The sequence below is a fragment of the Marinobacter sp. UBA2688 genome (genome assembly GCF_002352785.1).
GTDB classification, from domain to species: domain Bacteria; phylum Pseudomonadota; class Gammaproteobacteria; order Pseudomonadales; family Oleiphilaceae; genus Marinobacter; species Marinobacter salarius.
Genome location: NZ_DELU01000007.1, coordinates 414253 through 469265 on the forward strand (window position 1 = coordinate 414253; position 55013 = coordinate 469265).

Consider the following 55013-nt stretch of genomic DNA (forward strand, 5'->3'; position numbering starts at 1 on the left):
GCGGGTCGGTTTGGAGAGCAGGAAACTCAGGAATTGACCGGACTGAGCCCTCAAACTCCCATGCCCCGACAGCTCTGAATGGCGCCACTTATAACTGGATAATTTCAGAAACTGTGAAATGCCCGTTAAACGGCCCTGTTCACGGGCCTGAGCAACCACCCAACTGTTTTCCTGATGACGTTCAAAGTACAGGCCCGATTCATCACGTTCCAGCATTTCCATCTGCTCGGCAAGCCCCTCATTCAACCAGAGCGGCGCATAAGGAACGATGGTATCGACAACCGCGTGGCTCACCTCATGCTTGATCGTTTCAAAGGTGCGGCTTCTGTTTTCCTGCACATAGACGACTATCTGGTGTTCGGAAGGTATATACAGGCCGTATGAAGCAACCGCCAGACCTTTGTTCCTGCGAACAAGGTAATTCCGGTATTCAGCCTTATCCTTGAACATCAGTATATTGACCGGAACCGTCCTGTACATATCAAAGGACATCAAACGGTCAAAGAACTCGTAGACGTTGTTCACGCCATCAACAATCTGCTGATTTTCCTCTTCACTCAGCTCCACATCGACGGCTTTAATCTTGATATCAAAACGCGACCATTTCGACGCGCCAGGCTTCACGTTGACAACTTCCTGCTCAACGCGATGGTCTTCCCGATCGCTGAAATGAATCTTCCCGTCTTCATCCACCCATTTATAAATCTTTGCATGACCAGAGACTGCAAAGATCATAGAGAGTAGAAAAACAAGGACTGGGTTTACGACTTTCATTAACGCTTTAATCCCTGCGTTTCAGAACCAGATCTGCCCCGGTGACTATTTCACGCTAATCTGCTTCGGGCCCGCTGAGGTTTCTTGGCCACTCTTACCCTTACCTACGTACTCAACGGCCCCACCAGCCTTTAAAAAAGCTGCCGTCTGCTCTTCAATGGTGGCAGAGGTTAATGTCACTTTCTCGGGCTTCTTGCTCATGGTGTTCTCCACGTTAACTGTTGGCTTATCCAACAACTAAACACCCATGATATATGAAATAGGAAAAAAGTGTTTGGATGCACTTCAGCGCCGGTAACGTGCCGCGATGAAGTGGTCCATTGAACACCAACCCGGCCCGTAAGCCATCAGATAAAGCAGCACCGCCGCCCATACCCCGTGCGTTGGCCAGGCACCGGGATAGACGAATATCTGGATGGTCAGTGTCATCACCAGCAGGGCCAGCGCCGAGAAACGCGTGGCCAGCCCCAACAAGAGCAGAACCGGAAACAGATGCTCGGCGAACGCCGCCATCAAGGCCGCCAGCTCGGGGGCGATCAACGGCAGACTGTACTCCTCCTTGAACAGAAAGAGCGCGCTGTCCGACAACCGTGGTACCCCCAGGCTGAACTCACCGGAGACAATGTCGATGGCCAGCCCTTCAATTTTGGTCTGGCCTGACTTCCAGAACACGCCGGCAATCGAAAAGCGGGCGATCATAGCGATCAGGGTGTCCGGAATGCGTCCGAAAAGAGTGTTTGCCTGCTTGATCAGACCTGGCAGGACACCCGTAGCGGTTGAGGTTTGAGCATCGGTTTCAGTCGAGTTGTCCATGTTCATCTCCGGGGTAAAGGGAGGTAATGATCTGCCAGCGCAGCAAAAGGGTCAGCGCTGCAACAAGATCAAAACCGGGCTCGCATGCCTTGGCGTCCTGTTCAGCCTGCGACAACGTTTCCTTCTGTATCAGTCGATCCATAAAAACGCCGGTGGCCTCTGCGATATCGATGCACTGGACTTCCAGCCCGGAACGCAGCACCAATACGGATTCTGGTTGCAGGGGCTCGACACGGGCCAATTCAGGGGTTGCCTGCTGGTGCGCGGCCCATAGCGAAAGCACGGCGAACCGTGATTGCAGCATCGCCACCGAGGGATGGATATCCATGCGAAGCCCGGGTAGCCGATGGGGATCAGATAGCATTCCGGCTATGTCCTCCGTGCCAAGCGGCTCAACATCGGCAGAATGGAATGCGTCGAGTCGTAGTCTTTCGAGTCGGGCCACGTCGGCCAGATAGGGTACTGATGATGCCGGGCTAAAGGTGTCGATAAAGGCCGGAAATTCGCGCCCGTAGAAGGTCAGGATTTGCGAACGCGGTGGTTGCGCCACCACAAACACCCTGGCCATGGCGCGGAAGAAGGCTTCGCCAACCAGTTGTTGGCACACAGGAAACGTGGCAGCGAGTGCATCAATCAGTGATACCACGATGTTGTTGCGATACACCGCAAAGCGCTGGTTCGGATCGGAACCGTTCCACGCCCGTAACCCGTCCGGGCAGGGTTGCGCCGGATCAAGCAATGCGCTGGCGAATACTGTCTGCTCACTCACGTTGGCCTCCTGCTTCAACAAGGTACGAGTCGGCGAGATTGACCTCGGCCAGCAAAACGTCAAATGGCGGAATGTCGTTATCGCGTTCGATCAGCGTGGCAGTCGGCCCCATTTGCTCAAGTACTTCGGTATAGAGTGCCCACACGTCTTGCGCAACGGGTGCGCTATGGCTGTCTATAAGCAGCGGGTCGCCGTTGGCATCGGCCTGGGAGGCAAAACCACCAAGGTGAATCTGCTCCGCCCGGTCAAGCGGTAATGCACGGATATAAGCCCCGGGCTCGCGGTGATGGTTGATGCACGAAACATAGGCGTTGTTGACGTCGAGCAGCAGGCCACAGCCCGTGCGGCGTATTACTTCGCTGATGAAGTCGGTCTCCGACAGGGTCGAGGTCGAGAACTCCAGATAGGTCGCCGGGTTCTCCAGCAACATGCGGCAACCCAGATGCGTCTGCACCTGATCGATGTGGTCACACACACGGTTCAGGGTGGTGGCCGTGTATGGCAGCGGCAACAGATCATTGAGAAAGAAGTCACCATGACTCGACCAGGCCAGGTGCTCAGAAAAAACCTGCGGCGCATAACGGTCAATCAGCACCGCCAGCGCATCAAGATGTGTTTTGTCCAGGGGAGCGTCGGCTCCGATCGAGAGCCCTACCCCATGCAATGACAACGGGTAGTGCTCACGAATTTTCCCCAGATAATGGTGCATAGGGCCACCCGGAACCATGTAGTTCTCGGCATGAACCTCAAAGAAACCAATGTCTGGGCCCGATTCCAGAATGTTCCGAAAGTGCTCTGGTTTCAGGCCCAGGCCTGCCCGTGAGGGCAGCATTGCTACTTCTCCTCGAAGGCTTCGAGTTGTCCGAAGCCTGTGGGTGAAGTCGGGGATGCGGTCTCCTCGCAAGTGCCTTTCGGAACCAGCGTCCAGGCATTCCCTTGATAATCGATAGTGGACGTGCCCGCACAGGTAGTGCCCGGCCCGGCGGCGCAGTCGTTCTTACCGGCGAGCGAAACTCCATAGCACTTTTCCATGCCCTCCGCGTGGGCAACGCCCGGAACGGCAACGATGGAGATCGCAGAACCCAGGGCGAGTGCCATGGCAGCAGCGGTCATGGTGCGGGTGGTGTTGGTTTCGGTGATCTCGGACTGTGAGATTTTGGATTTGGACATGTCAGACTCCTGAATTTTACGGTCGGCCAAAGCACGCCGATAAGGGTTACGGTGTCACTCAAACAGGCCCCGGCTTGACCTCCGACAACAGCCCATCCGCCAGCCAACGCGCCAGCCAGGTGCCAATCGACGCGTCAATACTGGTATTCGGATAGCCTTCTGCGAGTTGCTCACACACTTGTGCAAAACCAAGCCCCTCAAGCAGGCCCTTAAGTGCGGCATACTCATCCGACTCAAGTGTGCGAAAGTAGCTTCGCTGGTCGCTGCGCCAGAACAGGTGCCCTACCGGCTCGTTCAGCTTTTCGGCGACGGGCGGTGTTTGTTTCTGATCCAGCGCATGCCAGATTTCCAGTGCGTTCCACTCGAACTGAGCGAGCGAAACGGACGGGTGGAAGACGAATCCCAGCGATGCCCACTGCGCCTCGCCGACATTTGCCAATTGCTCACCGGTGAGAATGGCGGCATTCGGTGCATCGAAGGCGCTGTGGAGCCTCCAGTCCATGGTTGCCAGCTCAGCGATTTCCGGATCGGCAGACAAAGCTCGCTGCAAAAAGCGTGGGAAGTTGCGGCCATGGTCGCCCAGATTCGGCGAATGCGATGGATTCGTCTCGGTGTAGCGAGTGCAAATTGCGTCGAATGCGTCGTCACCGAGATAGGCCCAGGTCTGCTCAAAAGCAGACTGGAGCGCCTCGTTCATCCGCGAGCGGTAGCCAGAATGGTAGATATGCAGGCGCCGCTTACTCTGGTCAGAAGCACCGCCCGTCAGCTCGGAAAGAATGTCGTCCGAAACACCATCGCCCAAAACATAGTTTTGCAGTCCCGCTTGCAGATCGGCTAACGAACGAGGGGCGTAATCAGTCATGCGTATGCCTCCTCTCGATCCCACACAGGGGTGTGACGAGCCGCCACGGCCCTCACCCGGTCGAGTTCCACGATCAGGTCCTCCAGCGGCGGAATTGAATCGTCACGCTCGATCATCGTGCTGACCGGCCCGAAGCGACGGCATGCATAGGCGTAGAGATCAAACACTTCGTCGGGTACCGGCGCATCGTGGGTATCGATGATGACGTCGCCCAGGTTTGAGTGCCCGGCCACATGAATCTGCTGGATGCGGTGCGCTGGCACGCCGTCGATGAAGTCACGCGGGTCGAAGCCGTGGTTCATACCGCTTACGTAGATGTTGTTTACATCAAGTAGCAGCAAGCAGTCGGCTTCCTCCGCAAGGGCGGTCAGAAACGCCCATTCGCTCATCTCTGAACTGGCGTAATCGATATAGCTTGAAACGTTTTCCAGCACCAGACGGCGCCCAAGCGTTTCCTGCACCTCGCGAACGCGCGCGGCAACGTGTCGCAAGGCTTCTTCGGTATAAGGTAAGGGAAAAAGATCGTGCAGGTTCGTGCCGTGCACACCGGTCCAACATAAGTGGTCAGAAACCCACATCGGTTGGATACGGTCCGCAAGCGCTTTCAGGCGCTGCAGATAGCCATGGTCTAAGGGAGATACAGAACCAATCGACATCGACACACCATGCATCGCGATTGGGTAGTCGGCGCGAATCCTGTCGAGCATCGCAAGCGGTTTTCCGCCCTGGACCATGTAATTTTCGGAGATGACCTCGAGCCAATCCACCGCCTGCGGCTGGGCAAGAAAGCTGTTGTAATGACGCGGGCGCAAACCCAGCCCAAAACCCTGGAACGGCTCACGGAGACTGTTCTTCAGCCCATTCGGTTTGGCTTTGGCAGAGTGATTCATCATCCGTTAAATCTCCCGTTGAAAACCCGGGGCGCGCCGGAACGCGCCTCCGGACAAACACATTTGATCTGGCCTACTCAGCCCAGATCGCCAATCACACCACCTTCCGACAGGCATTCGCTTGCTGACATCCCCTTGAAGCCTTGGGCCTTGCACGCGTTCTGTCCTTTACAGGCATTTTCGGTGGTTTTGCAGTCGGCCGTTCCCTTACAGGAGTTCACCCCGTAGCAATGCACTTTATCGCTGCCGGAGACCGCCGCACCGCTGGAGCCGGCAGGTGGTTCAGCGGCATAGGCCAATCCTGAAGTCGCGAAGGCGGCGGCGAGAGCTGCAATGCGGGCACCGTTTAGCATCGTGTTCATATCTGTTTCCTTTTCATCTATGAGTTCGGAGCGGCAGGCAACCATTCAGCATGTGTTTCCCGCCTGAACAAATAGTGCGCTGCATGGGCCGACCAGGTCATCACGGAATGATCACGAGAGTGTCACCATTGTCATAACAGGGTTCACGTCACCCGTCGTGGGAGAGAGGAGGGATCAAGGAGTTATCCGTTAGCTTCCCTCTTGCTGTAGAGGGGCTCCAGAACCGGCTTGAGCCCTTTTGCATCATCTATAAACAGTTGCAAATGAGGGAAAGGAATCTCAATGCCGGCGGCATCCAGCGCCTCTTTCATCTGTTCCAGAACATCAGCCATGATTCTGGGCTGCACATCCAGATTATCGGGAGTAATCCACACCTTGGCTTCAAGGTTCACTGAAGAATCGCCCAGGCTTTTAAGCAGAACACGGGGCTCCATACCAGCACCCTGTAAAACTTCAGGGTGCGTCAGCAGAACCGGCATCAGAACATCCCTCGCGGCCTTCGCGGATTCTTTGTAAGCAATGCCCACCGGGATATTCAGGCGGGTGACCCCTTCTGCGCTGTAATTGATGATGTCGGATGACGCCACACTGTCGTTTGGAATCATCGCGAAGATATTATCCCGGGTGCGCAGCCAGGTGGTGCGCAAGGCAATCTTGACCACTTTGCCGTCTTGCCCGTTGATGGTCACCCAATCACCAATGCGGAACGGCCTCTCAATCAGCAGGGTGATACCGGCAATGAAATTGGAGAGGGTTGATTGCGCCGCAAAGCCAACGGCGATACCGACGATCCCCAACCCCGCCACAATCGAAACCACATCGAAACCGAACTGGGCGAGCACCGTCACCACAGCCAGCGCTGAGACGACCACCGAAAACAGGTTCTCGACCAGCTGACGAATCGAAGGATCCATTTTGTAGCGCACCATGCTGTCCTTGATCAGGCGTGCCAGAACCAGCCAGGCCACATAGAAACCGAGGGCCATAAAGCCCGCCCTCGCCATCGCCTTGAGAACCTCAGGAGACGTCCCGAACTGTGCAAGAACGAAGACCAGCGCCCCTAACCCGGCCAGATAACGCAGAGTGCTTCGCACCTGAATGAACAGAGGTGTTTTGGCCCGCTGCTTGCCCAAGACCAGCCGGATAGCACCGGTCACCACCAGATAGATCCCGAAAAACACCCCAAGATAGATTACAGAGACCAACAACTGGCCAAGCATCTGTACGACAAGCGCGCCCCAGTCCAAATCCTCACCTGACACGGCCAGGAAGGCATCGCCAATATTTCGCTGGAGCTGTTCAACCAGCTCGGTACCAAAGGATTCAGCCATCAGGTGTCTGCTCTTCTTTTGTTGTGGGGGTGGGCGTCACTTTATCGGATCTCTTGCTCATAATGATATGTAGGTTAACGTCAGCCTGTTTACCAATCATCAGCCATTGATCCTATCCGAAATGGTGGACCAACAGGTTCCTGGCTTCAGCCAACCGGTGGGCACGGATGTTTTCGACAGTCCAGGTTGACACAGTCCGAGGTTGGCTCAAGGATGGTTGTATGGCCAGACAAAAAAAAGAAACCGAAAACCAGAACAGCCGCGCGCCAACGGAACTTGTAAATGCATTTGACGATGCCGTTAGCCGCCTTGCTGCAATCAACGCGATCGAGGGCGTTTCGCCCGTATTCGAAGTAATTGATGCGGCAAGGCCCCTGATGCTCAGCCCCGAAGGGCTGGACGCAATCTACGAACGCGTTCCGGCCATTGAATCCGCCGGGTTCTTTGGTGGCAGCGATTGGGACTACCCCCAGACACTGGTGCCTTCCCTGGCTGCGCGTACGGTCCGCCACGGGGAGCCCACCGCAACACTGGTCGAATGCCTGAGTCAGGTTCGCCTGTTGGCGGTCACCAAAGGCGACTACGTCCACGCTTCTATCTCGGCGGAACATGCCCATAATTTCCTCGCCCAGGTGATGGCGATGAACCTGGACCTGGTGGTCAGTGATGACCTGCAGGAGAGCGACCGGCTGCGGCCCGATCAGCTCGGCCATGCCGTGCAGAACCTGTATCACTACCTGCTCCAGCATCTGGGATATGAAAACCTGCTTGAGCACCTGGTGGCCGAAGTCTGGCGTATTCTGGAGCAGCGCCCGGTGCAGGTTGAGGGCGTCAAACACATGGTGACCCAGATTGCCGTCTGCCTGGAAAAACCCGACGCCCTGGGCGGAGAAGTCGGCGACGACGCCCTGCAACTGATCAACGCCGTATTCAGCCCCACTGAAGGTTGCCGTGAAGACCCCGGTTTTGAAGTCTATTCCGAACGACTGGCGGACATGGACGATGCCGCCCTGATGCAGGAAGCCATCGCCTTTGCCCAGGCCATGCACAACACCGGCCTGGTGTCGGCCTACATGCCGGTGTTCATACGCTACCTGCGCGGGCGCTGGAACGCCCTGATCCCCACAGCCCTCGGGTTGAGCTACACCGGCGCCGACGCATTCCACTGCTACCCTGCACTGATTCACCGCTTGATCGACGACGCCGTGTTTCCGGAAACCAGTCAATGCACTTACGGCCTGGCCATGATGCTGGAGCGGGGCATTCTTTACTCGCCACCGGTAGCGCCATCCCTGTGGCGACAGATACGCATGACGCTTTCTGACGCCGCAGCCGAGAAGATCGCGACGGTCTTCGGCAGCAGCCGTTCCCCCGAATGTTTTTTGCTTGCCGACGTACTCAACGTGCTGGGGCGGCCACTGGGCGTGGGCCAGGGCAACTACCCGACCTGCCAGTCCACCCGCGCCCTGTCCATGTGGGCGTACAACATGCCGGCAGAACTGCTGCGCATCCTTGCCTGGGCAGCGCGGGACGATGAGATCGTTATGCGCTTCGAAGGCAACAGCATTTCTTCAAAGGAGCTTGGCGCCGGACTGGCAACCGAACCGCCCGTGGATGTCGATGCCGTATCCCTGCTGACCGTGCCGCATCTGGACCGTATCTATTTTGAAATGGGGCGGCGCAGTATTGGCCGCGGAGAGGATCCCCACAAATGGGTCAACGCCGAGTTTCACGGCGACCACGTTGGCCACGGATTTCGCATCGCCGTGGACGTTTTCACCGGCGGCCTGAAAGACTTCGAAGGGTTTATCCGGGATTTCTACGCCGCCTATCACCCGTTCTATAACGGCAACATTCCCGTGATCAATCCACAGCCGGCCGGTATCGCGGTGACCGACAGCGCCACGCGCTTTCTCGGCTGGCACGCCATCACCATCCAACGGATCGCCATGGACCCCGACAAGGCCATGCGCGTCTACTTTTTCAACCCCAACAACGACAGCGGCCAGAACTGGGGCCAGGGCGTCATCACCTCCACCCATGGCCACGGTGAACTCTTCGGCGAAGCCTCCTTACCGGTAGCCGAGTTCGTCTCCCGACTGTACGTGTTCCACTATGACCCGATAGAAAAAGGCGAGCCGGGCGACATCCCTGCCGATGAAGTCAACCGGGCCATGGACCTGGCCCGTGGCAGTTGGGCTTCGGGGCGGTAGACAACGCAATGTGCTGACCTTTCAAGAACCGCATCAGGCGCCAGCCTACGCTTTCCCAAGGCTCTGGACCACGCTCTCCAACGCCGGCCAGGTTCGCAATCTGGTAACAGTCCGCAAGTAAATCGTCCTCTCTCGAATCACATACGGCCCAAAAAGCTCGGCCGTCTCGTGCGACCCTGTTTGAAACTTGATAAGCGGAATCGGCAATGTTTCAAAAGCAAAGACTCACCCATCAGTCACGGGCTGTCATCACAGGCTCTGGAAGCGGCATCGGCAAAGCCCTCGCATTGGAGCTGGCCCGTCGCAAGGGGCTCATCGTCTGTTCGGACATCAGCCTGCAAGCGGCTGAGCAGACCGCCCGGGAGGTTCGGGCAGAAGGCGGCGAGGCCTGGGCTGTCGCCTGCGACGTTAGCGATCTGGCGCAGGTTGAGGCACTGGCTCAGCAAGCACAGGAGCTACTGCCGCACCCCCTGAACCTGGTGATCAACAACGCCGGCATCGGTATCGGCGGCCAGAAGATCGGCGACGTCCCAATCGCGGATTGGGCCTGGACCATCAACATCAACCTGTGGGGCGTTATCCACGGCTGCCACGTGTTCACGCCGCTTTTGAAGGGCCAGCCAGCCGCCGGCATTATCAATGTTGCCTCCACTGCGGCCTTCTCCGCGGCACCGTTGATGGGGCCCTATAACGCCACCAAAGCGGCCGCCCTGGCGATTTCGGAAACATTGGCCGCGGAGCTCTCCGAAACCAACGTTCAGGTCACCGCGCTCTGCCCCACCCTGGTGAAAACCAACATTGCCGCCAATGGCCGGATCACTGGCGATTCCGGTGCCCTGTTCAACCGGTTGATGGACCGTTTCGGAATGTCAGCCGAACAGGTGGCCAGAATCACCCTCAATGGCCTGGACCGGGGCCAGCTGTATGTGATGCCGCAACTGGACGCAAAACTGATCTGGCGCCTGAAACGACTGCTGCCAAGCGGCTACGCCGTCGGCACAGGCTTGCTGAACCGTTTTGTCAGTAAGACCGGGAGCGTAACCGAAGAAGAGACAGCGAGAGGTAGACTCCATGGCTAAAATCGACCTGGACAAGATGTTGGAGAAGATCAAGAGCTCCCAGTGGTCACTGTCCGACGTGGATTGGGACGCACCGGGAGCCGAGCTGATAACCGCCGAACAGTGGCCCAAACTGAAAGCCTTCATGGCCGACCTGATGTGGATCGAACATGTAGGTGCCCGCGCTTTCGCAGCCATGGCCAAGAAAGCACCGGATGACACGCTGCGGGAAATCTACACCTATTTCCACGCCGAAGAACAGCGCCACGCCAACGCCGAAATGGCGCTGATGAAGCGCTGGGGCATGCTGGAAGAAAACGAGCTGCCCGAGCCCAACAACAACCTGCGTCTGGTGATCGAGTGGCTGGACCGCTTTGCCGACGACCAGCCCGTGTACGTGCTGGGCACCGTGGTCCCCATGCTGGAGATTGCGCTTGATGGTGCCCTCTGCAAGTTCCTGCTGGAAACCGTGGACGACCCCGTCTGCCATCAGGCCTTTGAGCTGATCAACAACGACGAGTCCCGGCACCTTGGCGTTGGCTTCACGGTGATGGAAATGCAAGGCCATGGAAAAACCTACAGGGAACTGGCGCGTATGGTGGCCCAGTTGATGGACCCCCGGCTGATCCTCGGTATCGCCTCCTACTTTCCGTTGCTGAACAAGATGCGCGACAACATCATCGAAATGGGCCTACCGGAAGAGAAACTGTACGCCGCCATGCAGAAATTCGAAAAGATTGGTGGCCGCTCAGAAGACGGCCGGCGCAACCCCTGGTTCCAGATCATCAAATACCACGGGCGTTTCGTGGTGGATCGGGGTAACCGGTTCTACCACAAGCCGATCGACGCCCTGGTCAAAGTGACCGACGCCATCCCCCGGCGCGCCTTCCCCGCTGTACCCAGCTGGGTGCGCGAAATCACCTACCAGACGACGGCCTGACACCATGACTGACGTACAGACGACGCCTGTGGTTACCACCCTGATCATCGGGGCCGGTTTTGCCGGCCTCGGCACCGCCATTCGCCTGCAGCAGGAAGGCATCGATGACATGGTCATACTGGAACGGGACAAGCAGGTAGGTGGAACCTGGCGGGATAACCAATACCCCGGTGCCGCCTGCGACATCCCCTCAAACCTGTATTCCTATTCGTTTGCGCCAAACCCGGATTGGTCCCGAAGCTTCTCCGGTGCTCGCGAGATCCTGGGCTACATCCACCATCTGGTGAACCAGTTTGACCTGGCCCGGTACATTCGCTTTGGCACCAACGTCACCGGCCTGAACTGGGATCAGGACAGGGGCGTATGGGAGGCCACCACCGAGGGCGGAGAAACCTACTACGCAAAAACCGTGGTGATGGCCCAGGGGCCGTTATCGAACCCGGGCTTTCCGAATATTGCAGGCATCGAAGACTTTCAGGGCAAAAAAATCCACAGTGCCCAGTGGGACCACAACTACAACCTGGAAGGCAAGCGTGTCGGGGTAATCGGTACCGGAGCCAGCGCCATCCAGATCGTGCCAAGCATCGTGGGCAAGGTCGACAAGCTGACCGTGTTCCAGAGGACACCACCCTGGGTGATGCCACGGCCCGACTTCGAGACACCAGACTGGCAGAAGCTGGCGTTTCGAAAACTGCCCCTGAGCCAGAACGCATTGCGCAAGGCGCTCTACCTCGCCCACGAATCCATGGCTCTTGGGGTGATCTGGAACTCACCCCTCACTCGCCTGGCAGAGCGGCTGGGCAAGTGGCACCTGCGCAATCAAGTGAAGGATCGCTGGCTTCGCCGCCAGCTAACCCCGAACTACCGCCTGGGCTGCAAACGGGTATTGGTATCCAGCGACTATTACCCGGCCCTACAGCAACCCAATTGCAAGTTGATCACCTGGCCCATTGCCCGGATCGATGAAAACGGAGTGCGCACGGTTGAGGGCATCGAGCACCAGTTCGACTGCCTGATTTTTGCCACCGGTTTCAACGTAAGCAATGCCGGCACACCGTTTCCGATTACCGGTGTGGATGGCCGGCAATTGAACGACGAGTGGAAAAGGGGCGCATCGGCTTACAAAAGCATCAATGTTTCCGGCTACCCGAACCTTTTCCTGACGTTCGGCCCGAACTCCGGCCCCGGGCATAACTCCGCTCTGGTGTATATGGAGTCGCAGATTAACTATATTGTTAAAGCCGTGCGCACCATCACCAGCCTTGACCTGAAAGGATTGGACGTGCGCCAGAGCGCACAGGAAAGTCACAATCGTGCGATACAAAAACGGTTGTCACGAACCAACTGGAACACCGGCTGCAAAAGCTGGTATCTCACCGAGGACGGGTTTAACGCGACGATGTATCCGGGATTTGCCACACAGTATGCGCTGCAAATGAAAGAGGTAGTTCTGAAAGACTATCGGCTTCTGCCGCAGAGCTGAAGAGTCTTTCAATATCTCCAGGGCTTCGGGGCGCATTTTGCTGTGGGTATCTGCGATCACACCAATTTGCATCTACGCCCCCTTTTATCTTCAGTGATGCCCACCCGGCCCATGCGCGTGGCCGTGCGCTATCTCTTCCGCATCGGCGGCACGTACTTCGATCACTTCGATATCGAAGGTCAGGGTTTTACCGGCCATCGGGTGGTTGGTGTCGACATCGGCAAATTTGAGGCCGACCTTGGCAACGACCACATGGCGCGGGCCCTGCTCGGTTTGCACTTGGGCGATCATGCCCCGCTTCCAGCGTTTGGCACCCATCAAATGCTTGACCGGCACGCGCTGCACGGCATCGGCCTTGCGCGGGCCGTAGGCTTTTTCCGGAGTGACGGTAACGCTGAACGTATCGCCAGCCTCGCGACCTTCCAGGGCTTCTTCCAGACCCTGGATAACACCGCCGTGGCCATGCAGGTAGGCGTTCGGCTTGCCACCACGGGAATTCTCAACTTCGTTGCCCTGTTCATCACGGACACTGTAGTGAAACAGGACCACCTGATTCTTTTCGATTGGCATAGGGTTCTCTACAAAGATAAATGGTAGGCCATTATAGCTGGCGGCGGCGCTGACTGCAGGAGCGAAAATCGGGGCAGAAAAAGCGGGCTTAAGCCTCATTCGCCTTTCGATAGCTCCCCTGATAATCAAAAATCCGCTCCTGCACCTGCCAATAATGCTTCTGCTTGCGGGCAACAACAAAATCCGGCGCTGGCAACAAGGCCTGGCTCTCAAGTACTTCCTCCGCCTTGCTGAATGTTTTCGGCGCTCGGCCGTTCGCGAAACGCCGCCCGAACAGCTTGTTGAAAACGGTGCGCTGGCCAGGCTTGCTGAAATCAAACGACTCCCTGAGTTCCTCCCCGTCCTCGCCGTGATAGGTCACTCTCAGCTTGTTTCCATCAACACTGAGTGCAATTCCAGCGCAACGGATCACCATGGCATCCTTGAGCTTCAGCGCATCTCTCAGCTGATCATCCGGGTCGATAATGGCTTTCTGGCATCGGTGACAGTTGCGGGCGGCAATATCGTTCTCGCCACCGCAGTGGGGACACTCCTTGAAGCGAAAACGGTAATCACACTGCTCAAGGCGACCTTTCTGCGAAGCAGGCTCGTCTCCGTCCACAGGCTCCAGAAGCCCCTGACAACGGCGCCCGTAGTGCTCGAGCACACGGCCTTCACTGTCTGTTCTGCCCCAGAAGATATTGGCAAAGCCACAGCCCGGGCAGAATACCTGCACCGGCTCACTGTCCGGGTTCGGTTTCGGTTCGCCCACCTCCGGATGATGCAGATTCACGTGGTTGCCCGCGTAATCAATCACCAGGCAATCCTGCTTGCCCTCGTCAAGGCGAAGACCACGGCCCACGATCTGCTGATACAGGCTGACCGACTGGGTAGGCCGAAGAATGGCAATAACGTCCACATGGGGCGCATCAAAGCCCGTGGTGAGCACGGATACGTTCACCAAGTACTTCAACTGCCGCTGTTTGAATCGTTGAATCAGCATGTCCCGATCTTTCTGATCGGTCGCGCCAGTTACCAAAGCGGTCTCATATTCAGGAAGATAACCGGTGATCTCCCTCGCATGCTCCACCGTGGCCGCAAAGATCATCACTCCCTGGCGCTCAGCGGCCAGTTCCATCACCTGCTCAATGATCGCGCGGGTCACACGCTTGTGTTTGCTCAGCAGCTGGTTGACGTCCTTCTCGGCATACTCGCCAAAGCGGTCCCGAGCCAGCGCGGAGAAATCGTATTGCGCCACTGCCGCATTCACCAACTCGGGCCGGGTGAGATACCCCCGATTGATCATATAGCTCAACGGCAGTTCGTAAATGCAGTGCTGAAAGGGCTTGTCCTGCTCGTCAACAGAGCCGCGAACAAAGCCCCGGTAGTGATAACGATAGATCCAGCCCATGGCCAGACGGTAGGGCGTAGCGGTCAGCCCGAGCACTTTGAGGGCGTCATTCTGTTGCCGTAGCAACTCGATGATGCGTTGATACTGACTGGTTTCATCGCCGCTGACCCGATGACACTCATCGATGATGACCAGCGAGTATTCATCCCGGAACTGATCCAGATTCGCCGATACCGACTGCACGCTGGCAAACGTCACCTGATGGTGGCTTTCCTTGCGCTTGAGCCCGGCGGAGAAGATGCCGCCGGCCAACCCATAACTCTGGTATTTGGCGTGATTTTGCTCCACAAGCTCTTTGACGTGAGTCAGCACCAGAATCTTGCGCCGGGCAAGACGGGCCAGCTCGGCAATGACCAGGCTTTTGCCGGCGCCGGTTGGCAGCACGATGACGGCAGACTCATCGGATCTGCGGAAATGATTCAGCGTGGCGTCGACGGCTTCCCGTTGGTAGGGGCGGAGTTTGAAAGGGGCTCCTGAATACGCAGGCATACTAGAAAAACAGTACCGGAGATAGTGCTTCTCTGATCTCAACAAAAGCAGGCGATAGCATAAGCCTCACTCCTTAATTGCGACGGTATTTGTCAGTAAGCCGGTCGTATTCGGCGTGGCTGCAAATGTGTTTTACGTACATGCGATTATCACGAAATTCAATGAAGGCAATCAGCCTTAAATTGAAAGCCATAACAACAAGCCGGCAACCACGACAAAAAGCACGGCAACATGAACAGCCAGGTTCTTCCGAGTCGTTGGAGCGGGCTTTCTGGCGAAACGAAAATAGTCGTCACCAAACAGCCCAACGCCGCAGCCCTCACAGTAGTTTTTTGAGTACGAAAGCCTCAGCTCGGATGGCTCAAACTTTTTCCGACAGCTGTAGCAACTCGGCTTGATCATTCCGGCCCCCGGGCAGAGCCGTGTTCGGTCAACAATCGGCAACTCCCCACCGCCTGCGCCTGAAGATACTCACAAAACGCCGTCACATCGGGATTCGTGAACTCACTGGAAATGAACTCACCCGGAATCAGCCCTTCATCCCATCGAGACGTCACCAAAGTATGGGGATACGCCACATCGTCGCCGGGATAAATCTGCACCACCGCTTGGGTCTGGTGAATATAAAGATCACGAAGTTCTTTGGCACACCTAAGCGTACTCATGTCATGCCTGGCATCACACTCATAGTCCTTCCCGATGAAGAACTCACTGGCAACGGAAAACAGCGTATTTCATCCAGAGCAGACGACGGCGCCGGATGAATGGTTCTGGCGACATCGCCGGCCATGTTGGTACAGCCGGCGATTAACAACAGCAATGGAATCACCAACACCTGAATCTTATTCACAACAGCGCCTGACCACTTAATTTTTTCGATTGGCATAACGTTTTCTGCAACGGTTGGAGGTAGGCCATTATAGCCAGCAGTGGCGCTGACTCCGAAAGCCGGAGATCGGAACACCTCGGCTCATCCTGGATGAACAGGAGAGTATGCCGCCCTCTCCAGAGAGAGCCAGGTCTATCGCGGCCATCCACCTTATGCAACAATGATATAACAATATTCTATTTAGATAACATTGTAAGGAAACAGAACGATGAAAAGGATTTTGGCGTGCACCTTTATTTCGGCATTAATGGTCGGTTGCGGAGGCGGCGGAAGTGGGAGCGACCTGGAAAAAGCCAACGAAAATACCACTCCCGGTTCAGGTTCGTCTGACGGGAACGACGATAGCGACCCCGTGACGCCACCCGATCAAGTCACGGTACTCGAGGGCACCTGGAAGAAACCATGCGGGCACGTGGAGGGCGAAGCACACTACGATATCGTAACGGTCTCTTTCACCCGCAGCGCATTTGCCACAAGTATCGAGAACTACATCGATAGCGCTTGCACCACCCCGTTACCGGAAGCTCCAAATCCTACCTCATCAGGCAACTTCACACTGGGTGAAGACGTTTTACTGAGTTCCGGCCTCACCGCTACCGAACTCACGTCGCATGTGACTCAGTTCAATGGCGCCGACTTCGAGATCGACGAGTACAATGTCATTTACATCAACAACAATATTCTCTACACAGGAGAAGGCACAACCAGTTCGCCAGACCAGCGGCCGACCAGTCTCGATTATGATCGTCCATTCTATCGACTGAACTAGGTTACTTGCCCAGGGGCGCTACCCTTTCAGATTCAATGCTCTTCCCCTCGCAAAACCTTATACCGAGCACACGCCTTGTCCCTGTCTCTTAGAAGACGCGGATCCGAGCTACCAATAGCAGCCGCAATCAGGGAGTTACATTCCTGCCGCGCCATAAGAAACTCGGAGGAAGATTGATGAACACGCTGAATAACAGCACTTGACGAAGGCTCAGGCTCCACCGTCCGTGAATCGGTTTTGGGCTCGCTTTCAGGTCTGTGACGAGTGGGCTGCGGTGCGCTTTCAACCCTGTGCTCAGGCACCCTTTTTGTGTCTATTGCCATCTCCTGCGAAGCAAAATTCCAATAGGCGTTCATTCCGATCGCGCCGACGCCCAACATCAAGGCTGGAAAAACCAAGAACTTGAGGCGTCCCCTACTCGGCCGACGAGGCGCTTCACCGTAGCGCTCGGCAACCAAATTTCTCACATGGTGAGCATGGGCCCGGTCGGTGGCGAAAGATGCCTTGAGGCGACCAGCTGCCACCTTCTCCCGAACCTCCGCCACCTGCTCCAGGCTAAGCAAAGGATCAATCTTCGACTTGATATAACAAACATACCCCAGCCCCTGAGTCACGTTTTCCGGCATGGGTGTTTTGAACGTGCTGTCCCCCACAAACACCACCACCGAGTGCACCTGATGGTCGTTTAACCCGAGCAATGCCTGGAGCGTTTTTACGTGCTTATAGTTCTGGTGCAGCGGGTTCTGGAACTTGTGATTGGAGCGGAAAACCTTCTGGGTCCAGAAGCGCTGATGAGGGCCACCAAATATCCAGCCCTTCATGTTTTTTGTCTCGACAACGAAGACCCCGAATTCCGACACCAGAACATGGTCAATCTGCGTGGTGCCGTCCTCTGTGGGGAGGGTAACGTTCTTGATGAGATGGTAGCGGGATTTATCCAGTAACCACCGGGCGGAGAAGTTGACCAGAAACTCGCCAAACTTACCTTTGAACCAGGGCGACTTGATTACACCCAGCATGATTGCAAGGGGCAACAGGTACCAGAGTAGAGTGATAAGGAGATGGTAGACCGGGCTCAAATCCATTTCTCAAACATCCTTGCTTCGTTTCCTAAATCCATCCGACGTGAAACATAAATCAGTCTTCGTTTCGGCGCCTTAGGATTTTTGTAACTACTCGCCAAGGAAACATCGGCCACTGTGGCCGAGCAACAAAAACGTGCTTTGAGAGTTCGGAGCTGAAAAGGCCGACAGAAACTGCCGGCCGAGAGAATTCCAGGTACTTAGCGTGCAAGAATCTGAACTATGCGTTTGCGCTGCAACCGTCGATCTCTTCGTCGATAATCAGATTCCCCTCTACACGGAACCCTATCCGGCCAACCAGGAACGCCTGCTGCAGACTGGTTATGACAAGGTCAGTCAGACCAACGGCACAAGCTTATGTTTTTACTGCAAAAATGAAATAGCGAAATGTAGTCAATTGTAAAAGTTTGCCAAGAACCACATCGGACAAGTGCATGCTGGTAAAGTCATTCGTGGCTGATCACAACTGGAGCACAGAGGACAATGGCTATGATTGTTTGCGGAGTTGAACTGACGGGCAGCGATGCGGTGGTGTGTTTGCTGAATATGGACAGAGGGCAGTTCAACCTGCCGGAGTGCAAGGTGCGCAAACTGTCACTGCCGAAAAATCATAGCCGTGAAGACCTGAAGCGTTTTCAGGCGGCCTTTGCGGAGTTAATGGCCGAGTACGGGGTCACCCGCGTCGCGATCAAGGAGCGGATGCCGAAAGGCAAGTTTGCCGGCGGTGCCATCAGCTTCAAATTGGAAGCGGCCATTCAACTGATCACCGATACTGAGTTAACCGTGACCTTGCTGCCCCCGGCAATGATCAAATCTACCCTGGCATCCAACCCGCTGCCCATTGCGTTCGCCGACACGGGTTTGAAGGTGTTTCAGGAAACAGCCTTTATCACCGCCTATGTCGCTCAGATGACCAGCATGAAAGGGGCCGCATCAATGTGAGTCCGCCGATGCTCGGCTCCCGCTGACACGCTGCCCCCTAGGACAGCTGTTCCTGCGGCACCGCCTGGCTTGAGCCTGCCTCTACCGCCTCATATTTATCCTCGGAACGGGCAATCACTGAAGTGCACACCAGATCCCCGGTGACATTCATCGCCGTGGCCCCCATACCCACAAGGGCATCAATGGACACCAGCAGCGCTACGGTTTCAATGGGCAGGCCTACCTGGGCAAACACTGTAGCAATCATCACGATACCCGCGCCCGGGACACCCGCCGTACCGATGGAGGCCAGGGTGCCGATCAGAACGATTTCCAGCATGGTGACAAAGTCCAGGGGCACCCCTATCACATTGGCGGCAAAGGCTGCAGAAATGGCAATGCGGATGCCGGCCCCGTCCATATTGATGGTGGCGCCCAGCGGCAGGCTGAAGCCATAGATACTCTGGGGAACCCCCAAACGCCGCGCTGCGTTCAGGGTCAGGGGCAGCGTCCCGGAGCTGCTCTGGGTGGCAAAGGCCGTGGCGACCGGAGCCCGGGCCTCACGAACAAAGTCCATAAGGTTAACGCCATTTAGACGCATAAGAACCCCGTAGACCACCAGCTGTACCGCCAGGGCGATGTACAACACCATGACCATATCCCCGAGGGCCAGTATCGTGTTCATGCCCTGCTCACCTGCAGTGCTGGCCACAATCGCAAACACACCAATCGGAACATACTGGAGCACCCCGGCCATCACCTTCATGGTGACCTCATTCAGGCCAGAAACCACACCATACACTCGCTCAGCGACTTCGCCGTGAGCCTTTGACTCCCGCAGCTTCAACAGTGCAATACCAAAAACAATCGCGGTGAAGATAATCCCCAGCAGGTTCGGCTCGGCGAATGCCTCAACCATGTTGGTGGGAACAATGTTCAGAAGTACCTGGATAAAGCCCGGATTCTCCGGCACTTCGACACTTTCCGACGACGTCAATTCCAGGCCACTGCCAGGCGAGAAAGCAGACGCGACACCCAGCCCCACCGTGATCGCCAACGCCGAAGTCAGCACATAGAAGCCCAGCATCTTCCGGCCCACACGCCCCATACTGCCAAGATTGGCCTGATTGATTCCCACCATCAGGGTTAACAGGACAATCGGCACAACCAGGAACTTCAGCAACCGAAGCAGCAGTTCTCCCAGAGGGTCCAGCCATTCGGCCACCGCGGGCCCGCCCACCAGTCCTACAACCAGACCAAGAACAAGCGCAATACCAATGCGCAGAACCAGCGAAGTATTCAGATAAGCATCAAGTACAGCTTTCATGGAGGCTCCCGTTATACCCTGGCCCGTTAGTGAGCAGGCATTCAAAAACGTAAGGATCGAGGATTCTGGTCAGTACCGGCTCGTTGGTAAACCGGTATTGCCACGTACTTTACTCACAGAAGCTGTGGATAAGTTTGTTGGAAACCTAGGGTTAAATACCCATAAGCCTTGTGCCACAAGGCCTCGGGAAATTTGGTGCAATTATGGGCTATACGCGAGTGGTATATGGATATGAGGAATCCGTCTCAGCAGGGGGAGCCTGTTCCGGTTTTCCGTTTAGCCGGGGCTTTTTCTATGCAAAGCTCCATAAGGTAAATTAAGCTGAATCCTACGGTCGCGGACTCGTCCAAATATGGCCGGTCCTCAAGCTGGATGTATGAGGGTTGCTATAGCTCTAAGCGGCTATTTCTTGCACTTAGTCCGATCATATGTAACCAGATAGGCAAACGCGACCGATGAGCATTGATCTGAGTACATTTAATTTTTCTGAAATATCGAATTATTGGGCCTACGCCCTGGGCATCGCGGTCAGCTTTTACGGAACAGTGAGTTGGTTTAGTTCTAAACATTTATCCAAAGAAAGTAAGGAACATTTGTCACTCTGGCTGTGGGGAAGCTATGAGTCCACTTGGCTGAGGCAGTTCTGTCTATTATTCGACGCTGTTTTTGGCCGAAGACATCTTAGCTGGGCTTGTTTCCTAAGGTCATCTGTTGCATCTTTTATTACAGTATTTATATTGTATTTTTTACTGGGCGACATCCTCCAAGAGAAAGGCCGAATTGGGGTATATCTTGACACCAAGGACCTTATCATTTATGCCCTGATACTTAATGTAATTTCTGATTACTTATCATTATTTGAAACGCGTTGGTTGCTTAATAAATTTAGCTCCATATCAAGCATATGGAACCAGCTAGCTTTACTGGCATTCGATGCACTTATCACTGCTGGCATTATCTGGTTCGCCATTGAGGCCTATCTTTTTGTTCTTGGAAAACCAGCTCCATCGCTTGTGGAATTGGTGGCGGTTTTCAGTATATTTTCCATATTCTTCTACTCCACCTTTTTAACATCCATTTGGGCATGGCTTTACTGCCTTTCATCATGGTGTGTTCGTTTAATTTCAAAAACACGACTCAACGAACTCTTAGATATCGAGCATAATCCGGGCCATCAAATCGCACTAATAGGCGGCATTGCAATATTTCTGATCATCGCTATTCTTTTTCCTTTCTTTAAAGATTCAGAACTCTCGAACACAAGCTTATTCGACAGATACCTATGTGATACTTTTCCAAAGGCCACCTGCGATGACCTGGCTCGGCTCTCCACGAATGAGAAACAAACACTTTTCTTCTTAGAAAAGAATTGTGATGGAGGTGGATTAGAAAATTGTATTATCGCAGCAAGCGACTATTACCTAGACGATGATGGAAAGAAAGCAGCTGACCTCTACCAGAAAGCCTGCGAGTTCGGGCATCCTGATGGATGCAAATGGGCTGGCTGGCTTTATATGACTGGATTTGGTGTTGATTCAGACTACGTGCGAGCAATAAAGTTTTATGATGTCGCATGTAAAGCAGATGATCTTGAAGCCTGCGTCAACATTGGCTTCATGTTCGAGAACGGCGCGGGAGTTGATCAGAGTTATTCGGCCGCAAGGGATATATATCATTTGGCCTGTGAAAGGGGCGCCCTGCAGGGCTGCAATAATTTAGGCTATTTTTACCAAGAGGGAAAAGGTGTTGAAAAAGATATTCGAAAAGCAAAATCTCTCTACGAGAAGTCGTGCAACGATGAGGCAGTTTGGGGATGTAACAATCTAGGCGGTCTTTACTACAAAGGTTTAGGCGTGGAGCGTGATATCCAAAAAATGCTTCACTACAATAAGATGGCCTGTGACAGGGACCTGACTATAGGCTGCGATGCGCTGGGTGCAATTTATCTGCATGGCCGAGGCGTACCTATCGATTACCAACGAGCCTTAGAATACTTTCAAAAGTCGTGCTCAAATAATTCTATGCTTGGCTGTTCTTTTTTGGCAACTATGCATGCCTCCGGTCAAGGAGTGACCAAGAACCTGAAGAAAGGGTTAAAGTTATTGACGCGTGCCTGTGAACATGGATCCAATTTAGGATGTAATCTTCTGAAAGTGCATTTGGCTAACCAAAAAGCTCAATGACCTGTCCCGGTTTTCTGTCCGCAACGAGAAGGACCAATGGCACCCACAAACTCCAACTGGCAAAGCCGCAAGGGTTGGGAAAGCCCCCACATCCGATCTGATCGTAAACGCACCCTGTTGCTTATATGGGTAGTAGCCCTTGTGTGGAACACCATAAGCACGCCGCTACTGTGGACCCTACCCAAAGCCTGGGATCAAAGCCTCTGGACGGTTTTAATGGCATTGCTTTTTCCTGCAGTGGGCCTCGGGCTATTGTGGAAAGCGGTAACCATGACCCGAGCATATCGTCACTACGGCACAGTCGAGCTTGTCATGACCCCCTATCCGGCAGCCATTGGTGGTCAGATGGGTGGCACAATTCTTGTGCCCCGGCTTCGGGCCCAGGACCTGATAACTCCCGGTGCAGAAGTCACCGTGACGCTGGAGTGCATTTATACCTACGTCTCCGGCTCCGGGAAAAACCGCTCCCGCGTAGAGAGAATCCTCTGGGCCGAGCGCGGAACGCCGCGAGTTGAAGCTGCAGGGCCCGGTGTACGCCTTGGGTTTAGCTTTGACTTGCCGAAAGACTTGCCAGAGGCAGATGATGAACGTTCCAGCAAATACCATTTCTGGCGCCTGTCCGTAAAAGCGGATATCGAGGGCGTGGATCTGGAGCGCCAGTACGACATTCCGGCGTTCAAAGGCGATGCCCGTTCTCAAAGTGCAGGGCATGATATCAGTGCGCAAGTGCGCGCCTTACGCGACGAAAAATCACGGGCCGCTAAAGAAGCCATACAGTCGGGGCGGTTGGATCTGCCTGGCCTTTCCCGGGCCATGCACTACCAGGATTATGGCCATCAGATAAAAATGCGCTTCCCCATGTTCCGCAATAAAGTGCTCACCTTATTCGCCTGGTTTTTTGCCGGCGGTTTCGGCTTTGCCAGCTCAATGATGCTGATGTCCGCTTTCTCGGGCGGGGGCTTTGGCTTGCTAGCGGGTCTGTTCACCATCCCCTTTGTGTTGGTGGCCATCGCCGCAAGTGCTGCGGCTTTGTACCTGCCCTTCAACCGCCTGGTCGTTCGTATCGACCGCCACGGAATTCGTACGTTAAGAAGCTGGCTCTATCTGCCTGTACGCAGCCGCAAGCTGGCCATGAATCAGGTTAGGCATTTGGCAATCAAGCGCACGGGTAGCACGGGCCAGGGCGTGGACAAAGTGGAACACTTCAAGCTTATTGCGGTTGATAACCAGCAAAACAAGATCACCATCGCCGAAGACCTTGACGGTCAGGACGTCGCCCAACACTTTTGCGATTACCTGGCCGAGCGCATCGGCGTTTCGGCGATTTCAGAGCCAAATATCAAAGCGACGGGATTGTGATCTGGGGCTTAATTTGCCGGCGGTGCCATCAGCTTTAAAATGGAATCCGCCTTTACCCCTGCCATCCGACCGGGTGGAAACAACAAGATCGGACCGAAGTAAGGGCAGAAGCGCGAGACCCGACCATCCGCGGGTCTACTTCGAAGAATGGGTTGGATGCACCATACACAACCTGGCCACCAACCACCGCGCTGCTATAGCCCGGGGATGAGGCGGATGCTTGGGTTTGGAATGTGGTGCGAGGGGATCACCAACGCGGGCAACAGGTTTGCCATCAATCAACACATCGGAGGAACCGGCGATTACCGGGGTTGGTGGGAACCCGGAGTGATCAGTACCCACATCACCTAATAAAACAACTTTCTTGCTCATTCCTTTGCTCCTTCTGTCCTTGAGGGAGATTTGTCCATCTTTGCGCAGGATCGCCTTCACTGGCTCCTGCCGCTGCAATACCTAGCGGAGTTTCCAAAATAATCAGGAAGGAATCAACCCGCGCGATCAAACAGATCTGCCCCGGTTCTTCCAACTCATCAAACCGGCAGTTCAACAATCTCACCAACCACACCGCCCTCACTCACCTGCAGCCGCCCCACCGTGATCGGCAGAGTAAAACGCCGGGGCCCGGCGCCACCCGGATTGAAATAAAGCATATCGCCAATCCATTCATTACGGGGTTTGTGGGAATGCCCAGCGATGACCACGCGGTAACGGCCTTGCGGATCGAGGTCGAGGGTTTTGACGTCGTGGAGCATGTAAAAAGCCTGGCCGAGGAATTCCAGATCCTGAACATCGGGAAGAGTGGCTGCGCGGCCGGTTTTGTCGATATTGCCACGGATCGCAACCAAAGGGGCGATCTGCTCCAGCGCTTCCAGAACCTCGTTCCGCCCCACATCACCGGCATGAAGAATCAGATCTGAGCCTTCCAAAACCTCCAGGGCTTCGGGACGCATCTTGCTGTGGGTATCTGCGATCACTCCGATTTGCATGCTTACGCCCTCCAGATTCCCCAATGACGCCAACCCGGCCCGTGCGTATGGCCATGCAGGTAAGCATTGCTATAGTGAAACAAGACCACCTGATTCTCAATGTCGGCCAGAACAGGTAAATACATGTCACTCCCGGTAGGATTCCCCCATGCCCACTTATACCGTCACGGTCGCGAATCTTTCTCTGTCGCAGCAGCAGAAATCACAGATCGCGGAGGCCATAACAACGGCCCATAGCACACAAACAGGCGCGCCCCGTTTCTTTGCCCAGGTTTTGTTTTTTTCGACCAATGAGGGCGATCACTTTGTCGGTGGCAGCGTGAACACCGCGCCCCAAGTGTATGTGCACGGCCTGATCCGGCAGGGCCGCAATACCGAGGTCAAGCAGGCCCTGATGAGCCAGATGCTTGAAGAGATAGCCCGAATTGCGGGCATAACTGCTGAGGACGTGTGGATCTACCTGCAGGACATTCCAGCCACTCAGATGATCGAGTTTGGCCGGTTTCTTCCGGCGCCAGGAGACGAAGCTGAGTGGGAGCGGGGAATGACTCCGGGAAAGCGAACCAGGTTACCCGATTAACCAAACGCTCACTCTTGTCGACCAGGTTAGAACATGTATTCATGAAGTACATGTTTAACTTCCAGAAATGTGTAACAACCGTTTGAGTGATAGCATGCAACTTTGCCATCCGATGACTTTCGTAAACGCCTGTTCGCAATTCATCTAAACAGAGAACCTACGCGAAAGCCCCGAAAAACAGGTCTGTCACAGTTTCCCCCTGCTTATGAACCAAAAAAATAATCCTGTTTCGATTTCCACAAAGCCTGCTCGCAAGGATCTACACCCGAGGAATCTGCACAATCAGGGCTATGACCTCCCAGCTCTCGTAGAAACCCACCCGGCACTAGCCCCCCATGTGAAAACGAACCCTCATGGCAACCTTTCCATCGATTTCGCAGACCCATTGGCAGTAAAAACTCTCAACGCCGCGTTATTAAACCGATACGACAACATTGTCGCTTGGGACATTCCGGATGGGGCACTTTGCCCTCCAATCCCGGGCAGGGCCGACTATATCCATTACATCGCTGACTTGCCCGGGCTTGATCAGCCCACCATCAAGCTGCTGGATATAGGGACGGGAGCCAATGGCATCTACCCGCTACTGGCCTGCCAAATTTACGGCTGGCAGTGTGTCGGTAGCGACATCAATACGGAGTCGCTTGCGAACGTAGCCACAATCATCACCAACAACCCCGCACTCCAAGGTCGCTTCACGCTCCGCACCCAGCACGATAAAAACCACATGTTCGAAGGGATCATCCAAGCTGGTGAGTTCTTTGACGTCAGCGTATGCAACCCGCCTTTCCATGCATCTCTCGATGACGCGATGAAAGGTAGCCGGCTAAAACTCAATAACCTTGCTCGCAGTCGCGGTGAACAAAAAACAAAATCCGAATCCCCTACTCTGAATTTTGGTGGTCTGGGAGCAGAGCTTTGGTGCAAGGGGGGTGAGCAGCTATTTCTGAAAAAGCTGATAAGAGAAAGCCAGGCGTATTCAACTCAATGTCGCTGGTTTACCAGCCTGGTTTCAAAAGCCGACAATGTTAAGCCCGCAAAGAAGTTGATTCGTAAGCTTGGTGCAGTCGATATAAGGGAAATTGAGATGAAGCAGGGAAATAAGATTACGCGGGTCTTGGCCTGGACGTTCATCTGAGCCGCCCCGAGTTTAAGCCGTTTCTGTCCCGGTTTTCCTCCCAGAATCAGGCCCGAGGGCTCCCTATATCTCGCTCATCAGCCACTCCTTGAAGGCTTTCATTCCGATGGTCAGCGGACGTTGCTTGCGGTAGACCAGATAGAAGGCCCGATTCGTATCCAATTGGATGTCGAAAGGCACCACCAACTTCCCCGATTTAATCTCACGGGACGTCAGGGTGCTATCAGCCAGCGCCACTCCAAGGCCCTCTTGGGCCGCCGCCGTGGCAAGTTGCCCGCTGGACATCTGTAAGCTGCCCCGGGCGGATATAAAATCCACGCCTGATTGTTCCAGCCAGTTCTCCCACTCCCACTTCCGTTTGCTGACATAAATCAGAGTGTGTTTAGCCAAGTCTTCAGGCTTCTCCAGCGGCAACTCACCGTCCAGTAGCCGCGGGCTACACACCGGAACCAGCATAACTTTGCGCAGGAAATGCACTTCAATATCGTCCCACTCACCATTCCCGAAATAAACCGCCATATCGGTACTGGTGCGATCGAAATCCAGCAGCCCCATGGACGCATTAATTTCCAGCTCAATATCCGGGTACAGGGCCTGGAATCGAGCCATGCGTGGCATCAGCCAGCGGGTTAGGAAGTTGGGGGCAACACTGATCTTGACCACGTTGGATTCCTGGTTCGCGGTCAGTCGTTGGGTGGCCATTTCAATCTCATCGAACGCATGCCTGACTGATGAGAGATATTGCTCGCCTTCAGGGGTTAACGTCACCGCTCGCCTGCTTCGATCAAACAGTGAAAGCCCTAAATATTCTTCAAGTGTCTTCACCTGATGACTGACCGCCGATGACGTCACGAAAAGTTCCTTGCCAGCTGCGACAAAGCTGCGGTGTCTAGCCGCTGATTCAAATACCCGAAGCGCATTCAGGGGTGGCAGGTGGCGCATAACTTCGCTCGACTGATGAGATTAATTCATCAGTCTGATGAGAAAGGATCGCTTTTTCAAGAGCCTCGTACTCATTACCATAAGTCCTGTAGAAGATACTCACTTATCGAATCAGGACACACCACCATGACTTATCAGGCTCCGAAACTGAACGAACAGGGCACTATCGACATTGATTACTACACAAAGCTTGCATCGCAGGAACGAAGCGAATATATCGCGCAGATGGCAGTGTCACTCAAAGCCAAAATCAAGTCCTTCTTCCACGTGAAGCTGCCGAAACTGTCCATTAGCCATTAATTCGTGTTCCGTTTAGCGCTCGATGGCCTTATGTGGAGACTGGCTGGTTTTGCTCAAACTGGCGAACCAGCCTGATTGCGCGTTGAACGATGAAGAATCAGATCCGAGCCTTCCAAAACCTCCAGGGCTTCGGGACGCATCTTGCTGTAGGTGTCTGCGATCACTCCGATTTGCATGCTTACGCCCTCCTAATCCCTCAATGACTCCAGAAAAGAGGCCCAGGTTACCCAAATAACCGAAATAAAAGATCTGGCCAGCTGCAAGGCCATCATTGCCAACCTGACATGCGAGGATTCCAGCGAGATCACTTTTTCGGCTTTCTCGCGGGCCTGACCTCGTATCGCAGATTCAATCGGTGTGCGTTCCGGGGATGCTGTTCAGAAGCTCAGCATTTGTGGGGTACTTCTCAAGCAACTCAACCAGCCTTCTCGTGCCCTCCAGCGGTTTGAGACCACTAAGCGCCCGGCGCAACGCTCTTATTTTGTCTAAATATTTCGGATCTAACAGCAGCTCTTCCCGGCGTGTACTGCTTTTCGAAATGTCCAGCGCGGGGAAGATTCGCTGATTCGCAACGTCTCTTGATAAAACCAGCTCCATGTTCCCCGTGCCCTTAAATTCCTCAAATATAACCTGGTCCATACGGCTGCCGGTATCAACAAGAACGGTAGCCAAAATGGTCAGCGACCCGCCATTCTCAATGTTTCGTGCAGCGCCAAACAACCTCCGCGGGATCTCCATCGCTCGCGCATCAACCCCGCCAGACATAGTACGGCCGCTGCTCTTTCGCTCCGCATTATGCACACGCGAAAGCCTCGTGAGAGAATCAATCACAATCATGACGTTGTGACCCTCGCCCGCTTGTTGGCGGGCGATATCAAGAAGCTCATCGGCAACGCGAACGTGATGAGCATAACTTTCATCCGAAGAAGAAGCGTGTACCTCAGCCGGGACGCTACGCCTGAAATCAGTGACCTCTTCGCGTCGCTCATCGATCAATAACGCGTAAAGTTTAATCTCGGGATACGCCTTCCCCACCGCCTGGCAAATATCTTTTAAGATCGTCGATTTTCCAGACCCCGGCGGTGCAACTATCAAACCTCGCTGCCCCATTCCAATCGGCGTGATCAAATCCATCGCACGCACCGTGAGCTTTTCTGAACCTGACTCCAAACGAATCCCCGGCGTTGGATTGATCGCCACACCGTTTAAAAAACGTTTTTGTGGATCAGCCTCAACCTCAACCTTAGCTTCGGCTTCCTCAGCCACTGGTTTGGCGTCTTTAATGGGTTTCCGGGTTAAACCTAATGTCTTTCTCGTCATATCTGTTTGATAGCTCTTGTTTGATAGATATTTTTCGAAATGGGCTGATAACTCCAAGTAACTCTTTCCAAAAGATGCTTATTCGCCAAGATTACCTCTGAGGGGCTCTGTGCTTGCATGAACAAGTCATCATGGCGCTAACACGTCTGTTTTAATTATAGAGTGGAAATGCCCTCGATCTCGGTCACCGTCTTGGCATCCGCCCGCTCAATAATTTTCACGAGGGTGGATTGAATCGTTTCATCTTCCCGGGCATCACCGCCGCTTACAAACGTTTGCTTCTGGGGATCGGCGCCCTCTTCCTCAGTAAATGAAACAACGACCTCGGTGGCTGAATCCGGCGCTTTACCAAAGTATTCCAGCGAAACCAACGGATAGCCATGAAAGCCCTTCTTGACCTGCTTTGCGATACGCTTCTTTGCTTTATCCAAATGCATAATAAGGCCTGTCGCTGCGCTTGTTATCTGGGTGCTATATGAACATCCAGTTGATACCGTTCGCCAATTCTATGCCGTTAAATCCACCAAAAATAGGTCTGTCTTGGCCTTCCACTAGGAAGACTGGACGATGTCTCACGAAATAGTCGACGCCGAGACCTTCTACCCTGGCATTGATCTGTCCGGCGACGCTGAACAAGTCATTCGTGCGTTCTTTACTGAAGATGTTCGGCCATCTCTATCCCCCGAACTTCGGGATATGGCGATCAAGCAACGGGAAGCCTTCGATATACCCGACCATGCGGTTTATAAAGATTCGCTCGATTCATTCGACATACTGGGAGGTTATAGCGAGACCCACGGTCTTGGGCATATCTACATTTTTGACCGAGCCGCTATTCATCATATTGTCGTCAAAGGAAAAGACGCACGCTACAAACAGGTGGCGAAAAGCATCAGGGAGAGATAAATGGATATATATGATCGAGAGCACCACGTCATATGTTTGCGTGGAGCCGCGTACAACATGGCGCTGGAGTTCAATATGGCAGCGCAAGGCGTGTAGCGTTCTCACTGCCCCATTTTCACATCGTTCATACGGAAAGCAGCCCCATGTGGGACTGTTTTCCACCTAAAACAGCTTCCTCTGGTCAGTCTCGATGCTCGCTTTTTCGACGAAGGTAAATTCGTAGCTTTCCTCCCCGAGCTCAACGGTAAACGTGTAAAACGATTCCGGTCGTTGATCAAACACCGTCATCTCTGATTGAAACCGCCCCATGAAAGTCTGGCCAGGAAAAACCGTCGTTGTCTGGAGATACCCCTCGAGAGAATTGAGATTCCGCTGCAGCTCAGATCTGATATTTGCAATACCGGATTGAGCACTGCTCTGGATTTGAGCTTGAGCCGCAGCGCTAGCTGCGGGATCGCGTGAATAGGTAGTTGAGGAACCGTAGTAATTTACGGTGCCTCCAGGCCCGTAAGCGGCACCAGAACCATAAGACGAAGTCGTGGCCGGCTGAGAAGCGCTCAAACTTTGAGCCAACGCACCCAGAGCTATAGCCGTGCGACGGGACTGCGCCTGCCCAATATACTGCTGCTCCAGCTCCGCATACGATCTAAGAGAGACCTGCCGTTCGTCCTGCTGGAGAGTGATGTCATTGATGCTGACTGTCAGAGGCTCATCCGAGCTATTTTCAAGATACAGAACTGCCGTAACCTCTTCCCATGGTTGCTTGGCTTCATGCACTGCAAGCTCAACAAGGTGTTCCTCATCCTTTTGGCTTTGAACGATCCATCCGCTCGCGTAGTAGGACTGGGAACCGCCATCATCAACCGCAGCAAGCTCAGTCTGAACACTTTGACTCGCACAACCAGATAGAAAAGCGCCAAGAAAGAACACACCCGCGCACTTTTTCATAGACACCCTCACAACCAACGCTCTTGTCGATCAGACTAGAACATGTATTCCCGGAGTGCAGGTTTGGCTAGCAAAAATGTGTAACGACTGATTGAGTGATAGCATGCAACGTCCCCATCCGAAACAAGGAAACCTCAAGGAAGATGAACAACAATTACAAAATCGCCCTTCTGATCGACTGCGACAACGTCAGTCACCAGTCGGCTGAAGGCGTTCTGCAGGAACTGGCCAAGTATGGTGCTGTGAACGTACGCCATGCTCATGGGAACTGGAATGGCCCCCAACTGAGCGGCTGGATTGAAAAGCTGCACTCGAATGCTATTCGGCCAGTTCAGCAGTTTGCCTATACCACCGGCAAGAACGCTACCGATGCCTCGATGATCATCGATGCCATGGATCTGCTCTACAGCGGAAACGTCGATGCCTTCGCCCTCATGACAAGTGATTCCGACTTTACTCCCCTCGTCATGCGAATTCTTGAGGCCGGCCTACCAGTTTTTGGCTTCGGCGAGCGCAAAACTCCAATGCCCTTCGTCAACGCCTGTTCGCAATTCATCTACACAGAGAACCTGCGCGAAGACCCAGAGGAAACAGACAATACCAGCAACGGCGGCGCCCCAAAGTCGACGGTAGAAACTAAATGGGGACGCAACAAACTTCGAGGCGATACAGTCTTGGTGCGGACTCTTCGAACTGCGGTGGAACAAACGGCTGATGACGATGGTTGGGCCCATCTCGGCGAGGTTGGCAAATACATTTCAAATAACAGCTCCTTCTCCCCCGTGAATTACGGATACAAGAAGCTAAGCGAACTCGTCAGAGCCAGTGAACTCTTTGACATGAGCGTGCGGGATAAGAACGTTTTCTATATCAAAAGCCCCGAAAAATAGGTCTGTCCCAGTTTTCCTGAATCCAGGATTTAAGGCCAGCATGTCGCGCTTCAGCAGTTGCCCTTTTTCGCCTGGCCCGGTGGGCAGAAATGGCCACCAGACTTCAGGTAAGGCCGGCGATCATCGTAGTCATGACGACGGCGATCATGGTCGCGATCGTATTCTCTATGATCTCTGGTGGTAATGGCTGTTCCGGTTGCCGCACCGACGGCACCGCCGAGAATAGCACCATCTCTGCCACCTACCTCGTTGCCGATGGCAGCCCCAATTGCTCCGCCAATACCGCCGCCTAGCGCGGCGTCAGCTGTGTCACCCGCAACGGCCCCCAATGAGGTGGCACTCAGAGATAAAAAAACGAGCAGTGATTTCATTTTCATTGATATAAATCCCATTGTTCAGGTGGTCTGATCTGCCCGGTATGACGGGAAGGAGACCATCTTCTCCATCCTCCCATCAGGCACTTGCCAGTTTTATGAACCATTTGAGAATACCAGAAATACACGCTGCTCCACCTATTACTTTTTGTTTATCTTTCAACATGTTACGAAATTTTAAGGAATGCGCACTCCTTTCAATTGCAGCCACTGGCCGATCTGGACCTGCATCGGATTCGGGTACTTCATGTATGGTAGGCGCACAAAAAACATCGTCACCCGTTACTGCGGCATTGGGATGATTCTGTACCCGTACCTTGCAAGCAGTTCCTGGGAGATGTTGGCAGTGGGTGGAGGGCTGATGTTGGTGCCGCGGCTTGTAGAGATTTAGAGTGCAGCGGGAGAAAATAGCTCTGTCCCAGTTTTCAAAAGGAGCCCGAACACATGGCACAGCAACCCCCGGTCATACTGATAACAGGCGGCGCCCAGGGCATCGGCAAGGGTGTTGCCGCCCATTTCCTGGACAAGGGATGGCGAGTGGTGATCCTGGACCAGAATGCAGACGCCATCAGCGCGTGCAGACAGGATTTCGGCGATCCGAACAACCTGCTACTAATCACCACGGATGTATCCCGCGAGCCCGACGTCGCCTCGGCCGTAGAGGAGGCCGCGCGATGGGGCCAGGGGCTGGACGCTCTGGTCAATAATGCGGGGATCGCAGATCCAGACACTGGCCCCATAGAAATGCTTGAACTGGATCAGTGGCAACGACGAATCGACGTCAACCTGACCGGCGCCTTTTTATTGGCAAAGCACGCGATACCGCACCTGCGCCAACGCCGGGGCAGCATCGTCAACATAGCCTCTACCCGCGCCTTGCAGTCCGAGCCCAATAGCGAGGCGTATGCGGCAACCAAGGGCGCCCTGCTCGCCCTGACCCATGCTCTGGCTGTGAGCCTGGGGCCCGACGTGCGGGCCAACAGCATCAGCCCGGGCTGGATAGATGTCACTGCCTGGCAGGCTGATGCGCCTTCTGAACCGCAGCCTCTTTCCGCTACCGATCATGAGCAACACCCCAGTGGGCGTGTCGGCAAACCCGAGGACGTGGCGGCTATGGTGGCCTACCTGGTGTCGCCGGACGCCCGCTTTGTGACCGGTCAGAACTTCGTGATCGACGGCGGCATGACGCGGAAGATGATTTACGAGGACTAGGCTCCCGCCGAAGCGTTTGTCGCCAAACGTGGCATTCAAGGCGACCGGCTCTGCTATCTATCCCCACATAGCTGAACTAGATTTACTTGATCAGGGATGGGTGCAGAGCGGAGTGGTCTATGCGTATCGAGCGAATGGCCGTATACACGGCGAGCCTGGAATATACTGGAAAAGCCTATGCCTTCGCTGGTGGCCGCTCTCATCAGGCTTTCGAAACGACGGTGGTTGTGCTTTCAACAGACACGGGCCTCGAAGGCTATGGCGAGGTGTGCCCCTGCGGCCCCAACTACATGCCGGCGTTTGCCGAGGGCCTTCCCTCCTGCCTGTCCCTGCTCGCTCCTGAAATACTCGGCCAGGACCCGCGGGAAGTGTCAGTCATCCAGGAACGGATGAATCAGGCCCTTACCGGCCAAGCCGTGGCTAAAGCAGCCATCGATATTGCCTGCTGGGACCTCCTGGGCAAGGTGTCCGGACTTCCGGTTTACACCTTGCTTGGCGGGCTTCAATCGCCCTCCATGCCCTTGCACCGGATTGTGCCACTGGCCGAGCCAGAGGAAATGGAAGAATCACTACGACGTTACCGCGACGAGGGGTTCCGCCACATTCAAATTAAGCTGGGTCATGAGGTTGAAGAAGACATTGACCTGGTTCGCAGGCTTGGCAAACTCAAACAGCCGGATGAGCTCTGGATCGGCGATATCAACGCCGCCTGGCGGCGCGACGAGGCGCTGCGTTTTTCAAAAGCCGTCGAGGATGTGGATATTTACCTGGAACAGCCCTGCCGCAGCTACGAAGAGTGCCTGTCGGTCCGGCGCCGTGCCAGGCATTCGATCAAACTGGACGAGGCTTTCAACACCCTGAATGAGCTCCAGCGCGGCATCAGGGACGACGCCATGGATGCCATTGCCCTAAAGGTCAGCAAATTCGGTGGACTGACGCCATCCCGGATCATTCGCGACGTCTGTGCAGATGCCGGCATACCCATGACGGTAGAAGACGCCTGGGGCAGTGGAATTGCGACGGCGGCTTACGCGCACCTGGCCGCCAGTACATCCCCCAGAGCCTTGTTGAACACCACCGATTTGCACAACTACAACACAGTGCAACTCGCCACAGGCGCCCCGGAAGTCGCCAATGGCCGCATGTGGCTCAGTGATCGACCCGGGCTGGGCGTTACCCCGGACTTTGAGCTGCTTTCCCTGCGGGACGTCTACGAGTGAATGCCAGGGCGCATTTTGCTGTGGGTGTCTGCGATCACGCCGATTTGAATGAGTGGTCAAGCCCCACTTTCACGGTATAGTGCCCCCATGAACTATCCCCAACGCATCGTCTGCCTAACCGAAGAAACCACAGAGACCCTCTACGCCATCGGCGCCGAGCCGGGCGCCAGGGAACGCATCATCGAGAACCCCGAAGACGTCATCGCCCGCCAACCAGACATCATCATCGGTTCCTGGTACGGCCGAAAATTCCGTCCGGAGCAAGTGGCCGAGCGCCCCGGTTGGGCCGAGATACCGGCGCTGGCTTTGGTACTGCTGATTCGGCGGGAACGGGCAGGGGGAAAATAGATCTGTCCCGGATTTTACGGTTTTTAAGATCTTGCGAACGCGGTTATTTGTGGAAACACCACCTCATCATCGCCTTCCTGCCAAGACGGGAGTTTGATCATGGCCTGCAGGAACACTGGATGCTCCAGCCAATCCCTCAGCCATTTCTGTAAATTCGGATAGGGCAGACTGTAAAACACCTCCCGATCGACATGGGCGAACTGGCGTACAAAGGGCATGATGCCAATATCAGCGATGCTGATGTTGCTCCCCAGGAGATACCGGTTCTTGGCTAATAGGCTTTCCAACGCCTGCAAAAACACCTCACCCTTCTGCTGGTAATCCAACTGGGAGAGTTCTGGATGGCGATCCGCGTATTTATAACGATCCAACCAGTGTTTGAATTCGTTATCGTTGCGGTCGATCAGGGCATTAGCGCTTACTAAATCCGTGTTCAACAAACCCTTCGGATCACTCTGCCGCAACGCCCATTCGACGATTTCCCTGCTTTCCTCAATAACGAGCCTCTCGGAACGGTCACCTCCTGCCAGCTCCAGAACAGGAACCGTGCCCTTGGGACTGACCGCCAGCATCTGCGCCGGTTTGTTTTTTAGCACGATCTCCCGCAGCTCCACCGTCAGCCCGGCAAACAAGATCCCGAGCCGAGCGCGCATAGCGTAAGGGCAACGACGGAAAGAATATAAACGAGGCAATGGCACGGTAATAGCGTAGCTCCTGGCTGAATAAACGATGCTGATCATGGAGAAACCAAGCACAATCACCCTGGCCTGTCTTGGCATCAGCTTCTCCTTGCTTTTGAAGCACAGAATCCTCTCTGCGCTGGACGCCGATCTTAACCGTTATAATAGCCCATTCACCAACAACCCGAGCCGAGCCCTATGGCAAAAATTAAAAAGCAGGCACCGTCACCGCAAACCCAGGAGGAAGCCTTGACCATGGCAAAGGCGACTCAGCGACCCCGGCAAAGCAAGGAGCAGACAAAAATGATTGCGCAGGGCATCGAAAAGGGCATTGATCAGTATAAAAAACAGCAAAAAGCCAACGCCCGGGAAAAAGACAAACAGCGCAAAAAAGAACAACACCAAACAGCGACCGAAAGCGCAGAACAAAATCCTGCAAAATTCGAGATCCGCTATCGAACCCAATGTCTACCTTGGGCGCTGCTACTGTTCACCTGGGCTGGAATCGGTCTCTATATATTGGGCTTGGGCCTGGGGGGCTAAACGAATCAATGGCGGCCAGGTTCATGCTGGCGTCTTCGCGGATGGCGGTGTGCAGGCGACCGCAGGTTTCAAAAAATAGATCTGTCCCGGCTTCCACACATAACCGTTTGGTACCATGCATCCACAGCGTAAGGAATACGCCGCCTGACTGTAACGGATTACACATGAAAAGAGCTTCCCTGAAACCTGGCATGAATCGGCACCAGAAAATTCTGTGTGTCATTCTGCTGCCACCTATCATCCTCGCGGTGCCTCATATATTCGGCCCAAAAAACTTCTGCCCCAACCCAGAGGTTGCGACGATCGCGCTATACCTATCGGCATTTGTGGCATTCGCAGTGTCGCTCTGGACTGGCTACCTATGGCACACAGGAAAGATCAACCCAGCACCTCAGTGGTATTCATTGGGCCGTGCCAAGAAATACCTCGCCTTCATTAGCTGCCCCTTATTGCTCTGGTCGGTGCTTCACTTATCCTTCGGTTACACCATCCCGCGCATCTGGACGATGCTGGATAGCGAAACAAGAACGGTAAAGTACCAGGTCACAAAATACCGTGGCGGTGGACGCCATTCATGCAGCTACCAGCTAGAAAGTGATCACCTGGATCGTATGTATTTCGAAATCTGCGTACCCAAAGATTTCTGGTACCGCCTGCCAGACCGACGGTTCATCGCAACCTTCAAAGTTGAACAGTCTTCTTTGGGAATGACATTCGAGGGGACTCGGGACGACTGGGCTGGGCCGCGCTAACCAGTGAGTTCAACCATAAAGGTCAGAACGAGCCGTCTACCGATGACAATCTTCAACTAATCGAACACCCCAAGGTACCAAGCCGCTATAAGCGACACGATAATCGAAACGAAAAAAACTGATACCGGCAGAATCACCCAGAGTTTAAGGCCCATCGGAAGCGCCTCTGCCTCATCGCCCATCCTGGACTCGATCCTAGGACCGATACGAGGAAGGTTACGAAAGATGAAGAAAAAGTAGACATGAACCACCCGCATCCAGCGACCTATTGGGCCATTGCCCCAAACTTCCCGGATGCCGTCCAGTTGTTTGCCGGGTGTTGCAATCCGACTTTCAACTTCCGCAATTTTAGGAAAGAGGAAGGTCAAAATCAGAACGAGCAGAAAAAATCCTCCAAGCACGGAAACGACCAACAATACCTCAGCGATGGCGACGAGTTGCTCACTATTCATGTATCGATTTCCGCACGATTTCACCTGTCGCCTCGCCAACTCCGGCCCCGAAATAGCTACCTCCTGCAGCTCCCAGTCCTCCCACGATAACTACGCAGGCAACGCCACCGATGCCCGCTGAGGTCACAGCAACCATCGTGCAGCCAGCGGCCAAAGCCCCGCCAGCTGCACCAAAACCAGAAGATCCAATCAGTTTTCCACCTTCCCTATAAGCCACAACCTGACACTCCCTCTCGTCGTCCGCAGTGCATGCTTCTTTTATCTTTAGCGCAGACATGGACACATCCAGGGTGATTCCCAGATAGCCCACATTTCGAGCATATCTGGCCCCCGTTGCCAGCCTCTCGTAGTGCGTAGCGTACCCTGGTATGCCCCCCACCCCGGCGGTCTTCCAACTATGCACAATACTCTTAGACGACAACCCCAGTGCCCGCTTCAACTTTGCATCATCATCCAGAGACATGCCCTGACGTGCCACACTTCCCAAAGAAAAATCCAGCTCTTTGAAAAGCGCCCGCCGCTTCTCGAAAAACTCCGGATGGTTGAGATGCCCATGCTTCCGGTAGCTTTCTTGATGAAGCCGCTCAATGTTCTTTAACGTCTTCTCAATGCTGCCAATCTGCTTCCCAACCATGACAGCCCCAGCCCCAAGCCCCGCAGAACCTGTCGAGGTGATAGCCTCCAGCAGATCGTAGTACTTCACGATGAACTGTGCCTCGTCCTGATCCAGTGCCCGCACCTTGGCATTCACCTGCGCAGCCACCTCCATCAAATCAGCTTCTTCCTGGGTGCACTCCATGCCCTCCGGATCACCCAACACAATCATCTCACCGGGCAACACCTGGCCGCCAAGGCCCGGATTCAAGCGGTCAAAGCTGTCAGGCTTCGCAGAAGCGTCACTATAGAGCGCAGCCAACAGAGTGGTCTTGCTCATTGGGCTCTGAACCACATGAAAGCCCGGTTCCACAGTAGTTTCCTGCGATTGATCCTTTGAACCCTGAGCAGACACACCGGACACAACCGGGCCACCTGCAACCGCACCGCCGTCGCCACGGGCTAACCCGTTTGGGTTTGCGGACTGTGGGGACGATAAGGAGCCTATAGCTCCACCATTAGCACGACTAGCATAAGATGCCTCCGCCTTCGAAGCGGGCTTTACTGGGGCGGGTGAAATACCTGAAAACTGGGCGGGCGTATACGTATCACCAATAACCACGCTGCCACTACCAATGGTGACGCCACCGCAGGAAATCGCCCCACCAGTCACGGCGGCAGGAATACCATTGATCAGAACGGTTCCAGAACCAGCAGCTATAGCTCGGGGATGAGGTGGATGCTTGGGTTTGGAATGTGGTGCGAGGGGATCACCAACACGGGCAACAGGTTTGCCATCGATCAACACATCGGGGGAGCCGGCGATCACCGGGGTTGGTGGGAATCCGGAGTGATCCGTACCCACGTCACCTAATAAAACAACTTTCTTGCTCATTCCTTTGCTCCTTCTGTCCTTGAGGGAGATTTATCCATGTTTTTGCAGGATCGCCTTCACTGGCTCCTGTCGCTGTCATGCTAACCAGAATTCCGGCAATAGCCAAGTTGTCCTCAAGCTGCCCAAAAGATCCGTTATCCTCGTTGTTCTGCAATATTCAGGTCATCCATGGACGCACCACACCAGGGACTTCGGCTGGCGCTGGGAGACAATGGATTAACGAGTCGGCCGTCCAGGTAATGCCACGCGGGAAAGTGTGATCGCCGCAGTGATCAAGAGGAAACTGTAGAAAACAAATCTGTCCCGGTTTTCCCAAAATCATCAATAGCCCTCACCGTCATAATAGCCGCAGCGACAGATGAAATGACTAGCGGAATTAGGTCGGCAGGATGGGGGTCATCGGTATACCCATCAAAAAGATCCAACTCAATAACACCTATCAGCCCCTCGAGGATGCCGATAGCTCTATTGTAATCACGATGCAGAGGCTCATTTCTGTCGAGCGGGAAGACGGTATACAGCAATCTTTTTCTCTCGACCTCCAGTAGTTCAAGCTCCCTTTCGAGTGCGGGTTTCAGCTGTTCGAACTCATTACAATACGTCCTAAGCCATCCGCCAGTTTTCCAAGCATTCGCCCATATTTGACCCCAGCCCTCCTCACCAACTCGCCGTTCAAGTTGATAGTATGCCCACCTGAACGCCGATGATTCAGAGATACTCTCATCTCTCCGGGGGACCCCAAAAGTCCCTTCGAAATCAATACAGGTACAGTCTGCGACCTTTAGCAGCTTATGGTATTCTGAATCTGATAGTTTCCCCATACCGCTGCGAATTACGGAAAAAATATCGTGTCGAGCTCGATGATATTGCTTCCCGTCATTGGTTGAATGCCTCTCCAGCATCTCGCCGGCATTACTAAGCACGTGTCTGAGCGGACGTGGGTCAGCACCACCAGCTTCACGATGGTCAGATCGTTCAACTTCTCTAGGCCACTTGGTCCACACGTCCATTGCGCACTGATATAAACCCTTGGTCTGAGCGGAAACCGTTTCCGAAACATCGGCAAGCTTTCGGGATGCTTCGCCATGATGGATAGCAAGTGCGCTTTGCTCGGCAATCGATTGCGACTCGCGACTAACTTTTAGGGAATTAAAAGCAGCGATTGCCGCAGCCACACCAGCGATTGCCGAGAGCGCAGAAGGGGCGAAATCCAACCAGTACTTATAATCCATACACTACTCTCTAGAGAAATTGTGAGATAACACTTTCCGAGTCACCGCGGCAGCATCACTGTCAGCCCATCATAGAGCACTGCCAAAGATTGCCTGATATGCCTGAACGGTTGTCCCCAACGCAATGACCAGAGTGAGGCAAACTATCATTCTCTCCCGCCTAACCTGTGATCGATGGATTCGGAGCTCTTTCTCCCATTCCAGTAATGAGGCCATGCTCTTACCAGTAGGGGTGTAGGTTTTACGGTTTTTGTCGTATTCGATTTCTTGAGTGAACGCCAATGAGTCGATAATTCTGTGGATGTGGCGAAAATACCTTGCCTTTACTTCGCTTGGGAGAAGGAACAAATCCGGGCCTCTAATCTCCCGTGCGACAGATAGACTGTTGATCCCCGATTGACGCTCATCATCAAGCCTGACTATAACCTCGAGCACGGTCTTTCTCTCCCGCAGAAACTTGGTCTTTCGGGAAGCGTTGGCTTTTGAAAATCTATGCCAAAACCAGAGTAGCCAGTGGATTCGTAAGAATCTCGAAAGGGCGGCCACTACGGGACTGGTGTAGGTTGTTTCCGTCTCACCATAAAAATGTCGTATCTCAAACTCGACCGCTTTAATCATGGCTGTCGTTATTGCTTTCGGCTTCTGTCTTCCCTCATTCAGTTTCCTCACGCGCCGGGCGCGAAGCGGTTTATCTGCCTCTGGTTCAACGAGCATTTTCACCGGGTCAGCGCTTTCTTGGGTCTCACCCTCCTCACCTTCACTACTTTGCTCTTTGGGAGTGAAATAGATCCAGTAGGTGTCATAGTTTGAAACCTCTGACGTGATAGTACTGGCATGGGTTTCTTTCTTGAGCAGGTACCGCAACGCATTCATTTGGATGCGCTGTCGCAAGTTCGCCTTTTCCACAGAGCCCTCACTTTCAGATCACAGTGCCTTAGATTAGTCGAATATACCGAACATGCTGGCACTCTGGCCGCCTTTGGCGCCAGCTTTCTCTGGTAAGGTTTAGTACATGCAGCAACATATCCGAGAAGACGCCAGCCTGGCTATGGCAAAGGAAGGCAACGATTATGAACTTGCGACGAGCTTCGCGATCATTGCGGGGCGTACGTCTGAGGAACCACTCGAGGGCACTGTTCTCGAAGCCTGTGTGCAGCATGGCGATCAGTACCTTGTATTCCTGACCGACGACATCCCATTCGAAGACTCGCTCCGGATCCATTTGCTGGACAAAGACCTCAACAGAATCGACACAGTTACACTTGGCGCACCCTACACAACCGGGCACTTTCGTAACCTGACATTCGAGGATTCCGGCGTGATCACTTTTGAGTTTTTCGGGGATTGTGTATGGGAGGTCTCGGTGTCACCGCGAAAGCGGCTGCGCCTTCCCTTTATTTCCGGCCCGAGAGGCGTTTCCTGGCAAAATGGGTGGCGTCACGTTTTGGAACTTAGAGCCAAGAAATAGATCTATCCCGGTTCCCGTTTCCGCTCAGACTGCGCCTACCTCTGGGCTGCGTTTCCCTGATGCTCGGTGTGATTCCGATAGCGCTGGGCATATACACCCAGTCCCTCGCGCTGTTCATCGCCGGTGCTGTGATTGCCGGTATGGGCCAGGGCATCTCATTCCGCGCCGGCATGGGCGCCATCGCCGCGGCCAGCCCTGTGCGGGAGAAGGCAGCGGTAACGTCTGCGTTCTTTGTCGTGGCCTATATCGCTATCTCGGTGCCAGTGATCGGCCTGGGATTGATGGCGAGCATGACCAGCCTGAAGACGACCGGGATCACTTTCGCCGCTGTGATGGGATCACTGGCGGCGCTGGCTTTGGTGCTGCTGGTTCGGCGGGAGCGGGCAGGGGGGAAATAGATCTGTCCCGGGTTTTCTGTGCCTGGCCAGCGATCAACGCGCGATAACGGCTTGAGGATCTATGTTGAGGGGGCGGTCGCCTCCAGGACTTCGAGACGCATTTTGCTATGGGTAGCTGCGATCACTCCGAGTTGCATTCTCCGCCGCCTCGACTTTCACTGAGCAATATTGTCCAAGATATCCGCCGAGCCTAGCGGTAGAGTATGGATAAATCGGGTCACAACCTTATCTTCGGGAGATTGTGGTGGAACAGGACAGCCAGTTTCGATTCGTCAAAAGCGAGCACCTGCCCGGTCTGACCTTACTGCAGGCGGCGATGGATGGCTTTGCATACGACCGGCATGCGCACGAAGAGCATTCCTTTGGCGTTACCCTCGCCGGGCGCCAGGATTTTTTCAGCGGTGGTGCCAACCACCACAGCATGCCCGGCAATATCATCCAGTTTAACCCGGGTGAGGTACATGACGGCTGTTCCGGCGGTGACGACCCGCTGAACTACGTCATGATCTATGTTCCTGTTAGCGAACTTGAACCCCTGGTGGCTACCGCTGCTGGCCGCGAACAAGCCACCGATTTCAGGGTAAACGAAACCCTGATGCAGGACCAGACTCTACGCGAGGCGATTCTGGAACTGGCCCGGCTGATCAGCAACAAAGTCGGCAGCCGGATAGAACAGGAACACGCACTTTACCAAATCGCCTCCCGCGTAACCCAGCGCGCTGGCCGGTTCGAGGCTGATGACATCACCCGAAGGGCCGATGTGCTGCTGGAACGTGCGCGGGAATTTATCCAGGCCCACGTAACCGAGGATCTGGCACTGGAAGACATCAGCGAAGCCGCAAACCTGTCCAAATACCACTTCCTGCGCCTGTTCCGGAAGCAGTTTGGTATTACCCCGCATCAGTACGTGGTGAACTGTCGCATCAATGCGGCACGCCATGCGCTGGATACCGGTGACTCACTCAACGACGTGGTCTACCGCTATGGTTTCGCGGACCTGAGCCACTTCAACCGGCGCTTCAAGCGCATCTACGGAATGACGCCCCGGCAATACCAGGCAAGCATCGCTTCATAAAGCCCGGCGCCTGCGCTAATAGGAAAACCCCATGATTGAGATCTTTGCTTATGCCATAGGCGTAATGTACACGCCTGGGCCCGTGAACCTGCTCGGCCTGAATGCCGGGCTGAACGGCCACGCCCGCGCTTCCACCGGATACTATTTCGGAGTGGCTTCGGCCATGCTCATACTGTTCCTGTTATTCGGCTGGCTGGGATCAACCTTCATCGGTGGTGATGTCCTGATGTTCCTCAGCATGCTGGGCTGCGCGTACATCACCATACTCGCCGTCAAGATATTCAAAGCCAGTGTTACGCTTGGCAAAGACAGTACAACCGAGCGCCCGCTCCGTTATCGGCAAGGGCTGATCCTGCAACTGCTGAACCCAAAGGGCATCGTTGCCACACTACCCATCGCCACAATCCAGTTCCCGGGCGCGGGCATACATGGAATCGGCATTCTTTTATGGTCTCTGGCTCTCACGGTATTGGCCATTGGCGCACCCGGAAGCTATGCCCTGATCGGCCATTTTCTGGGCAATCGCATCACAACCCCGGCTTTCTTCACATGGTTTAACCGTGTGATGGCAGTACTGCTGTTTTACGTGGCGGCATCGATTGCTTATGAGTTTGTCTACCTGCCGCTTTTTGGTTAGTGCAGCCTTTACGACAGGTTACTTTCGTACCCTGAAGTGCAATGATTCCTGGTGGGTCTCGCGACCTTTTTTCGAGAATCGGAGGAAGCTGTGCCACAGGTAGTCGAAACCACCGACGAAATCGGAGTTCGGGAGCAGCGGGATATTCTTGTTCTTTCGTTCAATCAGATTTCAGAACCAACGCCCCTGTCAGACGAATCCTGGAAAAACATTCCATATCGCTCGATGATTCTGCAGTGGCTAGAGGCTAACGAGTTTGCTTGGGAAATGTGCATTCATTGCTCCCCCGGAACAATAGTGACCTCATACAAGGGGGATATCTACATCGATCTCCCGCCCGACCCTCAATGCCAGCGCTATCAACGACTGTTGGAGTTTCTCGAAGACGAGGAGGAAAACTGCCGGTTCCCGGGTGTTTCCTTTTGGCGTATGCCTTTGTCTTTGTCCCAGACGCTGTACGACCAGCGGCAGGCACTGGCTGATCAATAGTAGTGCTGCCGCAAATTATCAGTCATACACTTGCGACTGAATGTGAAGCTGCGAAAAAGGTCCCCTTCATCACAACCCTGACAGGTTCACCCGCCCATTCGATCTCCGTATCGACCATTCCTACGCTGCGGAAACCGTGTGGATTTTTGAACGGGCTGTCCTCAAAGTGGTCTTGAAGGGCCTGTCGGAAATCCCGGAAAAATGCCTCCGGCTTCCCGCCTCCGCTATTCATTGATGTCCATACACCAAAAACCAATCCCACTCTTCTAAGATTCGTCATGTCAGCATCAACCGGCATCTTGGCCAGTTGTTCGTTTAGAGTTCCAAGCCTGTCGGTCACACTTTTTTGTGAATATTGAGGGTAAATGACCTTTACCTCCATATGATGACTTAATCTTCCTCTCGAATAGACCGAAATATCCCTGCGCCCTTCTTCGCCGATAGCATAGTCTCCCTTTTTACTTTTAAGGCTCTTCGTATCCGGTGAATTTAAAATTGCTCGTATCTCGGCATTGAGCCATTGTTCACAAGCACAATCCATTAGTCTGAATGCCACGGCCTCTTGCCTTTCTGCCATATTTCTTTGAACGTCATAGAAGTTGCCTTTCGTATTCGCCACGCTACCTCCGCTGCCACTGGCCACTAACCAGCGGTGTTTTTATCTAAAGATCAAAAAGCCATTCCAAACCGAAGCGTACAAGAAAATCTTGAGCACAACCTGGACTGTTTCGCGGTCGCCATGCCAGTCCCAAGAAGCAAAGCAGTTACCGAATTGGCGGGTCGGTGGTCTAGTCTCAGCCCCAGGATCACCGTTGCGTTGCCTCCCACAATCTTACCAACAAGATTATCAATGGATTCAAGCTGGCCAATATTGAAATCAGGCCCAGCCGCAACGTGCACGATCAATCCCTGGGCCGAGCTGAGATCGCATAGATCGAGCATCGGGTGCGTTACTGCCTGATAGAGCGCAGATTCAAGACTGTTTTCGCCCTCGGCCTTTCCAATTCCCACTGCCGAAAATCCCCTCTGGCTCAGAACTGTTCGAACTTTCGAAAAATCAGAGTTAATCAGACCATGGCTATTTGTAATGTCACAAATTCCCTTAACCACATTCGCCAGAATATCTGAGCTAGCGTTGAGCATATCCGTCATGCGAACGTTCATACATGACCGCCAAGTGATGTCACCATTGGCCATGACGACCGTTGAATTTACCAACTCCCCCAGTCGCCGCAGCGCAACTTCCGCTTCATCATGGCGACCGGCATCTTCAAAACCGAAAGGCGTACTCACAAGCGCCACGCTTGTAGCGGCGATTTCGCTGGCCGCAGATGCCGCGAGGAGCGACAATTTCGTTGACGCTTTTTCTCCCAGCGCCCCGACGATCACCAGAAGTTCTGCTTCATCAAATGCCTTTTCAACACGCTGTTTCAGCCCTGAAACTCTTTCGCCCGGTTCCTCACGACCGTCCAGCGCTCCCAGTTCGGAGAGTTCTTCTTCGCCCACTTGAACGATCTTTCCTGCCTCCGATTCGCGAGCAGTCGTGCTATCAGGCGTCAGAAGGACGCAATCCTTCTTCCTGGCGCCGTTTAGAACCAACGTGTCAATAATACCGGCCCCAAAGCCGTCAATCCCAACGATTCTGAGCACTCCACTCATAACAGCCTCCACAGTGAACAGCGTGCTCGGCTTGTCATAGCCGATTCATGGGCTATTCTCCCGGCATTGGCGACAAATTCTGTCGCCTGCTCAAGCCCGATAACCCGAACATATTCAAACTAGATATGAGGCATGCATGAGCGACGTCGCTATGCGTTGGCTGGAAATGCTCCGGCTGATACCGAGATCACCCAGAAAAATTGACGCGCTAGCCCTTCAAAGCAAACTGGCTGAACAGGGATATAGAATTGGCCTGCGATCATTGCAGCGTGATCTCCAGGATGCCAGCCGACGCTTTCCGTTGCTCTGTGATGAAGAGCAACGCCCTTTCCGTTGGTACTATCCCAGGGACTATGTGTTCGATCTTCCGGCAATGACACCACCAGTGGCCTTGGCATTCTCGCTTTTAAACCAACATACGGCGCACCTCCTCCCGTTAACGGCAAAAGAGCAACTTATGCCCTGGTTTAGCCGGGCCAACGCGGTACTGGATGCTCAACCTAATGGACTTTCCGAATGGCGGGATAAAGTGAGAGTCATTCCGGACTGGATGCCGACCTTACCCCCGACGATAGATCCAGTTGTGCTAGAAACCATACACACGGCATTGCTACAGAGGGTGCAGTTCGAAGGTTGGTACCAGGGTCGGCGGGATTTGGAACCCAAGCAGCTCACAGTAAACCCGCTTGCGCTCGTGTCCAGCCGACAAACGTTTTATGTGGTAGGCACGCTTTGGTCGTATGAAGACCCCGTCCAGCTTGCAGTACACCGATTTACAGAGGTTGAGCAGCATGGAATTTCAGCACGCAATCTCGAGGCCTTCGATATCGACAGCTACATACAAAGCGGAGCATTCGGAGTGACAAAGGGAGATCCCATTCGTGTGAAGCTCAGATTCGAGAACACCGCAGGGCTCCATGTAAAAGAAATGCCAATCAGCAATGACCAGCACATTGCTCCCGACGGGGATGACCACTTCATACTGACCGCCACCGTACCCAATAATCTGATGTTGCGATGGTGGATTGCCAGTTTTGAAGATCGGGTTGAACTTATTGAACCTGCGCTTGCTCCGAAAAAATCTGGCTGAAAACCTAACTCTACAAAATAGATCTGTCCCGGTTACGCCACCGCAGGAAATCGCTCCACCCGTCACGGCAGCAGGAATACCACTGGTCAGAACGGTTTCAGAGCAGGCGGCTATAGCTCGGGGGTGAGGTGGATGCTCGGGTTTGGAGTGTGGCGCGAGGCGATCACCGGGGTTGGTGGGAACCCGGAGTGATCAGTACCCACGTCACCTAATAAAACAACTTTCTTGCTCATTCCTTTGCTCCTTCTGTCCTTGAGGGAGATTTATCCATCTTTGCGCAGGATCGCCTTCACTGGCTCCTGCCGCTGATATAACAACCAGAGTTTCTAAAATAACCAGGCAGGGATCAAGCCGCGCGAGGAGAGCCGTTATCCTCATCGGCCTGCAAAGTCCAGGTCATCCCCAAAGCGCGCCCCGCTTTAACAAGCGTTGTGATGGTTACACCAGTATCCTTCTCATCAAGAAGTCGATTAACCACCGTCCGGCTGGTATGCATCTTCTGGGCGAGCTGGGACTTGTTTACGCCGGCGTGCCCCATCGCCTGCTGAATCTGCCAGACAATTACCCGTTTCAACGCTTCGGCTTCTGCTTGCTCAAGCGTGCCGTCGGATTCCAGCAGATCATCGAGAGAGCTGCCAACGTGTTTGTGCTGTGTCATTTTCCTGCTCCCATTCAGACAAGATCTTTCTTTCGATCTCTTGCCTTCGCCAACTCTTGATCCGGTGTTTTCTGAGTCTTTTTGATAAAGCCGTTCAGCAATACCATATCGCCGCGAAACATCGTGAATATGACTCGTGCAATCCGACTGTTCGAGAGATCGCTGCGAACCTCCCACAAGTCTGAATTGGCTTTGCCCGAGAACCCCCTCACCAGCGGCATTCCCAGTGGCCAACCATATTCCACCGTTTTCAGGTCCGTCCCGATCACGGAACGATCATCCTTATCCAGCTTCAGTAACCACTCTTTGACCGGCTCTCGACCTTTGGCTGTTCTGTAAAATACAACGTTAACCGTTTTCCTTGTCATACAACCCCTTCCTTGGTGAAAGCCAGTGTACCTAAATAGGTACAACCCTACCAGCCTTATACTGACCCATCATGTTTTTCACCATTTTACAATTGAACGCCCAACGAACAGGCATGAACCGGAATCACTGCTAGGCTTAGTTAGGAAACTAAAACAAATAAAAGCATGGAGCGCCCAGCGATGCCCCGTCCCGATTTCCTCACTGGCGGAGAGCCAGCACGCCTTATCCCGATAACACCAGACAGCGCCAGAGAACAGAAATCCGTCTCCGTGATCTTGTCAGGCCTGCGCTCAGTGCTCGAGCTAAGGCAGTCCCTGCTGAAATCCCTGGGAGTACGCGTCGGAACCAGCGCCACCCTTGAAGCGTGGATAGAGCCGGTATTCCAGAACGAGGACAAGAAAGCCGTCAAGAACAAAGACCGACCTGACGGCCTCCTGATTCTTCGCACCGGCCGGCGCGAATGGCGGGCGCTGATAGAAGCCAAGGTCGGCAACGACACTATTGGCGAGGAACAAGTATCGCGCTACCTCCAGCAGGCAAAGAACCACAAACTGGATGCCGTGATCACCATCACCAACCAGTTTGCAGCACTCCCGACACACCACCCCGTAAAACTCCCGAAGAACGCCACCAAGTCCGTCGCTCTCTTTCACTGGTCATGGGCCTTCATCCGAACCCAATGCCAGCTCCTGCTCAAAAACGATGGCGTTGAAGACGAGGACCAGGTATTCATCCTCAGCGAAATACTGCGCTACCTCGAAAGCGACCGCTCCGGCATCAGCCACTTCGACCAGATGAATGCGGAGTGGAAAGACGTCGTCAACAAAGTGAAGAGCAACGCCCCACTCGCCAAAACCAGCGATGAGGTTCAGAACACCATCGCAGCCTGGCACCAGGAACAACGAGACCTCTGCTTGATCATGTCCCGACTTACCGGCAGCGACGTTTCCCTGAAACTGAAAAACGACCACCGCCTGGACCCTGCCAAACGCCTGAAGGACGATGCCGATGCCTTCTGCAAAGCACCGACACTGAATTGCGCACTCCACATCATCAACGCAGCGGCGGACCTGGAAGTAACGGCCGACCTTCAGCGGCGAATGATTTACTGCTCAATGCGCCTTACGGCACCGAAAGACAAACAAAGCACCAAAGCCAGGGTTAACTGGCTCTTACGACAATTGAAGAAGACCGCGCCCGGCGGATTCTTCATTCGCGCCACCAGACCTGGCAAGGCAGAAACGACCTACCAAGCGCTGAAAGACTTGCGGGACTCACCGGAGTTGCTGGAATCGGATACCTCCAATACTGCCGCCACGACGCTGGAAGTTGTTTACGAGGTTGATCTTGCCGGGAAATTCAGTGGGCGGAAGGTGTTTGTTGAGGAGTTGGAGAAAGCAGTGCCCCATTTTTATCAGGAGGCTGGGCAGATGCTGAAGGCTTGGACTCCGCCACCTCCGAAAATCTCGAAAACTGAAAGTGAGCCGAAACCCCGAGGTGAGGAACTAACACTCGAAAAATAGATCTGTCCCGGTTTTCCGTATCTGGATGAAACTAATGCTGCCATTAATCGGTGCTTGAGAATGGTGAAAATAGTTGGCACGAAAGAGCTTGGCATAAAGCATTCAACCGGATGGAAATCTTGGTTGCCAAACGGTATCGGAAGTTTTTCAAGAGTCCAAAGACCTCAGCGAGGCAATCAGAAAAAAATAGATCTGAAATTTCCCATGATGATTTCACAATGAATTGAGGGCTTCATGTCTTTTGCAGGCCAATGGATTGGAACATACGCTGGAGTTGCCAGTGGGCACCTGGTCGTAAACATTGATGATGTAGGCGATCATTACGAGGGCAATGCATCAGTACTGCCGTATACTCGGTCTATTCCTAGCTCCATATTCCAGTTCCGGACACCTTCGAAAGCGACAAGCCAGAACTTTTCAGCTTTTACGACGCCCATTCACCCTCACACTCTACAGCCTGCGCTTTGGGAAAATATCAAAGAGCTGTTTTCTGAAGATGTTCAGCACGCGCAGTCAGTGCATGCGCAAATTGAATTGAAGAATGGGCAAGTGCATCTTCAAGGAAGGACGGAAATTGGCCCTTATAATGCTGTTCTCGACAAGGCCGAGGCGAGTGGGGAATCTCGTGTTCCGGGAGAAAAGCTATCTTGGGCCCAATTCAAGAATAAAATCTCAGCATTACCCAAAACTGGTTTTTTGTTCAGAGGGCAGGCCCATCCGTGGAAACTCTGCACCTCCTATCATCGGGGCGGCCGGTATCGTTTAAGCCAGTTTATATCTAAAGACGTCAGACAGTTGCATCAAAAACTAAGTAGCCTGACCGAACATTATTTCGACCTTTCTAAACCCGAGCAGAACGGAGCGTTTTATAGCTTGCTGCAGCATCATGGGTATCCAACTCCACTTCTAGACTGGTCATATTCTCCGTATGTCGCGGCTTTTTTTGCGTTCAGAGGCATTTCGAAATCAAGCATGCTTCAGAATGGAGAAGTAAGAATCTACCTCTTCAACCATCAAGAGTGGGTAAACAGACTCCAACAATCACCCGTCCTTGACCCCCCACTTCCCCACGTTTCTGTCATGGAATTCATCTCGATTGCTAATCCTCGTCAGGTACCTCAGCAAGCAGTGACCACAGCTTCAAACATCGTTGATATCGAGACATACATTGCGAACATTGAGGGCGCCAATAGTAGGAAGTTCCTGACAGCGATCGACATTCCTGCAAGCGAGAGGGATGCCGCGATGGCAGAGCTGCGGTTCATGGGTATCACAGCTGGTTCCATGTTTCCCGGTATCGAAGGAGTTTGTGAAGAAATGAAAGAGATGAACTTCGAAAGATAAAAGCCCAATCAAGGACAGCAAACCTATGGCAGTCGACGTTAACCGAAGTACAGGGGGGTGTTGGTAGTAACCCAAGTTAGCATTGAGCCAATAGAGAATTCGTAACAATAAATCTGTCCCTGTTTTTTTTGGGCAGCGCCTGAGACCGTCTCGAAACCCGCTCGCCCCAAACTGTCCATCCAGCGCCTGAACGTGCCAGCGGAAGTCCACGGTGTATTTATTCCCGCCGCCATTGCCGGTTTCGCAGGCTTCGCCATGTGCGGCTTCTTCACATCCATTGCCCAGGCGATGATGGGCAAGGTTCTGGGCTACGACAATCGGTTGTTGATCGGCGTTGTGGCCGGCAGCGTCTTCATCGCCTCAACCCTGGGTCAGTTCCTGCAGGGCGCACTGCCGCTCAGGCTGCGCCTACCTCTGGGCTGCGTTTCCCTGATGCTCGGTGTGATTCCCATAGCGCTAGGCATATATACCCAGTCCCTCGCGCTGTTCATCGGCGGTGCCGTGATTGCCGGTATGGGCCAGGGCACCTCATTCCGCGCCGGCATGAGCGTCATCGCCGCGGCCAGCCCTACGAGGGAGAAGGCAGCGGTGACGTCCACGTTCTTTGTCGTGGTCTATATCGCCATCTCGGTGCCGGTGATCGGCCTGGGATTGATGGCGAGCACGACTGAAGACAACCGGGATCACTTTCGCCGCTGTGATGGGATCACTGGCGGCGCTGGCTTTGGTACTGCTGATTCGGCGGGAACGGGCAGGGGGAAAATAGATCTGTCCCGGTTTTCATTACAGGCCGCGGCTGATTAACTCGTGAACGACCTTAGCAGACAGAATACAACCAATCCTGTGAAAGTGATCGCCTTTGTTCTTAGTTCCGTCATCAACAACAGTTTTTGCGCTAAAAAACCTTGGTTGCGAGACAGACAGTCTTGCTGCCTCGTATAACGCAAACGACTCCATCTCAAAAGCTGTATTTTTCCGATGTTGTTCTTTAATTATGTCTGTCATCGCCGCATCGGCTACAACAGCACTCCCGCTGGATGCCGGAGCCAGAAAAATATTGCAATCCAAAAACTCCTTCTCAGGTGGTATTTCACTCTTTGCAGGTCGGATATCCTGTAAAATAAGTGCCTTGAACGTTGGATCCTGCAACACCTCTTTTATTCTAAGCCTCACATGATGACCGATTTGTACGCTATTGACCTCAGGAACGAATCCATCAACACTCCATTTTCCAAAATCATGTTGATGGCAGCTTTCTGGGATTACAACATCATAAATATTGGCTTTTCCAGAAATTCCCGCGCAAATACCACTCATGCAGACTGTCCGAGGGGAGAAAAGATCAATAGCACGCGAGGTAGTAATAGCACAGCTAACCAGCCCCATCCTTGGCGGGCAAACGATCACACCAGAATTGGCTCCTATATTTATTTCTCTGCACTCCAACCCGTGAACAGCCTGGACGGCACCGACGTTATGGCCAGCCTCCATGAAACCGTCGACCTCCTTTGCCAATGCACAAACGATTACAAAATCGTAGGTTTTAAAAGGAACGCATTTTTTAACTTTATCTTCCAGAGATTTTTTCCAAGCATCATTATCATAAGAAAAGGTAACCACGGAAATGTCTTTCTGGTTTAATTCCTTGAAACCCGATTCAGCCGCCTCATCAAACTGCGTCAGAGCCACGATAGGAACACGAAAATTCCTACAATTGTGGTCCCTTGCTACGTCTATAATCTCCATAGTCAAATTTTCTGGATCTCGATCGACACCAAATCTAGGAACGACTAAATCTACAACAATCAGGTCGAAATCATCTCTTTCTAAGTTCTTAAAAAAGCATTGAAAATCAGAGCATGAACTTAATTCGATATTATCGACAGAATCATTCAGGACCTGAATAATTGAATCTAATTTTTCGGCATTATCCTCTAAAACCAAAATCTTCATAATTCTCCAGCAGTCCTTTTAACTTTTGTTTCCAACGATTGCACCCCTCAGAATATTCAATGCACTCCAAAACATCACAACCCAATAGTTCCCTTATTTGCTCGCTAGCTTCTTCAACAGGAAAAAACCTGCCCGCAATCTCGATCTCAGGATATTGCGTAACGACAACACAAAGGTCACCGCGGCCCAAAGCATCAATCTCAAGCAAAATGTCTAAGCCCCCGGAAAGCAAAGACATAGGCGCCCCTCCTCCCGAAACCGTTGGATGGCTGGGGATCGCCATATCCACTATCGCCAAATCGTATGGCCCATCTCCCAATCTTTCGATCCCTTCAACAAGGCTTGACGCAACCACGACCTGACTGTCCGACCTAACACTAGACAATAAGTCCTGTATGCTCTTCGCCTTAAAACTGTCATCCTCAACAAGGAGAACCCTAAACATCAGTGCACCAAATCATAAGACATAGTCACAACCACTTTACGATTTCGACATACAATTTCCTGGATATTGAAGCTAGCATCTGCGGTCTGTAAATGGTAGAGTTTTTTTATTCCACTACGATCTTCAGATAATTGCGCATTCTCAATGTCATCTTCAGGATTTACTTTTAAACGGTCATTAACGTATTGCTCATCCTGCTCTGGAGAAATTTCCGAGGTTATCGTCAATACTGCTGCTTTAACATGTCCATCTTCCTCACTGAGCAATGAAAATGACCGTTCTACATTACCGCGGAATGAACCATGCTTTGCGGCGTTATAGACAACAACATAAAAAGCATCGTACAGAACATGATAGGCTCCCCCAACTAGCTCTATATCCTCATCTGAATCGAAACTTGTGTCAGCCTCAAATGACGGAAAAGACTCCTTTACTTCAGCCACGACCGCTTTGTAAAGAAGAGATAAAGATGCCTTTGGTGCAACACTGATAGGGCGCTTAAACCAACCGTGCATTGCTATTAATTTCTCATCAATTGTTCTTTGTAGATCACGAGTAAAGTCTCTAGCCAATTCCTGCAGTTTAGGGGGCGAATTGTGTTTGAAGTCAGTTGAGAACTGAGTTTTCACTAGCACCGCCTTTTGACTTTTAAGAAAAGAATTAACATTTTTTAAATCCAGTTCCGCAAGTCTCCAACAATATTCAGTAAGCAGTTGCGGTGAATTGACGCTGCTTTTGTTTTTTGAGAAATCTTTTATTAAATCCTGACTGCACGATATCGCAACTTCATATTTCCGGCTTTCTTTAAGATGCGGCTTTAAAAGGCCGTACCTCTTTGAAGAAGACTCGACATGCAGCCGATTCCTTATTATTTCGTCAACGACCTTTTCGTATTCTTTCTTCCAGATTTCCCACCTCGCCGACAGGCCAACATCATTAAAAAGCGTTGGGTATTGAAGCTCTATAGCGACAACGCCAGAATATAGATGCCCTTTAAAGGTCCCGTGCCGAATTCTTCGACCCAGGTACGAGGCTATACCGAACATATTGTTACCGCAAAACTCAGAGTAACAGCGCTCAATCAAGTTTATGATTTGTACATCCTCGAAATCGCCCAACGATTTCTTATGCTCCATGCTTGTTAAGACTAGATTAAGCTCTCTTATTAACTCATCATTTATCCACTCGACAAACCTTGCCACATCGACGTAAATTCTGTTGTCGTCAATCTCGTTCCTTACTCTATTTATCTGTTGATCAATAAGTATAGTTCTCGCTCGATCCAAAAAGCTTCGATCACCAGTAACTTCACCCATCCATTGATGCAAATCAGCTCTAGTTTCGGTAATGTCCTGAGATGACTTAATAATATGAGACAGTTTTGCAATAAAGTCTTCTGTACATACTTCATACATGAAAAAAGCGATATCTTCAGACTTCTCTGCCAACTCAGAAACAAAATTAACAAGCTTTCCTTCATGGGTGTCTTTCACAACATCTTGGATCAACCTTCTTAACCTAAAGTTATCCGCTTCGTTACCATCTTTCCTCGCTATTAGCAGGTAAAAGACAATTTTTGAAATTTTTGTTTCGGCATTATTAGCCATATACTTTAGAAACTTTGAGTTGATTGTTTTCTCAAGGTCGCTAGTTCTACTCATCAGTGAGAACAGGCTGTCATCAGGAATTTGGGCTTCACCTTCACAACGCAATATTAAATAATTAAATAGGGCAGACCTAGTGATTAAGCCCTTTGCCTCTAATGACTTTAATTTTTTATGATTGTGATTTGTCAAGTCAGAAACCGAATCCAGCTCAGCCAAATCAAGATCCTTTGCCCATCCAGACAGCCTCGAAACTAACGGTTCATCCAAAACAAAGTATGGCGCTTCGGGCGCATCATAGAAATGATCCAGAAACATCCGATAGTTTATGATCTCGTTATTTTC

The 55013-nt window shown here is 53.3% G+C and carries 64 protein-coding genes (1 of these 64 running past the window's edge); 28 read left to right on the plus strand and 36 right to left on the minus strand.

Annotated features, from left to right (window positions below; genetic code table 11):
* The 10 genes from B3M52_RS03290 to B3M52_RS03335 form a co-directional block, all read right to left on the minus strand.
* Positions 1-774, minus strand: a 774-nt coding sequence (locus tag B3M52_RS03290) for a DUF4124 domain-containing protein (protein ID WP_286748730.1), incomplete at its 3' end; no start/stop codon positions are given.
* Positions 775-819: 45 nt separating this feature from the next.
* Positions 820-975: a hypothetical protein gene (locus B3M52_RS03295; protein ID WP_007152729.1), complete on the minus strand. Its 156-nt coding sequence runs from the start codon at positions 973-975 to the stop codon at positions 820-822.
* Positions 976-1059: 84 nt separating this feature from the next.
* Positions 1060-1587, minus strand: coding sequence for a DoxX family protein (locus B3M52_RS03300; RefSeq protein WP_286748731.1), 528 nt, complete (start codon positions 1585-1587; stop codon positions 1060-1062).
* Positions 1571-2356: a DNA-binding domain-containing protein gene (locus B3M52_RS03305; protein ID WP_286748732.1), complete on the minus strand. Its 786-nt coding sequence runs from the start codon at positions 2354-2356 to the stop codon at positions 1571-1573. Before B3M52_RS03305 ends, B3M52_RS03300 begins: the two co-directional genes overlap by 17 nt.
* Positions 2349-3188 carry a DUF692 domain-containing protein gene (locus B3M52_RS03310; RefSeq protein ID WP_007152732.1) on the minus strand — a complete coding sequence of 280 codons (840 nt, stop codon included), beginning with the start codon at positions 3186-3188 and terminating at the stop codon, positions 2349-2351. The genes B3M52_RS03305 and B3M52_RS03310 overlap by 8 nt, the downstream gene beginning before the upstream one ends.
* Before the next feature lie 2 nt (positions 3189-3190).
* The gene (locus B3M52_RS03315) at positions 3191-3526 is read right to left on the minus strand and encodes a DUF2282 domain-containing protein (RefSeq protein WP_286748735.1); all 336 of its coding nucleotides are present in this window, start codon (positions 3524-3526) and stop codon (positions 3191-3193) included.
* 58 nt (positions 3527-3584) lie between these two features.
* On the minus strand, positions 3585-4388 hold the full coding sequence (locus B3M52_RS03320; RefSeq protein ID WP_286748737.1) for a DNA-binding domain-containing protein: 804 nt from the start codon (positions 4386-4388) through the stop codon (positions 3585-3587).
* Complete coding sequence (locus tag B3M52_RS03325) at positions 4385-5281, minus strand: DUF692 domain-containing protein (protein WP_286748739.1); 897 nt, start codon at positions 5279-5281, stop codon at positions 4385-4387. The genes B3M52_RS03320 and B3M52_RS03325 overlap by 4 nt, the downstream gene beginning before the upstream one ends.
* A 74-nt stretch (positions 5282-5355) precedes the next feature.
* A complete protein-coding gene (locus tag B3M52_RS03330) occupies positions 5356-5640 on the minus strand; it encodes a hypothetical protein (protein ID WP_040474347.1) in 285 nt (94 codons plus the stop codon).
* A 182-nt stretch (positions 5641-5822) separates the two neighbouring features.
* Positions 5823-6971: a mechanosensitive ion channel family protein gene (locus B3M52_RS03335; RefSeq protein WP_286748741.1), complete on the minus strand. Its 1149-nt coding sequence runs from the start codon at positions 6969-6971 to the stop codon at positions 5823-5825.
* A gap of 221 nt (positions 6972-7192) precedes the next feature.
* Between B3M52_RS03335 and B3M52_RS03340 the strand changes: the two genes are divergently transcribed.
* The 4 genes from B3M52_RS03340 (at position 7193) to B3M52_RS03355 (ending at position 12665) form a co-directional block, all read left to right on the plus strand.
* Positions 7193-9184: a hypothetical protein gene (locus tag B3M52_RS03340; RefSeq protein ID WP_213480128.1), complete on the plus strand. Its 1992-nt coding sequence runs from the start codon at positions 7193-7195 to the stop codon at positions 9182-9184.
* 206 nt (positions 9185-9390) lie between these two features.
* The gene (locus B3M52_RS03345; protein ID WP_213480129.1) at positions 9391-10263 is read left to right on the plus strand and encodes an SDR family NAD(P)-dependent oxidoreductase; all 873 of its coding nucleotides are present in this window, start codon (positions 9391-9393) and stop codon (positions 10261-10263) included.
* Positions 10256-11182, plus strand: coding sequence for a hypothetical protein (locus B3M52_RS03350; RefSeq protein ID WP_007152741.1), 927 nt, complete (start codon positions 10256-10258; stop codon positions 11180-11182). The genes B3M52_RS03345 and B3M52_RS03350 overlap by 8 nt, the downstream gene beginning before the upstream one ends.
* 4 nt (positions 11183-11186) lie before the next feature.
* Complete coding sequence (locus B3M52_RS03355; RefSeq protein ID WP_213480130.1) at positions 11187-12665, plus strand: flavin-containing monooxygenase; 1479 nt, start codon at positions 11187-11189, stop codon at positions 12663-12665.
* Between the two features lie 90 nt (positions 12666-12755).
* Here the strand turns inward: B3M52_RS03355 and B3M52_RS03360 are convergent, their stop codons facing one another.
* From B3M52_RS03360 to B3M52_RS03380, 5 genes are all read right to left on the minus strand, one after another.
* A complete protein-coding gene (locus tag B3M52_RS03360) occupies positions 12756-13235 on the minus strand; it encodes an FKBP-type peptidyl-prolyl cis-trans isomerase (RefSeq protein ID WP_007152743.1) in 480 nt (159 codons plus the stop codon).
* 88 nt (positions 13236-13323) lie between these two features.
* On the minus strand, positions 13324-15114 hold the full coding sequence (locus tag B3M52_RS03365) for a DEAD/DEAH box helicase (protein ID WP_213480131.1): 1791 nt from the start codon (positions 15112-15114) through the stop codon (positions 13324-13326).
* A 73-nt stretch (positions 15115-15187) separates the two neighbouring features.
* Complete coding sequence (locus tag B3M52_RS03370) at positions 15188-15307, minus strand: type II toxin-antitoxin system HigB family toxin (RefSeq protein ID WP_126811780.1); 120 nt, start codon at positions 15305-15307, stop codon at positions 15188-15190.
* A 205-nt stretch (positions 15308-15512) separates the two neighbouring features.
* A complete protein-coding gene (locus tag B3M52_RS03375; RefSeq protein ID WP_227544135.1) occupies positions 15513-15779 on the minus strand; it encodes a hypothetical protein in 267 nt (88 codons plus the stop codon).
* Positions 15776-15964, minus strand: a complete 189-nt coding sequence (locus B3M52_RS03380; protein WP_227544131.1) for a hypothetical protein — start codon at positions 15962-15964, stop codon at positions 15776-15778. The genes B3M52_RS03375 and B3M52_RS03380 overlap by 4 nt, the downstream gene beginning before the upstream one ends.
* Before the next feature lie 247 nt (positions 15965-16211).
* Between B3M52_RS03380 and B3M52_RS03385 the strand changes: the two genes are divergently transcribed.
* Entirely contained in the window at positions 16212-16772 is a 561-nt protein-coding gene (locus tag B3M52_RS03385) for a hypothetical protein (protein ID WP_126811776.1), read from the plus strand.
* Between the two features lie 32 nt (positions 16773-16804).
* Here B3M52_RS03385 and B3M52_RS03390 read toward each other — a convergent pair whose 3' ends face one another.
* A complete protein-coding gene (locus B3M52_RS03390) occupies positions 16805-17857 on the minus strand; it encodes a nuclease-related domain-containing protein (RefSeq protein ID WP_126811774.1) in 1053 nt (350 codons plus the stop codon).
* Positions 17858-18343: 486 nt separating this feature from the next.
* Between B3M52_RS03390 and B3M52_RS03395 the strand changes: the two genes are divergently transcribed.
* Positions 18344-18796, plus strand: coding sequence for a DUF3010 family protein (locus B3M52_RS03395; RefSeq protein WP_286748839.1), 453 nt, complete (start codon positions 18344-18346; stop codon positions 18794-18796).
* 37 nt (positions 18797-18833) lie between these two features.
* On the opposite strand, the gene B3M52_RS03400 is transcribed toward B3M52_RS03395, so the two are convergent.
* Positions 18834-20102 (minus strand): dicarboxylate/amino acid:cation symporter, encoded by a 1269-nt coding sequence (locus B3M52_RS03400; RefSeq protein WP_286748746.1) that lies wholly within the window; start codon positions 20100-20102, stop codon positions 18834-18836.
* Positions 20103-20557: 455 nt separating this feature from the next.
* Between B3M52_RS03400 and B3M52_RS03405 the strand changes: the two genes are divergently transcribed.
* Together B3M52_RS03405 and B3M52_RS03410 are read left to right on the plus strand one after the other, a co-directional pair.
* The gene (locus B3M52_RS03405; protein WP_228209934.1) at positions 20558-22285 is read left to right on the plus strand and encodes a tetratricopeptide repeat protein; all 1728 of its coding nucleotides are present in this window, start codon (positions 20558-20560) and stop codon (positions 22283-22285) included.
* 270 nt (positions 22286-22555) lie between these two features.
* Complete coding sequence (locus B3M52_RS03410; protein ID WP_228209935.1) at positions 22556-23644, plus strand: hypothetical protein; 1089 nt, start codon at positions 22556-22558, stop codon at positions 23642-23644.
* Positions 23645-23779: 135 nt separating this feature from the next.
* On the opposite strand, the gene B3M52_RS03415 is transcribed toward B3M52_RS03410, so the two are convergent.
* Entirely contained in the window at positions 23780-24016 is a 237-nt protein-coding gene (locus tag B3M52_RS03415; protein ID WP_075196943.1) for a PAAR domain-containing protein, read from the minus strand.
* Between the two features lie 158 nt (positions 24017-24174).
* On the minus strand, positions 24175-24630 hold the full coding sequence (locus tag B3M52_RS03420) for a metallophosphoesterase family protein (protein ID WP_286748750.1): 456 nt from the start codon (positions 24628-24630) through the stop codon (positions 24175-24177).
* 148 nt (positions 24631-24778) lie between these two features.
* Between B3M52_RS03420 and B3M52_RS03425 the strand changes: the two genes are divergently transcribed.
* On the plus strand, positions 24779-25210 hold the full coding sequence (locus B3M52_RS03425) for a tautomerase family protein (protein ID WP_041334090.1): 432 nt from the start codon (positions 24779-24781) through the stop codon (positions 25208-25210).
* A gap of 205 nt (positions 25211-25415) precedes the next feature.
* Positions 25416-26348 (plus strand): 23S rRNA (adenine(1618)-N(6))-methyltransferase RlmF, encoded by a 933-nt coding sequence (gene rlmF / locus B3M52_RS03430; RefSeq protein WP_286748752.1) that lies wholly within the window; start codon positions 25416-25418, stop codon positions 26346-26348.
* 63 nt (positions 26349-26411) lie between these two features.
* Here the strand turns inward: rlmF and gcvA are convergent, their stop codons facing one another.
* Positions 26412-27290, minus strand: a complete 879-nt coding sequence (gcvA, locus tag B3M52_RS03435; protein ID WP_041334084.1) for a transcriptional regulator GcvA — start codon at positions 27288-27290, stop codon at positions 26412-26414.
* Positions 27291-27416: 126 nt separating this feature from the next.
* On the opposite strand from gcvA, the gene B3M52_RS03440 reads away from it, so the two are divergent.
* Positions 27417-27590 carry an RSP_7527 family protein gene (locus B3M52_RS03440; RefSeq protein WP_156105514.1) on the plus strand — a complete coding sequence of 58 codons (174 nt, stop codon included), beginning with the start codon at positions 27417-27419 and terminating at the stop codon, positions 27588-27590.
* 53 nt (positions 27591-27643) lie between these two features.
* Here B3M52_RS03440 and B3M52_RS03445 read toward each other — a convergent pair whose 3' ends face one another.
* From B3M52_RS03445 to B3M52_RS03455, 3 genes are all read right to left on the minus strand, one after another.
* On the minus strand, positions 27644-27766 hold the full coding sequence (locus B3M52_RS03445; RefSeq protein WP_226909949.1) for a metallophosphatase family protein: 123 nt from the start codon (positions 27764-27766) through the stop codon (positions 27644-27646).
* Positions 27767-27938: 172 nt separating this feature from the next.
* Positions 27939-28967: a transcription termination factor Rho gene (gene rho / locus B3M52_RS03450; RefSeq protein WP_286748758.1), complete on the minus strand. Its 1029-nt coding sequence runs from the start codon at positions 28965-28967 to the stop codon at positions 27939-27941.
* Between the two features lie 98 nt (positions 28968-29065).
* Entirely contained in the window at positions 29066-29347 is a 282-nt protein-coding gene (locus tag B3M52_RS03455; RefSeq protein ID WP_075194466.1) for a hypothetical protein, read from the minus strand.
* Between the two features lie 130 nt (positions 29348-29477).
* On the opposite strand from B3M52_RS03455, the gene B3M52_RS03460 reads away from it, so the two are divergent.
* A complete protein-coding gene (locus tag B3M52_RS03460; protein WP_151982773.1) occupies positions 29478-29816 on the plus strand; it encodes a hypothetical protein in 339 nt (112 codons plus the stop codon).
* Between the two features lie 162 nt (positions 29817-29978).
* Here B3M52_RS03460 and B3M52_RS03465 read toward each other — a convergent pair whose 3' ends face one another.
* Complete coding sequence (locus B3M52_RS03465) at positions 29979-30764, minus strand: hypothetical protein (RefSeq protein WP_286748762.1); 786 nt, start codon at positions 30762-30764, stop codon at positions 29979-29981.
* Positions 30765-30907: 143 nt separating this feature from the next.
* Here B3M52_RS03465 and B3M52_RS03470 point away from each other — a divergent pair, with 143 nt between their 5' ends.
* From B3M52_RS03470 to B3M52_RS03490, 5 genes are all read left to right on the plus strand, one after another.
* A complete protein-coding gene (locus tag B3M52_RS03470) occupies positions 30908-31654 on the plus strand; it encodes an NYN domain-containing protein (RefSeq protein ID WP_286748764.1) in 747 nt (248 codons plus the stop codon).
* Positions 31655-31743: 89 nt separating this feature from the next.
* Complete coding sequence (locus tag B3M52_RS03475; RefSeq protein ID WP_286748766.1) at positions 31744-31947, plus strand: hypothetical protein; 204 nt, start codon at positions 31744-31746, stop codon at positions 31945-31947.
* Between the two features lie 525 nt (positions 31948-32472).
* Positions 32473-33240, plus strand: a complete 768-nt coding sequence (locus B3M52_RS03480) for an SDR family oxidoreductase (RefSeq protein WP_286748767.1) — start codon at positions 32473-32475, stop codon at positions 33238-33240.
* A 119-nt stretch (positions 33241-33359) separates the two neighbouring features.
* On the plus strand, positions 33360-34460 hold the full coding sequence (locus B3M52_RS03485) for a mandelate racemase/muconate lactonizing enzyme family protein (RefSeq protein WP_199447068.1): 1101 nt from the start codon (positions 33360-33362) through the stop codon (positions 34458-34460).
* 87 nt (positions 34461-34547) lie between these two features.
* On the plus strand, positions 34548-34808 hold the full coding sequence (locus tag B3M52_RS03490) for an ABC transporter substrate-binding protein (RefSeq protein ID WP_227663804.1): 261 nt from the start codon (positions 34548-34550) through the stop codon (positions 34806-34808).
* 23 nt (positions 34809-34831) lie between these two features.
* Here the strand turns inward: B3M52_RS03490 and B3M52_RS03495 are convergent, their stop codons facing one another.
* Entirely contained in the window at positions 34832-35548 is a 717-nt protein-coding gene (locus B3M52_RS03495) for a glutathione S-transferase (RefSeq protein ID WP_199447257.1), read from the minus strand.
* 138 nt (positions 35549-35686) lie between these two features.
* Here B3M52_RS03495 and B3M52_RS03500 point away from each other — a divergent pair, with 138 nt between their 5' ends.
* Together B3M52_RS03500 and B3M52_RS03505 are read left to right on the plus strand one after the other, a co-directional pair.
* Positions 35687-36031, plus strand: coding sequence for a DUF2956 domain-containing protein (locus B3M52_RS03500; RefSeq protein ID WP_199447067.1), 345 nt, complete (start codon positions 35687-35689; stop codon positions 36029-36031).
* 164 nt (positions 36032-36195) lie between these two features.
* Positions 36196-36783, plus strand: coding sequence for a hypothetical protein (locus B3M52_RS03505; protein WP_286748773.1), 588 nt, complete (start codon positions 36196-36198; stop codon positions 36781-36783).
* Positions 36784-36839: 56 nt separating this feature from the next.
* On the opposite strand, the gene B3M52_RS03510 is transcribed toward B3M52_RS03505, so the two are convergent.
* The 4 genes from B3M52_RS03510 to B3M52_RS03525 all read right to left on the minus strand — a co-directional run bounded on the left by B3M52_RS03510 (position 36840) and on the right by B3M52_RS03525 (position 40847).
* Complete coding sequence (locus tag B3M52_RS03510; protein ID WP_286748775.1) at positions 36840-37235, minus strand: hypothetical protein; 396 nt, start codon at positions 37233-37235, stop codon at positions 36840-36842.
* Positions 37228-38724: a type VI secretion system PAAR protein gene (locus tag B3M52_RS03515; RefSeq protein ID WP_286748776.1), complete on the minus strand. Its 1497-nt coding sequence runs from the start codon at positions 38722-38724 to the stop codon at positions 37228-37230. Before B3M52_RS03515 ends, B3M52_RS03510 begins: the two co-directional genes overlap by 8 nt.
* Positions 38725-38996: 272 nt before the next feature.
* The gene (locus B3M52_RS03520) at positions 38997-39956 is read right to left on the minus strand and encodes a hypothetical protein (RefSeq protein ID WP_286748778.1); all 960 of its coding nucleotides are present in this window, start codon (positions 39954-39956) and stop codon (positions 38997-38999) included.
* 69 nt (positions 39957-40025) lie between these two features.
* Positions 40026-40847, minus strand: a complete 822-nt coding sequence (locus B3M52_RS03525) for a hypothetical protein (protein ID WP_286748781.1) — start codon at positions 40845-40847, stop codon at positions 40026-40028.
* Positions 40848-40968: 121 nt separating this feature from the next.
* On the opposite strand from B3M52_RS03525, the gene B3M52_RS03530 reads away from it, so the two are divergent.
* The 5 genes from B3M52_RS03530 to B3M52_RS03550 all read left to right on the plus strand — a co-directional run bounded on the left by B3M52_RS03530 (position 40969) and on the right by B3M52_RS03550 (position 44023).
* Positions 40969-41424 carry a hypothetical protein gene (locus tag B3M52_RS03530; RefSeq protein ID WP_286748783.1) on the plus strand — a complete coding sequence of 152 codons (456 nt, stop codon included), beginning with the start codon at positions 40969-40971 and terminating at the stop codon, positions 41422-41424.
* A 59-nt stretch (positions 41425-41483) separates the two neighbouring features.
* Complete coding sequence (locus B3M52_RS03535; RefSeq protein ID WP_286748785.1) at positions 41484-41822, plus strand: hypothetical protein; 339 nt, start codon at positions 41484-41486, stop codon at positions 41820-41822.
* A 244-nt stretch (positions 41823-42066) separates the two neighbouring features.
* Complete coding sequence (locus B3M52_RS03540; RefSeq protein WP_213479587.1) at positions 42067-42897, plus strand: AraC family transcriptional regulator; 831 nt, start codon at positions 42067-42069, stop codon at positions 42895-42897.
* Positions 42898-42928: 31 nt separating this feature from the next.
* The gene (locus B3M52_RS03545) at positions 42929-43534 is read left to right on the plus strand and encodes a LysE family translocator (protein WP_286748787.1); all 606 of its coding nucleotides are present in this window, start codon (positions 42929-42931) and stop codon (positions 43532-43534) included.
* A 90-nt stretch (positions 43535-43624) separates the two neighbouring features.
* Positions 43625-44023: a hypothetical protein gene (locus B3M52_RS03550; RefSeq protein ID WP_286748789.1), complete on the plus strand. Its 399-nt coding sequence runs from the start codon at positions 43625-43627 to the stop codon at positions 44021-44023.
* A gap of 22 nt (positions 44024-44045) precedes the next feature.
* Here the strand turns inward: B3M52_RS03550 and B3M52_RS03555 are convergent, their stop codons facing one another.
* Positions 44046-44642, minus strand: coding sequence for a hypothetical protein (locus tag B3M52_RS03555; protein WP_213479590.1), 597 nt, complete (start codon positions 44640-44642; stop codon positions 44046-44048).
* 50 nt (positions 44643-44692) lie between these two features.
* Complete coding sequence (locus B3M52_RS03560) at positions 44693-45682, minus strand: hypothetical protein (protein ID WP_286748792.1); 990 nt, start codon at positions 45680-45682, stop codon at positions 44693-44695.
* Between the two features lie 136 nt (positions 45683-45818).
* Here B3M52_RS03560 and B3M52_RS03565 point away from each other — a divergent pair, with 136 nt between their 5' ends.
* Positions 45819-46772: a helix-turn-helix transcriptional regulator gene (locus B3M52_RS03565; protein WP_213479592.1), complete on the plus strand. Its 954-nt coding sequence runs from the start codon at positions 45819-45821 to the stop codon at positions 46770-46772.
* A gap of 346 nt (positions 46773-47118) precedes the next feature.
* On the opposite strand, the gene B3M52_RS03570 is transcribed toward B3M52_RS03565, so the two are convergent.
* Together B3M52_RS03570 and B3M52_RS03575 are read right to left on the minus strand one after the other, a co-directional pair.
* A complete protein-coding gene (locus tag B3M52_RS03570; RefSeq protein ID WP_286748794.1) occupies positions 47119-47430 on the minus strand; it encodes a helix-turn-helix domain-containing protein in 312 nt (103 codons plus the stop codon).
* 14 nt (positions 47431-47444) lie between these two features.
* Positions 47445-47798, minus strand: a complete 354-nt coding sequence (locus B3M52_RS03575; protein ID WP_199447063.1) for a type II toxin-antitoxin system RelE/ParE family toxin — start codon at positions 47796-47798, stop codon at positions 47445-47447.
* 180 nt (positions 47799-47978) lie between these two features.
* Here B3M52_RS03575 and B3M52_RS03580 point away from each other — a divergent pair, with 180 nt between their 5' ends.
* The 3 genes from B3M52_RS03580 (at position 47979) to B3M52_RS03590 (ending at position 51470) form a co-directional block, all read left to right on the plus strand.
* Positions 47979-49322 (plus strand): hypothetical protein, encoded by a 1344-nt coding sequence (locus tag B3M52_RS03580; RefSeq protein WP_286748796.1) that lies wholly within the window; start codon positions 47979-47981, stop codon positions 49320-49322.
* Between the two features lie 234 nt (positions 49323-49556).
* Positions 49557-50666 (plus strand): FRG domain-containing protein, encoded by a 1110-nt coding sequence (locus B3M52_RS03585; RefSeq protein ID WP_286748798.1) that lies wholly within the window; start codon positions 49557-49559, stop codon positions 50664-50666.
* A 186-nt stretch (positions 50667-50852) separates the two neighbouring features.
* Positions 50853-51470 (plus strand): hypothetical protein, encoded by a 618-nt coding sequence (locus B3M52_RS03590; protein ID WP_339664748.1) that lies wholly within the window; start codon positions 50853-50855, stop codon positions 51468-51470.
* Here the strand turns inward: B3M52_RS03590 and B3M52_RS03595 are convergent.
* The 3 genes from B3M52_RS03595 to B3M52_RS03605 all read right to left on the minus strand — a co-directional run.
* Positions 51450-52619 carry a hypothetical protein gene (locus tag B3M52_RS03595; RefSeq protein WP_286748802.1) on the minus strand — a complete coding sequence of 390 codons (1170 nt, stop codon included), beginning with the start codon at positions 52617-52619 and terminating at the stop codon, positions 51450-51452. The genes B3M52_RS03590 and B3M52_RS03595 overlap by 21 nt on opposite strands.
* Positions 52594-52857, minus strand: coding sequence for a hypothetical protein (locus B3M52_RS03600; RefSeq protein ID WP_286748805.1), 264 nt, complete (start codon positions 52855-52857; stop codon positions 52594-52596). Before B3M52_RS03600 ends, B3M52_RS03595 begins: the two co-directional genes overlap by 26 nt.
* Before the next feature lie 206 nt (positions 52858-53063).
* A protein-coding gene (locus tag B3M52_RS03605) for a hypothetical protein (protein ID WP_286748807.1) crosses the window boundary here: on the minus strand, positions 53064-55013 show its 3' portion. Its footprint extends 738 nt past the window's final position; the window shows 1950 of its 2688 coding nt (coding positions 739-2688); its start codon lies beyond the right edge, outside the window — the gene reads right to left on this strand; its stop codon occupies positions 53064-53066.

Coding starts and splice junctions, on each gene's coding strand:
- B3M52_RS03295 (WP_007152729.1), bottom strand. CDS start 975: ATGAGCAAGAAGCCCGAGAAAGTGACATTAACCTCTGCCACCATTGAA.
- B3M52_RS03300 (WP_286748731.1), bottom strand. CDS start 1,587: ATGGACAACTCGACTGAAACCGATGCTCAAACCTCAACCGCTACGGGT.
- B3M52_RS03310 (WP_007152732.1), bottom strand. CDS start 3,188: ATGCTGCCCTCACGGGCAGGCCTGGGCCTGAAACCAGAGCACTTTCGG.
- B3M52_RS03315 (WP_286748735.1), bottom strand. CDS start 3,526: ATGTCCAAATCCAAAATCTCACAGTCCGAGATCACCGAAACCAACACC.
- B3M52_RS03320 (WP_286748737.1), bottom strand. CDS start 4,388: ATGACTGATTACGCCCCTCGTTCGTTAGCCGATCTGCAAGCGGGACTG.
- B3M52_RS03325 (WP_286748739.1), bottom strand. CDS start 5,281: ATGATGAATCACTCTGCCAAAGCCAAACCGAATGGGCTGAAGAACAGT.
- B3M52_RS03330 (WP_040474347.1), bottom strand. CDS start 5,640: ATGAACACGATGCTAAACGGTGCCCGCATTGCAGCTCTCGCCGCCGCC.
- B3M52_RS03335 (WP_286748741.1), bottom strand. CDS start 6,971: ATGGCTGAATCCTTTGGTACCGAGCTGGTTGAACAGCTCCAGCGAAAT.
- B3M52_RS03340 (WP_213480128.1), top strand. CDS start 7,193: ATGGCCAGACAAAAAAAAGAAACCGAAAACCAGAACAGCCGCGCGCCA.
- B3M52_RS03345 (WP_213480129.1), top strand. CDS start 9,391: ATGTTTCAAAAGCAAAGACTCACCCATCAGTCACGGGCTGTCATCACA.
- B3M52_RS03350 (WP_007152741.1), top strand. CDS start 10,256: ATGGCTAAAATCGACCTGGACAAGATGTTGGAGAAGATCAAGAGCTCC.
- B3M52_RS03355 (WP_213480130.1), top strand. CDS start 11,187: ATGACTGACGTACAGACGACGCCTGTGGTTACCACCCTGATCATCGGG.
- B3M52_RS03360 (WP_007152743.1), bottom strand. CDS start 13,235: ATGCCAATCGAAAAGAATCAGGTGGTCCTGTTTCACTACAGTGTCCGT.
- B3M52_RS03365 (WP_213480131.1), bottom strand. CDS start 15,114: ATGCCTGCGTATTCAGGAGCCCCTTTCAAACTCCGCCCCTACCAACGG.
- B3M52_RS03370 (WP_126811780.1), bottom strand. CDS start 15,307: ATGGCTTTCAATTTAAGGCTGATTGCCTTCATTGAATTTCGTGATAAT.
- B3M52_RS03375 (WP_227544135.1), bottom strand. CDS start 15,779: ATGAGTACGCTTAGGTGTGCCAAAGAACTTCGTGATCTTTATATTCAC.
- B3M52_RS03385 (WP_126811776.1), top strand. CDS start 16,212: ATGAAAAGGATTTTGGCGTGCACCTTTATTTCGGCATTAATGGTCGGT.
- B3M52_RS03390 (WP_126811774.1), bottom strand. CDS start 17,857: ATGGATTTGAGCCCGGTCTACCATCTCCTTATCACTCTACTCTGGTAC.
- B3M52_RS03395 (WP_286748839.1), top strand. CDS start 18,344: ATGATTGTTTGCGGAGTTGAACTGACGGGCAGCGATGCGGTGGTGTGT.
- B3M52_RS03400 (WP_286748746.1), bottom strand. CDS start 20,102: ATGAAAGCTGTACTTGATGCTTATCTGAATACTTCGCTGGTTCTGCGC.
- B3M52_RS03405 (WP_228209934.1), top strand. CDS start 20,558: ATGAGCATTGATCTGAGTACATTTAATTTTTCTGAAATATCGAATTAT.
- B3M52_RS03410 (WP_228209935.1), top strand. CDS start 22,556: ATGACCCGAGCATATCGTCACTACGGCACAGTCGAGCTTGTCATGACC.
- B3M52_RS03415 (WP_075196943.1), bottom strand. CDS start 24,016: ATGAGCAAGAAAGTTGTTTTATTAGGTGATGTGGGTACTGATCACTCC.
- B3M52_RS03420 (WP_286748750.1), bottom strand. CDS start 24,630: ATGCAAATCGGAGTGATCGCAGATACCCACAGCAAGATGCGTCCCGAA.
- B3M52_RS03425 (WP_041334090.1), top strand. CDS start 24,779: ATGCCCACTTATACCGTCACGGTCGCGAATCTTTCTCTGTCGCAGCAG.
- rlmF (WP_286748752.1), top strand. CDS start 25,416: ATGAACCAAAAAAATAATCCTGTTTCGATTTCCACAAAGCCTGCTCGC.
- gcvA (WP_041334084.1), bottom strand. CDS start 27,290: ATGCGCCACCTGCCACCCCTGAATGCGCTTCGGGTATTTGAATCAGCG.
- B3M52_RS03440 (WP_156105514.1), top strand. CDS start 27,417: ATGACTTATCAGGCTCCGAAACTGAACGAACAGGGCACTATCGACATT.
- B3M52_RS03445 (WP_226909949.1), bottom strand. CDS start 27,766: ATGCAAATCGGAGTGATCGCAGACACCTACAGCAAGATGCGTCCCGAA.
- B3M52_RS03455 (WP_075194466.1), bottom strand. CDS start 29,347: ATGCATTTGGATAAAGCAAAGAAGCGTATCGCAAAGCAGGTCAAGAAG.
- B3M52_RS03460 (WP_151982773.1), top strand. CDS start 29,478: ATGTCTCACGAAATAGTCGACGCCGAGACCTTCTACCCTGGCATTGAT.
- B3M52_RS03465 (WP_286748762.1), bottom strand. CDS start 30,764: ATGAAAAAGTGCGCGGGTGTGTTCTTTCTTGGCGCTTTTCTATCTGGT.
- B3M52_RS03470 (WP_286748764.1), top strand. CDS start 30,908: ATGAACAACAATTACAAAATCGCCCTTCTGATCGACTGCGACAACGTC.
- B3M52_RS03475 (WP_286748766.1), top strand. CDS start 31,744: ATGGCCACCAGACTTCAGGTAAGGCCGGCGATCATCGTAGTCATGACG.
- B3M52_RS03480 (WP_286748767.1), top strand. CDS start 32,473: ATGGCACAGCAACCCCCGGTCATACTGATAACAGGCGGCGCCCAGGGC.
- B3M52_RS03485 (WP_199447068.1), top strand. CDS start 33,360: ATGCGTATCGAGCGAATGGCCGTATACACGGCGAGCCTGGAATATACT.
- B3M52_RS03490 (WP_227663804.1), top strand. CDS start 34,548: ATGAACTATCCCCAACGCATCGTCTGCCTAACCGAAGAAACCACAGAG.
- B3M52_RS03495 (WP_199447257.1), bottom strand. CDS start 35,548: ATGATCAGCATCGTTTATTCAGCCAGGAGCTACGCTATTACCGTGCCA.
- B3M52_RS03500 (WP_199447067.1), top strand. CDS start 35,687: ATGGCAAAAATTAAAAAGCAGGCACCGTCACCGCAAACCCAGGAGGAA.
- B3M52_RS03505 (WP_286748773.1), top strand. CDS start 36,196: ATGAAAAGAGCTTCCCTGAAACCTGGCATGAATCGGCACCAGAAAATT.
- B3M52_RS03510 (WP_286748775.1), bottom strand. CDS start 37,235: ATGAATAGTGAGCAACTCGTCGCCATCGCTGAGGTATTGTTGGTCGTT.
- B3M52_RS03515 (WP_286748776.1), bottom strand. CDS start 38,724: ATGAGCAAGAAAGTTGTTTTATTAGGTGACGTGGGTACGGATCACTCC.
- B3M52_RS03520 (WP_286748778.1), bottom strand. CDS start 39,956: ATGGATTATAAGTACTGGTTGGATTTCGCCCCTTCTGCGCTCTCGGCA.
- B3M52_RS03530 (WP_286748783.1), top strand. CDS start 40,969: ATGCAGCAACATATCCGAGAAGACGCCAGCCTGGCTATGGCAAAGGAA.
- B3M52_RS03535 (WP_286748785.1), top strand. CDS start 41,484: ATGCTCGGTGTGATTCCGATAGCGCTGGGCATATACACCCAGTCCCTC.
- B3M52_RS03545 (WP_286748787.1), top strand. CDS start 42,929: ATGATTGAGATCTTTGCTTATGCCATAGGCGTAATGTACACGCCTGGG.
- B3M52_RS03560 (WP_286748792.1), bottom strand. CDS start 45,682: ATGAGTGGAGTGCTCAGAATCGTTGGGATTGACGGCTTTGGGGCCGGT.
- B3M52_RS03565 (WP_213479592.1), top strand. CDS start 45,819: ATGAGCGACGTCGCTATGCGTTGGCTGGAAATGCTCCGGCTGATACCG.
- B3M52_RS03570 (WP_286748794.1), bottom strand. CDS start 47,430: ATGACACAGCACAAACACGTTGGCAGCTCTCTCGATGATCTGCTGGAA.
- B3M52_RS03575 (WP_199447063.1), bottom strand. CDS start 47,798: ATGACAAGGAAAACGGTTAACGTTGTATTTTACAGAACAGCCAAAGGT.
- B3M52_RS03580 (WP_286748796.1), top strand. CDS start 47,979: ATGCCCCGTCCCGATTTCCTCACTGGCGGAGAGCCAGCACGCCTTATC.
- B3M52_RS03585 (WP_286748798.1), top strand. CDS start 49,557: ATGTCTTTTGCAGGCCAATGGATTGGAACATACGCTGGAGTTGCCAGT.
- B3M52_RS03595 (WP_286748802.1), bottom strand. CDS start 52,619: ATGAAGATTTTGGTTTTAGAGGATAATGCCGAAAAATTAGATTCAATT.
- B3M52_RS03600 (WP_286748805.1), bottom strand. CDS start 52,857: ATGTCTTTGCTTTCCGGGGGCTTAGACATTTTGCTTGAGATTGATGCT.